Origin of the sequence: Streptomyces yokosukanensis (assembly GCF_001514035.1) — a bacterium.
Taxonomy (GTDB): domain Bacteria; phylum Actinomycetota; class Actinomycetes; order Streptomycetales; family Streptomycetaceae; genus Streptomyces; species Streptomyces yokosukanensis.
Genome location: NZ_KQ948211.1, coordinates 431775 through 489445, shown reverse-complemented (window position 1 = coordinate 489445; position 57671 = coordinate 431775). Strand labels below are relative to the sequence as shown.

Here is a 57671-nt window from a genome sequence, read left to right as displayed (position 1 = left end):
TGGTCATGGCGCCTGGGTGCCACCGGGCGGCCCGGCAACGGCGCGCGGTCGTCGGCCCGGGCCCCGTCAGCGGAGGTCGCAGCATCATGTCCGACCATCTTTCCGGCACCCGCGCCCTGGCCGATCCGGCCATAGACCTGACCGACCTCTATGCCTTTCCCAGCCCCTCCCGGTCGGGTCGGCTCGTCCTCGTCATGAATGTCTTTCCCAATGCGCGGCCGGGAGCCCTGTTCTCCGACGCTGCCGGCTATCGATTCCGCGTCCGGCCGGCATCCGTGCCCATGGGAGATTCCGGCTCACTCCTCGATGTCGGCACCGACGAATTCGCACTTGCCTGCACCTTCTCGATTCCGGTCGGACCGGATGACGACGGGGAGCTGGCGCAGCGGGGAACGTGCGTGCTGCCCGACGGGGAATCGGTTTCGTTGCTGGTGAATGACGAGCGGGGCGGCGAGGGCCATGGCGTGCGATGGTACGCCGGGCTGCGGCTGGATCCCTTCTTCATGGACGTGGCCAAGGAGGTGGAGACGCGGGCGAGGCGGCGGCTCGCCTTCGTACCGAAGGGCACCAATTCCTTGGAGGGCGCCGACGTCCTCACCGTCGTGGCAGAGCTTGACGTCGCCAGGGTGTTCGGAGCGAACTCGGGGAGCGTCTTCGCCGTTGCGGCGGAAACCGTCACGGTCGGACCGTACCCCGTGCGCCTCGAACGCCTCGGCCGCCCCGAGGTCAAGAACATTCTGCTGTCGGACAACGGGGTCGACGCCGCCAATAGGGTCGTTGACCTGCGCGATCTCTACAACGGGGAAGACCCGTTCCGGCTGGGGCCGAGCTACGTGGACGCCTATCGCGCACGCCTCAACGCCAACCTGGTCTTCTTCGACGGCCTCGACGGCAAGGCGGACTGGACGACGCGGCCGGACGGGACGCATCCGCTGACGGAGCTGCTGCTGGCGGACTTCCTGGTCGTGGACGTGGCCAAGCCGTACGCCGAAGACAGCTATTTCGAGATCGAGCGGGCCTTGCTGGAGGGACGGGAGCATGAGACCTGTGGCGGCCGGTCGCTCAACGACGATGTCATCGACACGCTCTACACGCTGATCGTCAACGCGGGCCATGGTCCGCGCGTGAGCGACGGCGTCGACGGGACCGTCCCGGCTTCGCGTGAGTTCCCGTACCTGGCACCGCCCAACCCCGACCCGCCCGAACCGGTTTCCGTCCCGACGGCCGCCGCAAGCTGATGGGCAGTTCCACGGCGGCCACTCATGCCGGTGGGGGGAGAAGGCCCGACCTCGCGGGCGGGCCGCCCACGACAGCCGGCGTCATCGCCATGGGCAACCTCGACGCCCGCATCGAAGGACTGACGTCGCAGGCGACACGCGGGAGGCTCACCGCTGACGGCTGGGGCGAGCTGGTGGAGCTGACCGCCCTGCGCGGGCACGTACTGGGCCGCATCGACCAGGCCGAGCGCGCGGCATCGCTGGCCGAGACGTTCGTCGACCAGGCGCCGCGCGATCCTCGCTCGCTCATGGCGCGCGCCAGGCTGGCGGGCCTCTTCCACCGGTTCGCGGCGGCGCTGGACGATCTGGACGCGGCGGCTGCGCTGGGGCTCGATCGGAGAAGTGTGGACGAGGAGCGGGCAGTCGTCTGCCAGGCGGTCGGGCAGTACGCAGACGCGCTCGCGCTGCATCGGCAGGGGCTGTCGAGGGGGCAGGACTTCAGGACCCTCGGCGCCATGGCCCGCTGTCATGCCGAGAGCGGCGAGGTCGAGGAGGCCGAGTCGTGGTTTCTGGCGGCCAGACGCGCCTACCGCGGGGTCAGCCCCTTTCCACTCGCGGTCCTCGAATTCCAGTGCGGGCAGATGTGGCTGGCCCAGGGCGGACTGGTGAGCGCGCGCGTCTGGCTGGAGTCGGCCGCTCGCCGACTGCCGTCCTATGTGCCGGCCCAGGGTCAGCTCGCTGAGGCCGACGCCGCCGAAGGCAGGACGGCCGTGGCGGCAGAGCGCCTGCGCCGGCTGGCCCTCGTCAGCGACGATCCCGACTACGCGACCCGGCTTGTCCGCCTCCTGGGCAGGTTCGAGACGTCGGCGGAGGCTCGGTTCTGGCGTGCCCGCGCTGCCGCGCGCTACGAGGAGTTGATGGCGCGCCACCCCGAGGCGTACGCCGATCACGCAGCGGAGTTCTGGCTGACCGTCGGCGGCGATCCCCGGCGAGCGCTTCGGCTCGCGCGGTGGAACCTTGCCCTTCGAGCGACCCCGAGCGCCCAGGCGCTCGTCAATCGCGCGATGTGTCGTGTCGGACAGCGTCAACAGTAGCGGTGATTGGTACAAAGTCGCCGATATGCGACCGGAAGGACGTCATGACAGCGACTGAAGCCCCACCGCTGCAGTTGGACGAGATTCAGGGCATCGTGCTGCGCGACCGGCCGTCGCCGTACGTCGGCACCTACATCCTGCTGCGTGTGGACGATGCCGGCGCCGGGCGCGAGTTGATGGGGCGCCTGGCCGAGCTGGTCGACTCCGCCGCCAACTGGTGGCAACCGGAACTGCCCGCGCTCCTCAACGCCGGACTGACGTACCGGGGACTCGAAGCGCTCCAGGTCCCGCCGGCCGCCCTGAACACCTTCCCTGACGAGTTCCGGCAGGGCATGGCGGCGCGCGCCGAGTTCATCGGTGACACCGGCGAGAGTGCGCCCGCGCGTTGGGAGCCGCCCTTCGGCACCGGCCAGGTCCACGTCGTGCTGTCCCTCCTGGCCGCCGACCAGGAATCATTGGCGGTCGTCCTCGAACGTGCCCGCAAGGCCCACGCGCAGCTTTCCGGTCTTCAGGTCGTCCACCGGCAGGACTTCTACCAGCTGTCCACCGGGCGCACCAGCTTCGGCTACAAGGACGGCATCGGCAACCCCACGATCGAAGGCAGCGGCGCCGAGAGTCCGCCCGGTGACGGTTCCGTGCTCAAGGCGGGCGAATTCGTGCTCGGCTATCCCGACGAGACCGGAAACGTGCCGCCGATGCCGCGGCCGGCCGAGCTGGGCCGCAACGGCACCTTCGTGGCCTGGCGGAAGCTGCACACGCGCGTCGCGGCCTTCCGCCGGTATCTCCACGACAACTCCGGCGGCCCGGAGGAAGAGTCGCTGCTCGCCGCCAAGATCGTGGGCCGCTGGCAGAGCGGCGCCCCCTTGATCCTGGCGCCCGAGCACGACGACCCGGCCCTGGGAGCGGACGACCAGCGCAACAACGGCTTCCGCTACGAGTCCGATCCGCGGGGCGCGATCTGCCCCCACGGCGCCCACGCCAGGCGAGCCAACCCGCGCGACTCAGAGATCATCGGCGACATCCGCCTGCACCACATGATTCGACGGGGCACCAACTACGGCCCCCCGCTTGCGGCCGGCACCCTGGACGACGACGGCGCCGACCGTGGCATCGTCTTCGTCTTCATCGGCTCGCACCTCGACCGGCAGTTTGAATTCGTGAAGTCGCAATGGCTGAACGACGGCCATTTCACCGGCCTCGACCAGGAGAAGGACCTGCTCACGGGCGACAACGACGGCACGGGCATCTTCACGATCCCGCAGCACCCCATCCGGCGCCGCCTGCACGGCGTAGAGCGTTTTGTCATCACCCGCGGCGGAGAGTACTTCTTCCTGCCGAGCCTCAGCGCACTGCGCTGGCTGGCGAGCCCTGGCGCCTGAGTGGACGTGCTGCGGCGTTGGCTGCGGCCGGTGCTTCGCGCTCTCGTCCGTCGGCGCCGCCGGTGTTCTCCCGGTCATCTGGGCTGGGCGCTGGTCTGGGTTGGGCAGGCGGTTGTGCCGGTGGCTGTCGGGCGGGCCGGCAGGGGGTTCAGCGGTGTGCAGACGGGTGTGGCGGCTCCGATGAGTTCGACCAGGCCGTTGCCGCCGGTGGGCGGGGCGAGTTTGGACCAGTTGTTGGCCAGCCAGACGTTGCCGGACTGGTCGAGCTGGACGGCGGTGAGGTGCTGGAGGGAGTTGTTGCGGTAGCCGTCGGGCGGTGACAGCAGGGAGCCGGTGGAGGAGCCGGGAGGGCACGCGCTGGTGTTCACGCCGCACAGGACGGAGACGGAGGGGGTGCCGAAGCCGGCGACCCACACGTGGTCGGACCCGTCGACGGCCACGGACCACGGAGCGATGGCCGTGGGCAGTTTGTGTACGCCAGCGACCTTTCCGTCGGGCCCGAGTTCGGTGACCGAGTTGCTGACGAAGTCCGGCACCCACACGTTGTTCTTGGAGTCGACGGCGAGTGCGAGCGGCCAGTCGAGTGAGGCGTCCTTGATGGGGGAGAACGAGGTCGGCTTGAAGTCGGGACCGATGACGGTGACGCTTCCGCCCGCATGGCCCTTGGGCACGCGCGTGTCCAGGAGTTTCGCCCCGTTGAAGCGGGCGTTGGAGACCCAGGCCCGGCCGTAGCCGTCGATCTGGAGGGAGAACGGGTGGTCGAGTCCGCCGCCGGTGATGGTGATCGCCTTGGAAGGGTCGCCGTGGGGGTAGACGATCACGCTTCCCTTGCCGCGGTTGCCTTTCAGGCCGTAGAAGTTGGCGATCCAGATGTTGCCCTTCTGGTCGACCGCGGTGCCCTGGGGGTGGTTCAGGTCACCGTTCTTGAATCCCGTGCTGGGCGACAGCGGCTTCCCGGACGGCGAGTACTTCGCCATGGCGTCCCCGGCGTAGCTGGGCACCCAGACGGAGCCCTGGTGGTCGATGGCGATGCCCCAGGCGCCCGCCTTCATGCCGCCACCGCTGATGGGGCTGTTGAAGACCGGGTTGCCCGCGGGGTCCTGCACGGTGACATAGGGGCTGGGGCTTCGCGTCCCGGGCAGCCAGTTGTCGGTGGCCCAGACGTTGCCCTTGGCGTCGACGGCGATCCGACCGGGGGCGTAGACCTTCGCAGCGGTGTAGTGCAGCGCCAGGACCCAGGCCGCCGGGGCGGCGGTGAGCGCAGGGCTGTAGGTGTGTACCTGTCCGGCCAGGGCGTACAGCTTGCCCGTGGCCAGTTTCGGGTTCATGGCGAGGTTGGCCACCGCTTGGGCCGTGTCCCCCGGTGTGCTGCCGCCCGGCGGCGTGGCCAGCTGCAGCATGTCGTTGCAGTGCCCGGTGTTCGCTCCCGGAGCGCAGAGCGAGATCAGGTTCGCAAGGGTGCCGAGGGTGGCCAGGGTGTCGTTCTTGCTGCCGTTGTCCTGGTCGGTGACGACCTTGCCGGGCTTGCCCGTTGCCGGGTCGGCGAGGTTGTAGGACGTGACTGCGGCGTTCTCCAGGCCGGGGCTCGGCCCGGTGATGCCGTGCTGGTCGGTGAATTGGGCCAAGGCGTAGGCAGCGGCGACGGTGGTGAATTCGTTGACCGTGACCGCGGATTCGGAGCGCTTGGCGACGCCGCCCCCGGGGCCGAAGCCGACGACGGAGCGCAGACGCAGCGAGCTGTCGCCCTTGGGCGCGGCTTCGACGTACAGCACGGAGCCCGTGCGCCGGCCGGGCCGAATCCGGAAGGCTCCGTCGGTGTCTGTCGTGGCGTGCCCCAGAGTCCGGACGCCTTGCCGGTCTCCGGTGAAGAGGGTGACGGTGGCGTGGGACAGCGGCTTTCCCGCGCTGGTGACTGTTCCGTGCAACGGTGCCGGTGTGCCGGGAGGTGTGGCTGCGGGAAGTCCCGTCAGAGCCAGGGCCAGGGTGCCCGATGCCGCAAGGGCGATGCCTGAGCGGTGCCGTGAGAACTCCGTCCTTCCGACGCCGCTTGAGAATCGCCGTGTTGCTCTGCGGAGGCGAACGGTGAGGGGAAGCAAGATCGGGGCCTTTCGTCATGCGGCACGGTGCAGAACCTCCGCCCACGGGCCGGACGTCTGTCGCGCCGACGGGTCCTGCTGAGCGTTCGCGGGGGCGCCGCGCTGTCGACGGCGGGGCGCCCTGTGTGACCGTTACCAGGGCGTCGAGGCGTCGAGGCGTCGAGGCGTCGGGGCGTCGGGGGGTCGACGTGATCCGCCCTATGCGTCGGCGTCGTTCGGGTCACGCAGCGAGAACCAGCCGACCTTGCGGCCGGACAGCCAGATCAGACCCAGGTACAGGTGCGGGCCGACTTGCCGGATCTCATCGCGCACGCCCCCGAACACCAGGGACGTGTTGGAGTAGTCGATGACGATGCACTCCTGGTCGTCCAGGAGGCTCGGGCCGGGAGCGACCATGGCGACGATGGAGAGGATGTCCATCGGTGTGAGCCGGTTGCTGAGGTAGCCGTCCGGGCTGAAGACCTTGCCGCGCCACCCGAACAGATGCACCAGGGTGGCGAGCAGCCACGCCCCTCCAGGCCCGGCATCGGGGAAGATCGCCCGGCCTTCCATCGGGCCTTTGGGGATCTCGCCGGCCGGACTCCTGCGAAAGAGTTCCTCAAGCCGCTGGTCGTCGGTCTTGAGCAGCTCGGACTCTGTAGTCATCACGATCTTCCTCGGCGCCGCACCCCTTGTGGCCGTGGACTGATCTGCAGGCAGCCGGTCCGCCGGGCACACTCGGTGAACGTCTACTCGGAAAGCGCCCCGCGAGGGAACCGGCTCAGGCAGCGGGAAAGGCGCTCTGAACGTTGACGACGACCAGGCCGACCGCATGGTCACCGTTCGGCTGTTGATTCCGCCGCTCCCTCCATCGTGAACCTTTTCGGCGCGGCTCACCACCGCTGGCAGCGGCTGTGATCGAGCGCTGGTCCGGCGTCGGTCGGTTTCGAGTGGCCACGGTCACGCCATGGTGTGCCATCCGGGTTCCAGGCTGTCGAGGAGGGCGTGGAAGGCCTTGTGGGCCCGGTCGAAGTGGCCGTCCACCAGCGGGGTGATCAGCAGACCGAAGGAGGCATCGGTCAGGAGGGTGGCCTGTGTCCGCGCTCGGTCCCGGGTCATGCCGAGGTCACGGAAGACGGAGGTGAGCAGCTCCGTCCATTCGGTGACGATGTCGCGCATGATGGGCCCGTAGCGGTCCGGGTGAAGCACGCCGGCGCCCATGATCTCGAGGTAGAGAGGCAGGGTGGCGCGTACGTCGGGGTCGCTGAATTGTCGCCACACCTCCTCCAGGAAGCGGCGCAGGCCCGCGGGGTCCGTGGGCGGGCCCATGGTCTCCAGCAGGTCGCGGGTGCGCAGGAGGGGGCGGCGCTCGTAGATGTCGAGGGCCTCGGCGACCATGCGTTCCTTGGTGCCGAAGTAGTACAGGAGCATGCGATCGCTGGTGTCCAGGGCCTTGGCCAGAGGGCGCAGGGACAGGTCCGCGAGGCCGTTGCGGGTGACGTACTCGCGAACCCGGTCGAGAAGGTCGCGTCGCTTGGCCGGATCGGGCGGGCGAGGCATGGGGGCTCCTGGATGCGTGAGGGTGAGAACACCCGAATGTCCGTTTGCTGAGATTTTGGGAGCATCTTTACTGTAGCAGTCGCTACGTCTATATTTGGAGTGTAGCGGCTGCTACATGTAAGGGGTCTGGTGCACGCCAGGCACGTTCACCGGCGGACCGTCCGTTCGCCGGCCCGGAAGGGACTGATTCCCATGGCCACTCGCGCCATCGGTTACCCCATCGCCTTTCGCTGTGGCGGGTGGTCCTCTCATGGCGCCGGATCGTGGTTGACCAGACAGTGGGCTCTGTGGTCCCGCATGCTCGCGCCGCTGCGACCGCTGGACGCGCCGCGCTGCCGCGCCACCGCCTGGGACGCCTCCTGGCCCTTGCAGCGGGAAATGACCTCCGTGCGCCGGGCTCGGCGGTTGGTGACCGCGCAGCTGAGCGACTGGGCTGTCGGCTACCTGTCCGACACCGCTGAGCTGCTGGTCAGCGAACTGGTCACCAATGCCCTGCGTCACACGCGCGGCCCGCTCAGGCTCAACCTGCGGTTGAGCCACTCCCGCCTGTTGTGCGAGGTCGAGGACACGGAGTCCGCCTGCCCTGAGCGCATCGTCGTCGACTCGGACGCGGAGGGTGGTCGGGGCATCGAGCTGCTCGACCTGCTCGCGGACGCCTGGGGCAGCATGCGGACGGCCACCGGCAAGACCATGTGGTTCGAGCTGCAAGCCGAGGACCGTCCTCGCGGGACGTCAGGAGGTGAGGACGGAGATTCCGTCTCCGAGTAGCTTCAGCCCGAGGACGAGGAACAGGACCGCCATCACGGCGACATTGTGCTGAGCCGCCCAGTCCTTCCAATTGCCGAGCGTGGTCTTGGCCCGTTCTCCGCCGAGCAGGTAGACGCCCAGTGGGGCCAGAAGGCCGAGGGTGGCGATCACGACGAAGACCACCAGCGAGGCGATCTGCTGCCCGACCGGCAGTCCCGCTGAGCCGATCGCGGCGCCCGCGGCGATGGTCAGCGGTGCGTTCTTGGCGTTGAGCGCGGCCAGGGCCGTTCCGAGTCCGAACACCTTGACCGGCGAGAGGCGGTCTATCGCGCCCATCCATTTCGGCAGTTGAGCCTGCGAGGGATCCCTCGGGCGCCGATGCCACTGCCGGGTGCCGAAGGCGACGAGGAGCACACCCAGAGCGAGCTTGAGAACTCCCACCCAGGTGGCCGGGTGATCGTGGCCGGAGGCGTGTGCGGGGGAGGCGACCGCCAGCATCACTGCCCCCAGCGCCGAGAGCCCCAGTAGCCAGCCGACGGTGAAGAGGACCCCGTTGAGACGTCCCCGAGGCGTGGCGAGGATGAGGATGACGGCGATGATCGGGAGCGGGCTGATCGCGACGCCGGCCGCAAGACCCAGCACATCACCGAGAACTTTGCCCATGATTGCCTCCAGGTGGGGTCAGGGCGGCGATCGCGCGAGCGGGGTCGACGGGTGTGGGTGCGGGTGACCCGGCCGCCTGCACGCGGAGCAGCGGGGGCCGAAGCGACTCCTGGGCGGCGTGGCAGGGGAGGCAGTCGTCCGAGAGGACGACATGGCCTGCTCGGCAGGCCCGACTCCATCTTCCTGCGCCTTCAGGGATCTGTCCTCGGGAGCTTCGCGGGAGCTTTTCGGGTTGAGACGGTCTCGGCCCGGCGGTCGCCTGCGGGCGCGTCACGGACACGGTTCGTAGCCGGATCATCTCGGGGCGGAATCCGAATCAGATCCGGCCGGGCTTCGAGTCCGCCACCGGCTCATCACATCAGCTCCGCCACCGGCTCATCACATCAGCCGTAGCCGGAATGCGAGGCGGCGCGGGCGGAGTCAGGATGGGTGGTGAGGGCCATGGGACCTCGTATCGGGGCATCGGGGCAGCCCTCGAATCGATCCGTGGCAGGAGAACCTGATCATGACTCCGACATCAGACGCGACCCAGCCTGCCCATCCTGAGCACCCGGGCAGGACGGACGGGGTCTCCAACGAGTTCACCGTATTCACCAAGATCAAACCGGGCGAGGCCGATGCGTTGCGTGAGGATCTCGCCGCGCTCGCCGACGCGGCGGACGACGAGAGGGTTCATGCGGCGGTGCGCCAGATCGGCACGCTGCACGACGCGAGGCATGTGATTTTCGACGACGACACCCGGTTCATGTTCGCCAGCGTCTTCGACGGCTCCTGGGACACCTACATCGACGACTTCGCCAAGACGGTGGTCGGGGCCCGCTTCGACAAGGTCTTCTCGCACAGTGAAGGGTTCCCCGGGGTCCGTGATCCAGGGGTGAAGGAGTGGTTCCTCGCCCACCAGGAGCCCGCGGGGGTCTTCGTCAGCGCCTATCCCGATCTGACCGTTCAGCAGATCTTCAAGGACCAGCGTGTGGACAACGCGTTCCAGGAGGTGCTGGACACCCCCGAGTTCCGGGCGGCGCTGGAGAACCCGGCCAACACGGAGTTGGTGGCCACGCCCGCTTTCCAGAAGCTGCTGGAGGTTGCCGCAAGCTAGGCGGCCTGGAACGGCACAACCGCAACTCCCGGCCGACCGACGTCGATTGGACCGCGTCGGCGGGCGCGGGCCGCCCATCCGGGGCTGCCCAGGCTGACACCGATGTGGAGCACGAACCACCATGAGCACAACGGGAAGCGGCAGCGCGGACACCGTACGCGTCGAGATCGACGACATCCAGAGCGGAGCACTGCGCCCACGACCGGTGCCCTATCGGGGGAAGTACATCTTCCTGCGTGTCGACGACCGCCACGCCGGGCGCGCCCTGCTCCGGCGGCTGCTCCCGCTCACCGCGGCTGGTCTGCCCGAGGTGGACCCGAGCCGGGACGCCTGGGTGGCCGTGGCGCTCACCTATCAGGGGCTGGAGGCCCTGGGGGTGCCGCAGGAATCGCTGGACAGCTTCCCGCGGGCGTTCCGCGAGGGCATGGCCGCTCGGGCGCAGCTGATCGGTGACGTCGGCGAGAGCGCGCCGGCCCATTGGGAGGCACCGTTCGGAACGGGGGAGGTCCATATCGCGTTGAGCGCCCTGTCCTCCGACGCGGCGCAGCTGGACCAGGAGCTGGAGCAGGCCCGTGCCGCGTACGAGGACACGCCCGGAGTCCAGGTGGTCTGGCGGCAGGACGTCCACCAGCTCCCGACCGGGCGGACCACCTTCGGCTTCCGCGACGGCATCAGCCATCCGAACATCGAGGGCGTCGGGCTGCCCGGGTCCAACCCGCAGGAACTCCCCATCAAGACAGGCGAGTTCATCCTCGGCTACCCCGACGAGACCGGCAACCTACCGCCTATGCCGAGCCCCGATGTGCTGGGACGCAACGGGACCTACGTGGCCGTCCGCAAGATCCACACCAATGTGGCGGCCTGGCGCCGGTACCTGCGCGCGAACAGCTCCGGCGCCGAGGAAGAGGCACTCCTGGCGGCGAAGATGGTCGGGCGCTGGCCGAGCGGGGCGCCGCTGACGCTGACGCCGGAGCGCGATGATCCGGAGCTGGCCGCCGATCCGCACCGCGTCAACAACTTCCTGTACCGGGAGAACGACGACCGAGGCTTCCGGTGCCCCGCGGGCGCGCACATCCGGCGCACCAACCCCCGCGATTCCACGATCATCGGCGACGCGCGCATGCACCGCCTCATCCGCCGCGGCACCACCTACGGTCCGCCGCTGCCGGAGGGGGCGCTGGAGGACGACGGCGCGGACCGGGGGCTGGTCGGCGTCTTCATCGGAGCCCACCTGGAGCGACAGTTCGAATTCATCAAGGCCGAGTGGGTCAACGACGGAAACTTCATCGGCTACCCCGGCGAAAAGGACCCGGTGGCCGGACACCACGGCGGAACCGGCACCGTCACCATCCCGGAGAAACCGGTTCGGCGCCGTCTGCGGAACCTGCCCAGCTTCGTGGTCACCCGCGGCGGTGAGTACTGCTTTCTGCCAGGACTGCGTGCCCTGCGCTGGCTTGCCGAACTGGAGGACTGAAAGAAATTCCCATTCCTGAAGCAGTTCCGATCCCTTGAGGCCCCACCCGCTCTCCATGGAGAGGCCGAAGCCATGGCAGCACAGTTCGTCCGCTACACACCGGACATCGAGGTCGGCGATCCGCACTTCGACGAGAACCTGCGGACGGTGATCGAGAGGACCGAGAGCTACATCGCCGAGTCGGTCGAGGCCGGCGGCACCGGACGGGCCCTGCGTGACGCCCATGCCAAGGGCTACGGGCTGGTCCGAGGGGAGGTGGAGATCCTGGACGGGATTCCCACCGAGTACGCCCAAGGCATCTACGCCACTCCGGGAACCCACGACGCGCTCATCCGCTTCTCCAACGGCTCGCCCCACGCCGGAGCCGACGCACGACTGGGCGCCGCCACCGGACTGGCGCTGAAGATGTTCGGCATCCCCGGCCCGACCCTGCTGGAAGACGAACCGGACACGGGCACCTTCGACTACGCCAACATCAACGGACCGGTCTTCTTCTGCAACACCGTCGAGCACTACCTGTTCATCCAGGAACTGTTCCTGAACGCGCCCGCCTACTTCTCTCGGGGCCGGCCCGGCGCACATCGCTTCTTCGCCGACTTCGTGACCGGAAAGGGAACCCTGGACCAGGACGACTGGGCATGGGACGAGTTCCTGGCCTTCCTGCGTCTTTCCAAGATCCCCCCGGTCAACGTACTGCTGTCGAGCTACTGGACGATGGGCGCGGTCAGGCACGGGGACCACATCGCCAAGATACGCATCACCCCCGACCCGCACTCCGCCGCCGCGGTGGTCCGGCGCGCCCTCGACCCGACCTCCGCGCCGGAGGTCTTCCGTCCGGCACTGGAGGCCGAGTTGCAGGAGCGGCCCTACGCCTTCGACATCCAGGTCCAGCTCTGCACCGACCTGGAGCGCATGCCGGTGGAGGACACCACCGTGGAGTGGCCCGAGCAGCTCTCGCCGTCCGTCACCGTGGCCAAGCTGCGCCTGCCGCAGCAGGACATCTCCGGCCCGGAGAACCTGGAGAAGATGGACGCGCTGTCCTTCACGCCCTGGCGGGTCACCGCCGAGCACGCGCCCCTCGGCGACATCATGCGGGCCCGCAAGGAGGTCTACCGGCGATCCTCCATCGAGCGGCACAAGCTCAACCAGCAGCCGCGCACCGAACCGCGCAGCGCCGACGAGGTACTTGGCCCGAAGGGCGCGTGAGGCACGCGGGTGAGCGAGGAGGAGAGCGGGGTGCCGGTCGGTCCGCCTCCGCTCGCCGCGCGCGTCGATGGACGCCGAGGTCGCGTGACGGACGAAGGTCCGGGCTTCCCGCCGGAGTTCCTGCCGCGTGCGTTCGACCGCTTCGTCCGTGCCGAGGCCGGCCGCACCAGTGACGGATCGGGCCTGGGACTGGCCTCCATGCATGACGTCACCCTAGGGGCATCTCCGACATGCCGGTCATCGGGGCTGTCGGTACGTTCGTCACAGGTCGGTCGCCCGGCCGACGTCCGTGCGACAGAGAGAAGCGACATGCCCCCGCGTACTTTTGCTGTGGTCGGCACCGGAGTTGGCGCGACCGTCCTCGTGGTCGGCGGCATCACCTACGCCATGGCCGTCGGCTCCGCCCCCGCGTCCCCCTCCGCCCACCAGGCGGTCCGGCCCGTGCAGCGAGCCGCCCCCTCCGCTCCCTCCGCCCCTCCCGCTCCTCCTGCTTCTTCCGCTCCTACCGCTCCTCCCTCGGCTCCCGCGGGCGGCGGGAGCACGGGCGGAGGGAAGGGCGAGGGCCGCGACGGCGGTGGACGCGGCGGCGGTGGGCGCGGCGAGGGCCATGGGGGAGGCGGAAAGATCTACTTCAACGAACGCAGTTACTCCGCCTCCGCCGAGGGCTGCATCTCTGCGACCGGCTCCAGCAGCTTCAGCATCTTCAACGACAGCCGTAGGACCATCGAGGTCTTCCGGGGCTTTTCCTGCGACGACGGCCCTCCGGTCACCACCGTGGGTCCGCACAGCGACACCTTCGGCACGGTGCCCCGTGCCGAACCCGGGGGCGCGTTCGGTGACGAGGGACTCGTGGGCAGCTTCCAGGTGGTCGGCGACCGCGGCGGGTGGTGACGGCGCCGCCCGCCACCAGGACCGCCCCTGTCCTCCCGGTCGGCGTCGGACGCGTACCCGGCCGGATCCGAACAGGCGGCCACCGCGTCTACCCCCGTATGGAACTGCACGCGCCGCCACCTGGGCCCCGGCAGCCCGAAGGGTGCCTCACCGTCGCGATCCGCGTCCCCTTGCGGATCGTCGTCCTGGTGCTGGTCGTGCCGGTACGGATGGCGTGGGACGCGCTCGTCGTCGCCGGAAGGCTGGTGCGGGACGCCGTGCTCAGGCCGTTGGGCCGGGCGCTGCTGTGGACCGGAAAAGCCTTGTTCGTCCGGCCGTTCGCAGGCCTGTGGCGGTATGTCCTGGTCCCCGCCGGCAGGGCGCTGGCCTGGCTCGGCGCCGTCCTCGTCGTCGTACCGGCCGTGTGGTTCCACCGGTACGTGCTCACCCCCGTCGGCCACGGCCTCGCCCGTCTCGCGCGCGGGGTGGGTGACGGGCTCGCCTGGGTGTACGCGCGCGTGCTCCGGCCGATCGGCCACGCAGTCGCCCGGCTGGTGCGGTGTCTGTTCGTCGTCCCCGCACGATGGCTGTACGCGTGGATCCTCGCACCCGTCGGGCGAGCCGTCGCCTGGTGCGCACGAGGGCTGGGCCGGCTGCTGCGGATGATCGCCACCGGCATCGGGCTCGCCCTGTACTGGACCCTCCGCGTCCTCTTCGTCCTGCCCGCGCTCGCGCTGTGGCGCTGGGTCCTCGCGCCCGCCGGCCGGCTCCTCGCGGTCGTGGCGCGCGAGGCGGGGGACGCCCTCGGGCACGCGTGGCGGATCGCCGGACGGATCTCGCGGGCCGTCGGCCGGGTGCTCGGGACCCTCTTCCGGTGGATCTTCGTGGAGCCGGTGCGCCGGGCGTACCGGACCGTCCTCGTCCCGGTCGGCCATGCCGTCCGCGCCGCCGTCCTGAAGCCCGCCGCCGCGGGTGCGCGCGTGGTGGGCCGGGCCGTGCGGGAGGCGCTGACCAGCGCCCGCGAGACGGTACGGCAGACCCGCGCCGACGTCCGGCGGATGCTGTTCGGCGAGCCGAGGCAGCCGGTCGCGGTGGACCGGCGGGAACCTCAGGGGCCCGCGGCACGTACTCTTGGTAGCAGTACGACCGCACTCACGAAGGACTAGGACACTGGGCAAGCGACAGCCCGAAGGCCCGCCGCCCGCACCCGCGGTGCAGCGCATCCGACTGCGCTACACCAAGCGCGGCCGCCTGAGGTTCACCAGCCACCGAGACTTCCAGCGCGCCTTCGAGCGAGCGCTGCGCCGCGCCGAGGTGCCCATGGCGTACTCGGCCGGGTTCACGCCGCACCCGAAGGTGTCGTACGCCAATGCCGCACCCACCGGCACCGGCAGTGAGGCGGAGTATCTGGAGATCGCGCTCACCGCATCGCGCGACCCGGAGAAGCTGCGCGTCCTCCTCGACGAGTCGCTGCCCGCCGGGCTCGACATCGTCGACGCGGTCGAGGCGCGGACCTCGGGCCTCGCCGACCGGCTGACGGCTTCCGTCTGGGAGCTGCGGCTGGACGGCGTCGACCCGGCCGACGCCGAGCGCGCGGCCGAAGCCTTCAAGGGGGCCGAGACCGTCGAGGTCCAGCGCACGACCAAGAACGGCGTTCGCACCTTCGACGCCCGGCCCGCCGTGGTGAGCCTGGAAACGCACGGTTCACCGTCTGATAGGCCGACCGACCAGCCCTGTGCGATACTGCGGCTGGTTGTTCGGCACGTGACGCCTGCCGTACGACCCGACGACGTCCTGTCCGGTCTCCGCGCCGTGGCCGACCTGGCGCCGCCGGTCCCCGCAGCGGTGACCAGGCTGGCGCAGGGGCTGTTCGATGAAGAGACCGGCACGGTGACCGACCCGCTCGCGCCCGACCGCGAGGCAGCCGGGGCCCTGACGCCCACACCGGCCGCCGCCGCGACGGCGCCGACGCCGGAAGGTCCCGCGTAGGGACGGACGTCGTAGCGCCGCCCTTGTACTCGGGAGCCATCTGGGTCGGGCAGCGCACCCACCAGAAGACTTTCGCCAGGCCGTACCGACAAGGCGTACGGAACCGGCGAGACAGGACACAGAGTGCTCCCGTGCGGCGCCCGCGCCCCGGACGGCGGCCATCGCGTACCACGCGGGCCGCGGACGTCAACGGCGGACGGTCTTTTCGGACCGACGCCGGACCAGGCGCGGCGCCCGGGAGCCTGACGGGAGAAACGCCCGCATGCTCGAGCCGACCGAACCCGCTGAGGGTTCCGAACTGAACACGCCCAGCGACACCCTGCCGCCGCGCAGGCGTCGCCGTGCCGCCTCACGCCCGGCGGGCCCGCCCGGCGCGGGCGAGGCCTACGCCGAGGTGACCGTGCCGGCCATACCGGCCGCGGACTCCGACGAGGTCGCAGAGGCCGAAGAGACCGAGGCGGCCGAAGAGACCGCAACGACCGCAGCGACGGTCGAGCCCGACGAGACCGCTCCCGCGAGCCGTCCGCGCCGCCGGGCCACGCGCCGCGCCTCCGCGCCCGCAGGGGCGCCGTCGACCGCCGAGGCCGTCGTACCGGCCGCGTCCGCCGCCGAGAGCGAGCAGCCCGCCGCCGGTGCGGAGGGCGGCGAGGTCGTCGTCGGTGAGGAGGCCGCGCCGCGCCGCGCCCGACGCCGCGCCACACGCAGCGCCTCCGCGCCTGCCGCCGCCGCTTCCGAAGCGACGTCCGCCGCCGTTTCCGGTGCCGATGAGGCACCCGTGGCCCAGGAGGCCGCCGAGACGCCCGCAGCCGTGGAGGAGGCCGCGCCCGCTCGTCCGCGCCGTCGGGCCACGCGCCGCTCGTCCGCGCCCGCCGGGGCGCCCGTCTCCACCGAGGCCGCCGGGACCGCGGCGCCGCAGACCGCCGCGTCCGTCACCGCCGCGTCCGTCACGGCCGCTGCCGACGAGGCCGAGAAGGCCCAGGAACCGGCCGTGGTCGAGACCGAGGAAGCGGCGCCCGCCGCGCGTCCGCGCCGTCGTGCGACCCGGCGCTCGTCCGCGCCGGCCGGTGCGCCGAAGGCCGACGAGTCCGCCGCGCAGGCCCCGGCCGTCGTCGCCGAGGCCCCCGCCGCCGAAGCCGCGGCCGAGGCCGTCGCTCCCGCCGAGGCGAGCGGTGACGCCGAGGAGGCCGCTCCGCGCCGTACCCGCCGTCGCGCGACCCGCCGCACGTCCGCTCCGGCCGGTGGGCCGAAGACCGACGAGTCCGCCGACCTGGCAGCCGGCCCCGAGGCCGAGCAGCCCGAGGAGGCCGCCGTGGCGCACACCCCGGAGGTTCCCGTCACCGAGCCCGCCGACGAGCCGGCCGCCGCCCAGGAGCCGCAGGCCCCCGCCGAGGAGGCCGCCCCGCGCCGCAGCCGGCGCCGGGCCGTGCGTCCCGCCTTCGGGTTCTCCGAGCCCGCACAGCGGCCCGCGCAGCGCAAGCGGACGCAGGACGCCGAGGCGGAGGCCCCCGAGGCCGATGCCGATGCCCCGCGCCGCCCGGCCCGCCCCGCCGTCGCCGTCTTCCAGGCGCCGGTGTTCGCCGAGCCGAAGTTCCAGACCCCGGAGCGCGCCGCCGCCGAGGCCGCCGCGGTGGCCGCCGAGGTGGAGGAGCCCGAGGAGCACGCGGAGGAGCCCGCCGAGGCAGGCCCGCGCCGTCGCCGTCGCCGCCGGGGCGCCCCCGAGGAGACCCGCGCCGTCGAGGCCGCCGCCGAGGACGAGGAGCCGGAGGCCGAGGCCGCCGAGGACGAGGAGGCCGCCGAGCAGGCCGAGGACCTCGCCGAGGGCGAGGAGGCCGAGGAGGCCGAGGGCTTCGAGGAGTCCGGCTCCCGTCGCCGCCGCCGCCGTGGCGGCCGCCGCCGCCGTCGCGGTGACGCCGCGGACGGCGAGGGCGAGGAGGCCGAGGAACTGGCCGCCGAGCAGGCCGCGCAGGACGCCGAGGACACCGCCGAGCAGGAGGAAGAGGACGCCGAGGACGCCCGCGACGAGGCCGGCGGGTCCAGCTCCAGCAGCCGTCGCCGCCGCCGTCGCCGTCGCCGCGCCGGTGACAGCGGCGTGGACGCCGAGCCGTCCGCCGACGACCCGGAGCGCACGGTCGTCAAGGTCCGCGAGCCGCGCAAGCCCAGCGAGCCGTCCGACGAGGTGCAGTCCATCAAGGGCTCGACGCGTCTGGAGGCCAAGAAGCAGCGCCGCCGTGAAGGCCGGGAGCAGGGCCGTCGCCGTGTTCCGATCATCACCGAGGCCGAGTTCCTGGCCCGCCGCGAGGCCGTCGAGCGCGTGATGGTCGTACGCCAGCACGGCGAGCGCACCCAGATCGGCGTGCTCGAGGACGGCGTGCTCGTCGAGCACTACGTCAACAAGGAGCAGGCGACCTCGTACGTCGGCAACGTCTACCTCGGCAAGGTCCAGAACGTGCTGCCGTCGATGGAGGCCGCCTTCATCGACATCGGCAAGGGCCGCAACGCCGTCCTGTACGCCGGTGAGGTCAACTTTGAGGCGCTGGGCATGGCCAACGGGCCGCGCCGCATCGAGTCCGCCCTGAAGTCGGGCCAGTCCGTGCTCGTCCAGGTCACGAAGGACCCGATCGGACACAAGGGCGCCCGTCTGACCAGTCAGGTCTCCCTGCCGGGCCGCTACCTCGTGTACGTCCCCGAGGGCTCGATGACCGGCATCAGCCGCAAGCTGCCCGACACCGAGCGGGCCCGGCTGAAGACCATCCTCAAGAAGATCGTCCCCGAGGACGCGGGCGTCATCGTGCGCACCGCCGCCGAGGGCGCGAGCGAGGAGGAGCTGCGCCGGGACGTCGAGCGGCTGCAGTCGCAGTGGGAGGACATCCAGAAGAAGGCCAAGAACGGCAACGCCCCGACGCTGCTGTACGGCGAGCCGGACATGACCGTCCGGGTCGTGCGCGACATCTTCAACGAGGACTTCTCCAAGGTCATCGTCAGCGGTGACGAGGCCTGGGAGACGGTCCACGGGTATGTCGCCCACGTGGCGCCTGACCTCGCCGGCCGGCTGCAGAAGTGGACCTCCGAGGTCGACGTCTTCGCCACGTACCGGATCGACGAGCAGCTCGCCAAGGCGCTGGACCGCAAGGTCTGGCTGCCCAGCGGTGGTTCGCTGGTGATCGACAAGACCGAGGCGATGATCGTCGTCGACGTCAACACCGGCAAGTTCACCGGCCAGGGCGGCAACCTCGAGGAGACGGTCACCAGGAACAACCTGGAGGCGGCCGAGGAGATCGTGCGCCAGCTGCGGCTGCGCGACCTCGGCGGCATCGTCGTCATCGACTTCATCGACATGGTCCTGGAGTCCAACCGCGATCTGGTGCTGCGCCGCCTGCTGGAGTGCCTGGGCCGCGACCGTACGAAGCACCAGGTGGCCGAGGTGACCTCGCTGGGCCTGGTGCAGATGACCCGTAAGCGGGTCGGCCAGGGCCTGCTGGAGTCCTTCTCCGAGACCTGTGTCCACTGCAACGGCCGCGGTGTCATCGTGCACATGGAGCAGCCGGCGGCGGTCGGCGGCGGTGGCGGCAAGCGCAAGAAGCGCGGCCGGGGCGGTGACGCGCACGAGCACGTGCACGAGACCGCCGCGGTGGCCGTGGAGACGGGTGAGGCGGTCGAGCCCGACGCGGAGACCGCCGCCGAGGTGGCCGCCGAGGTCGCCGAGCCGGTCGCCCTGACGGCGCCTGAATTCGCGCCGGACGAGGAGCTGTACAGCAGCGTCGCCGAGGCGGAGGCGGCGGCCGGCCGCGGCCGTACGCGGCGCCGGGCGAGCCGTCGTGCCTCGGCCCCGGCGGGCGCGCCGAAGGCGGAGAAGGCTCCCAGGGCGGAGCGGACGCCCAGGGGCGAGAAGGCCAGGGCCGCGGCCCCGGCCGTGGCCGAGCGGGCTGCCGAAGAGCCGAAGGAGGAGGCCGTCGCGGCGCCGGTCGTCCCGGCGGCCACCGCCGAGGCGCCGGTCGCCGAGCCGGCCGCCGTCGAGGAGCAGCTGGTCCCGGCCCCGCAGGCCGAGCCCGTCGAGGAGGGCGCGCCCAAGGGCCGTACGCGCCGTCGTGCGACCCGGAAGGTGTCGGCGCCGGCCGGTTCCCCCGCGGGCGCCGAGGCGGCCGTGGTGACGGTGTCCGAGGCCGCGCCCGCGGCCGAGGCGCCGGTGGCCGAGCCCGAGGACGCGGCTCCCGTCGCGGCTCCGGTCGAGGAGACGCCCGCCGAGAGCGCCGCCCCGGCCCGTCCGCGCCGTCGTGCCGTGCGCAAGGTCGGCGCGCCGACCACGTCCGAGGAGGCGGCCGTCATGGTCGTCCCGTCGGCCGCGGCGGAGGAGGCCCCGGTCGTCGCGGAGACGGCCGAGGCGCCGGCCGAGGAGGCCGCTCCGGCCAAGAAGGCGGCTCGCAAGACCGCCAAGAAGGCCACGGCGAAGAAGGCCGTCGCCAAGAAGACGACGGCCAAGAAGACCGTCGCCAAGAAGGCGGCCGCGAAGAAGACGACGGCCAAGAAGGCGGCCAAGACGGCCGCCGCGAAGTCGACGGCGAAGAAGACCGCCACGGTCCCCGCCACCGGCGACGAAGGCTGACGCCCCGGGTGTGCGGCCGGTCCGAAGTGACCGGCCGCACACCCGCGGGGCCCGGTTTGACCCCCTCGGCCCGGCCCCGTAACCTTGACCGTCGGCGTGTCACTGAGCACGCCACATCCCCGTAAACCTTTTCCTCCCGGACGCAAGGCGGGCCGGGAGAGGTTGCCCATGTGTCATGTGGCGGCTGGCCTGCGGGGGTGCCGGTTCTGTAACGAGCGAAAGAGAGATCCGCGTGTACGCCATCGTGCGCAGCGGTGGTCGCCAGCACAAGGTTGCTGTCGGCGACATCGTTGAGGTTGACAAGATTTCCACTGCCCAGGTTGGCGACACGGTCGAGCTCTCGACCCTGCTCGTTGTCGACGGCGACGCTGTGACCAGCGACCCGTGGGTGCTGGCCGGCATCAAGGTCCAGGCCGAGGTCGTGGACCACCACAAGGGCCAGAAGATCGACATTCTGCGCTACAAGAACAAGACCGGCTACCGCCGTCGGCAGGGCCACCGCCAGCAGTACACGGCGATCAAGGTCACGTCGATCCCCGCGGCTGCGAAGTAAGGGACTGAGGAGACATGGCACACAAGAAGGGCGCATCGTCCACCCGGAACGGTCGCGACTCCAATGCCCAGCGGCTCGGCGTGAAGCGCTTCGGCGGTCAGGTCGTGAACGCGGGTGAGATCCTGGTCCGCCAGCGCGGCACCCACTTCCACCCCGGCGCCGGTGTCGGCCGTGGCGGCGACGACACGCTGTTCGCCCTGCAGCCCGGTGCGGTGGAGTTCGGTACCCACCGCGGCCGCAAGGTCGTGAACATCGTTCCGGTCGCCTGAATCGCCTGATTCAGCGCCGAACGCTTTCGCGAGGCGGACCTCACTTCCCGGTCGGGAAGGCGGGTCCGCCTTTCGCGTGTTGACCACTGTGTTGGCACATAGTCATACCCGTACTTTTCTGGAGGCACTGAACCATGACCACCTTCGTGGACCGCGTCGAGCTGCACGTCGCCGCGGGTAACGGAGGTCACGGCTGTGCCTCCGTCCACCGCGAGAAGTTCAAGCCGCTCGGCGGCCCGGACGGCGGCAACGGCGGCCGCGGCGGTGACGTCATCCTCACGGTCGACCAGTCCGTGACGACCCTGCTCGACTACCACCACTCGCCGCACCGCAAGGCCACCAACGGCAAGCCCGGCGAGGGCGGCAACCGGTCGGGGAAGGACGGGCAGGACCTGGTCCTGCCCGTGCCGGACGGGACCGTCGTCCTCGACGGGGCGGGCAACGTCCTCGCCGACCTGGTCGGCCACGGGACGTCGTACATCGCCGCACAGGGCGGCCGCGGCGGCCTCGGGAACGCGGCGCTGGCCTCCGCCCGCCGCAAGGCGCCCGGCTTCGCGCTCCTCGGCGTGCCCGGTGACCTCCAGGACGTCGTCCTGGAGCTGAAGACGGTCGCCGACGTGGCGCTCGTCGGCTACCCGAGCGCCGGCAAGTCCTCGCTGATCTCGGTGCTGAGCGCGGCCAAGCCGAAGATCGCCGACTACCCCTTCACGACCCTCGTGCCGAACCTGGGCGTCGTCACCGCAGGTTCCACGGTGTACACCATCGCCGACGTACCGGGCCTGATCCCGGGCGCGAGCCAGGGCAAGGGCCTCGGCCTCGAGTTCCTGCGGCACGTGGAGCGGTGCAGCGTGCTGGTGCACGTCCTGGACACCGCGACCCTGGAGTCCGAGCGCGACCCGCTCTCCGACCTCGATGTCATCGAGGAGGAGCTGCGCCAGTACGGCGGCCTCGGCAACCGGCCCCGGCTCGTCGTCCTGAACAAGGTCGACGTGCCCGACGGCAAGGACCTCGCCGAGATGGTCCGCCCCGACCTGGAGGCCCGCGGCTACCGCGTCTTCGAGGTGTCGGCGGTCGCCCACATCGGGCTGCGCGAGCTGTCGTTCGCGCTCGCCGAGCTGGTCTCCCAGGCGCGGGCCGCGAAGCCGAAGGAGGAGGCGACCCGGATCGTCATCCGGCCCAAGGCCGTGGACGACGCCGGCTTCACCGTCACCCGCGAGGAGGCCGGCGACGAGCCGCTGTTCCGGGTGCGCGGCGAGAAGCCCGAGCGCTGGGTCCGCCAGACCGACTTCAACAACGACGAGGCCGTGGGCTACCTCGCCGACCGGCTGAACCGCCTCGGTGTGGAGGAGGCGTTGATGAAGGCGGGCGCCCGCACGGGCGACGGCGTCGCCATCGGCCCCGAGGAGAACGCGGTCGTCTTCGACTGGGAGCCGACGGTCATGGCCGGTGCGGAGATGCTCGGCCGCCGTGGCGAGGACCACCGCTTCGACGCCGAGCGGCCCGCGGCGCAGCGCCGCCGGGACAAGCAGGCCGAGCGGGACGAGGCCCTGCGGGAGTACGACGACTTCGACCCGTTCGAGTAGAGCCCAGTACAGCCCCGCCTCACCCCGGTGAGTCGAACCGTGCGGCGCCGCGAGATCTTCGGATCTCTCGGCGCCGTACTCGTGTCTCCTTCCTGAGCCGGCGACTCGAATCCGATCTGTCGTCAGATGTGTTGTGGCGCGAAGGTGTTCCCACGTCGTGACGGATCTCCTGCCGTCTCCCCGTTTGTCATGCTCGCGATTGGTGTCGTTCAGCAGGCGGAGCGTCCCGGCGTGGGAGTTTCCCCATGTCCGAAGAGGCCACCGTGGCAAGGGAGTCAGCGTATGAACGCACCATCGCCCGATCGTCGCCGCTTTCTGACCGCCGGGGCAGCCGTGCTCGGCGCCGCGGCCTCCGCCCAGTTGTGGCTGCCGAGCCCGGCCCGCGCCGCCGCCACCCCGCTCCCGGACGGGGTGTTCGCCCTCGGTGTCGCCTCCGGCGACCCGCTGCCCGACGGCATCGTGCTGTGGACCAGGCTCGCGCCCGATCCGCTGAACGGCGGAGGCATGCCCGAGGAGGTGTTCCCCGTGGAGTGGGAGCTCGCCGAGGACGAGCGGTTCCGCCGTACCGTCCGCCGGGGGACCGCCGAGGCCCGGCCCGAGCTCGGCCACAGCGTCCATGTGGACGTACGCGGGCTGCGCCCGGACCGCCCGTACTGGTACCGCTTCCGGGCCGACGGCCGGCTCTCGCCCACCGGCCGCACCCGCACCGCGCCGCACGCGCACCAGCGGGGCGGTGCGCTGCGCGTCGCCCTCGCCTCCTGCCAGAACTGGCAGCACGGCTACTTCACGCCGTACGCCGACATGCTGGCCCAGGACCCCGACTTCGTGCTCTTCGTCGGTGACTACATCTACGAGTCCGCGCCCTCCGCGACGGCGGTGCGGCGGCACGAGGGCAAGGGCGAGCCGTACACCCTGGAGCAGTACCGCAACCGGTACGCCCAGTACCGCACCGACCCCGACCTCGCCGCGATGCACGCGAACGCCCCCTGGGTGGTCACCTTCGACGACCACGAGGTCGACAACGACTGGGCCGGCGAGGTCCCGCAGGACCCGGACAAGCAGTCGCACGACGCGTTCGTGGCCCGCTTGGCCGCGGCCTTCCAGGCGTACTACGAGCACATGCCGGTGCGCGCGAGCGCCGTCCCCACGGGGCCGCACATCCAGATGTACCGCCGACTGGAGTTCGGCCGGCTGGCGCGGCTGAACGTCCTGGACACCCGGCAGTTCCGCACCGACCAGGCCACCACGCAGGCGGGCGCCGAGTCGCCGTCGATGACGATGCTGGGCGCCGAGCAGAAGCAGTGGCTGCGGGACGGGCTGCGCGACTCGCCGGCCCGCTGGAATCTGATCGCCTCCCAGATCATGATGGCCGAGACCGATCTGCTGCCCGGCGACGGCAAGCTCTGGTACTACGACGCCTGGGACGGCTACCAGGTCGAACGAAACTCCCTGCTGCGGGAGTTCGCGGACGTTCGCAATCCGGTCGTACTCAGCGGAGACCGGCATCTGACGATGGTCAGCGACCTCAAGGAGGACTTCGCCGACCCGGACTCCGACGTCGTCGGCGCCGAGTTCGTCGGTACGTCCGTCTCCAGCAACGGCGATCAGGACGAGGCCGCCTTCCACGCCCAGTGGGACCCGCTGAAGGCGGACAACCCGCACTGGAAGGTGATCGACTGCCACCGCGGCTATCACCTGTTCGACATCCGCCGCGACGGCATCGACGCACAGGTCCGCGTCGTCGACACCGTCGTCGGGCCGCAGGCCACGGCGAGCACGCTGGCGCGGTTGCGGGTGGAGTCCGACGAGCCCGGCGTCCAGGTGGTCTGACGCGGGGGCATCGCGCGGCGAGGCGCCGCTCGGACGGTCCGAGAATCTACTGCGCCTGTTTTGCGCGCCACAAATCGGACTCTTACCCTCGCCGAGACCGAAATGCTGCGGAATCTTGATGTGGAATTCCGGGGCAATGGACCCGTCGGTCGAGCTGTATTACCGGCGGGTCCTGCCGTCCCGGGTGGCTCGGAGACCGCTGCACCGTCCCGCGCGCACCCCGTCACGGACCTGCGCCCATCCCTGTGACGCGGCTGTGGAAGACCCCGTGAGGACCTGTGCAGTTACTCACAGCAAATTCATGAGGGTTCGCGCGGCCCGGGGGCAATCACCAGGTGTGCCAGGTGAATGACAGGTTGCGCTCACATATGCATGGGATGTCGCTCACCTTGCATTGCGCTTACCTAAAGTGGGACCATTTCACGGTTCCCTGTCGCCCCAAGGTAGGTCACCTGTGTCCCAGCGCATAGCCAAGCCCCGTACCACCGCAGTCGTCCTGGCCGGTGGCACCGGTCAGCGGGTGGGTCTGTCGATCCCCAAGCAGCTGCTGAAGATCGCCGGCAAGGCAGTCATCGAGCACACCCTGACCACCTTCGAGAACGCCGAGTCGATCGACGACGTCATCGTGCTGATGGCGCCGGGCTATGTGCCGGACGTCGAGAAGATCGTCGCGAAGGCCGGCTTCACCAAGGTGAAGAAGATCATCGAGGGCGGCGCGACGCGGAACGAGACCACCGAGCGCGCCATCTCCGCGCTGCGCGAGGGCCTGGCCGAGGGCGAGGACCGCAACGTCCTCTTCCACGACGCCGTACGCCCGCTGCTCTCGCAGCGCGTCATCGACGACTGCGTGGCCGCGCTGGGGCGTTACCAGGCCGTCGACGTCGCCATCCCGTCCGCGGACACGATCATCGTGACCCGCACCCACGGCGAGGACGGCGAGTTCATCACCGAGATCCCGGACCGCTCCCGGCTGCGCCGCGGCCAGACCCCGCAGGCCTTCAAGCTGTCCACGATCCGCCGCGCCTACGAGGTCGCCGCCGGCGACCCCAACTTCCAGGCCACGGACGACTGTTCGGTGGTCCTCAAGTACCTGCCGGACGTGCCGATCCACGTCGTCGCGGGTGACGAGTACAACATGAAGGTGACGCAGCCGGTCGACGTCTTCATCGCCGACAAGCTGTTCCAGCTCGCCTCCACCGCCGCGCCCGCGCAGAAGGGCGAGGACGCCTACCGCGAACTCCTCACCGGCAAGACCGTCGTGATCTTCGGCGGTTCCTACGGCATCGGCAAGGACGTCGCCGAACTCGCCGAGTCCTACGGCGCGAACGTCTACGCGCTGGGCCGTTCCACCACCGGCACCCACGTGGAGAACCCGGAGGAGGTCGACGACGCGCTGTCCAAGGCGTACGCGGAGACCGGCCGGATCGACTACGTCGTCAACACCGCCGGTGTGCTGCGCATCGGCAAGCTCGCCGAGACCGACAACGCCACCATCGAGGAGGCGCTGAAGGTCAACTACCTGGCCCCGGTGCAGATCGCCCGATCGAGCTACAAGTACCTGGCCGAGACCCAGGGCCAGCTGCTGCTGTACACCTCCAGCAGCTACACCCGCGGTCGCGCCGAGTACTCCCTGTACTCCTCCACCAAGGCCGCCATGGTGAACCTCACCCAGGCGCTGTCCGACGAGTGGGCCGGCGACGGCATCCGCGTCAACTGCATCAACCCGGAGCGCACCGCCACGCCGATGCGCACCAAGGCCTTCGGCCAGGAGCCCACGGGCTCGCTGCTCTCCTCCGAGGCCGTGGCCCGCACCTCGCTGGACGTGCTGCTCTCGGAGCTGACCGGGCATGTGATCGACGTCCGCCAGCAGGACCCGACGGCCGGTGCGGCAACGGCATCCGGTTTCGAGCAGGCGTTGGCCACGGTTCTGGACCGTCAGGACGGCATGTAATAATTCTTAAATAGCTTTCACGGAATTCAGGCCTCTGCCGTCGCTCATTAACCGGGCGTTAGCAGAGGCCTGAATCCGTACATCCCTCGCGAACCGGCATTTCCCCTCCCAGAGCAGGTTTCTCCGTGATATCCACCGCTATTCGCGTCGCCCGGGTGGGCAGCGCGGCCGAGCTGGCCGCGGCGGCCCTCATGATCCTGGGCTTCCCGGCGCTCATGCTGGCCGCGCTCGTCCCGAGCGTTGCCGCCTTCGCGGCCGCGGCCGCCGTGACGTACCTGGCGGACCACTATCTGCACCGCAAGAGCAGCTACCTGATCAACCGCCTCAGCAAGATCCGGGCGGGTGTGTCCATCCGCTTCCTGATCCGGCAACTGCTGCTGGTCATGCTGCTGGCCCGGCTGTCCCACGCGGACGACCTGATCTTCTACGGTGCGATCGGCTGCTTCATCGCCTTCTACGGCCTCCAGGCCCCGCACGGCGCGCTGGTCACCCTCATCCGCAACCGCCGCCGGATGCCGGTCGCCACCCGCAACATCGACCTCAAGTCGCGCATCCGCATCCCGGACGCCCCGCCGCGCCCGCTGCTGCACCGCAGCACCGAGAAGATGCTTCATCTCGACCTGTTCGCGATGATCGGCATCCTGGTCTCCGCCGAGCTGGACTCCTCGGCCGCCGCCGGCTTCACCGGCATCGGCCTCACCCTCGGCCTCGGCCTGCTGTACGTCCTGGTGCTCGTGCCGTACATCCGCGGCAGGAAGATCCCGCCGAAGGCCGACGTCGTCCTCGCCGCCGTCGACGAGTGGCTGGCCGGCTACAAGCCCGAGACGGTCCTGTACTTCTCCGGTTCCAAGGACTCCGCGTACCAGGTCAACATGTGGCTGGAGACGATGGAGCAGCTGGACACCCGGCCGCTGATCATCCTGCGCGAGCGCGCCATCGTGAACAACCTCGCGCCGACCACGGTCCCCGTCATCTGCGTGCCCGGAGGGGTGCACCTGATGAACCTGGACCTGTCGACCGTCCGGGTGGCCCTGTACGCGGCGAACGTCGGCAAGAACATCCACCTGCTGCGCGTGCCCACCATGAAGCACGTCTTCATCGGCCACGGCGACAGCGACAAGCTCGCCAGCGTCAACCCGTACAGCAAGGTCTACGACGAGGTGTGGACCGCCGGTCGCGCCGGCCGCGACCGCTACGCCATCGCCGACGTCGGCGTCCGAGACGACGACATCGTGGAGGTCGGCCGCCCGCAGCTCGCCCCCATCCGGACCTGGCAGGGCGTGCCCGACGGCGCCCGCGCCGCAGCCGCCGACGGGGGCTGCCCGACGGTGCTGTACGCGCCCACCTGGGAGGGCTGGGACGGCAACCCGGGCAACACCTCGATCGTGCTCGCCGGCGAGAACATCGTGCGGCAGCTGATCACGGCGAACCCGCCGGTCCGCGTCCTGTACAAGCCGCACCCGTTCACCGGCACCGTCAGCAAGGAGGCCGGCGCCGCGCACAGGCGGATCACCGCGCTGGTCGAGCGCGCCGCCGCCGAGCGCGCCGCCGACGCCCGCTTCACCGCCGACGCAGCGGCCATGGCCGGGGCCAAGGCGGAGCTGGCCCGGATCGAGGCCCGCATCGCCGAACTGACCGGCAAGGGCGGCACCAAGGGCGACGAGGCCGAGGCCACCCGCGACGGCGTCGTGGACGTCCACCGGCACGAGGAGGTCGCCCGGCTGCGCGCCGAGTGGAACACCGCGTACTGGCGCGCCTTCCCGTCGTACGAGCACCGCGTCATCACGGGCGCCGAGCCGCGCCTGTACGACTGCTTCAACGTCTCCGACGCGATGGTCTCCGACATCTCCTCCGTGGTCTCCGACTTCATCGCGAGCGGCAAGCCGTACGCGGTCACCGACTCCGGCGAGCTGGGGCACGAGGAGTTCAAGCGGCAGAACACGGCCGTGCGCGCCGCGGTGATCCTGTCCAACGACGCGGCCGAGCTGGGCGGCCTGCTGGACGCCGTGCGCGACCCGTCGGCCGACCCGCTGCTGGACGCCCGCACGGAGCTCAAGCGCTATCTGCTGGGCCCGGACGAGCCGGCGTCGATCGACCAGTTCAACTCCGCGGTGGCCGACCTGGCCCTCAAGGCCGAGGCCCGCAACGTCGGCCAGCAGTCCCGGCTGGCCGCCGCGGGCCTGGACCCCGCCGAGGCCGCCGAGCTGAGCAACGCGGTGCCCGGCCAGCGGACGGCGTCCGCCGGTGAGACGGGCGGAGTCGGCGCGGGCTGATCGGCCGTACGACGCGGGAGGGGCCCGGCCCGGGGAGCGATCCCGGGGGCCGGGCCCCTCTGACGTTCAGGTTTCTTACTGCGTCCTCTTACTCACGGCGGCTGTCGCAGGTAAGCACCTCTTACCGTTCCTGCGTACCGTCCCTGGGAAGAGCGCAACCTGTGCGTGTGATGTGAGCCACTGTGAGTACACGGTAAGGCAACCTAGGTAAACGGTTAACCGTCTAACATTTTGCTATTAGGTGATACGGAGGAAATGTTCCTTTGAACGAGGGGGAAGAGTGACCGTCGCGACGCAGCCTGATGTGAGCGTGATCATCGGGGCGTACGAAGCGATGCCGTACCTGGTCGAGTGCCTGGCGTCCGTCGAGGCCCAGACCATCGACCCGGCACGCCTGGAGGTCATCGCGGTCGACGACGGTTCGACGGACGGCAGCGGGGAGTGCCTGGAGGAGTTCGCGGCTCGGGCTCCGATGGCCGTCACCGTCATCCGCCAGGAGAACTCCGGCGGCCCGAGCGGCCCCCGCAACGTCGGCCTGGGCAAGGCCAAGGGGCGGTACGTCTTCTTCCTCGACGCCGACGACCGGCTCGGCCCCGAGGCCTTGGAGCGCATGGTCGCCATGGGCGACGAGAACGGCACCGACGTGGTGCTCGGCAAGGTCGAGGGCGTCAACCGCGTCGCGCCGAAGTCCATGTGGGGCAAGACGCTCGGCCGTACCGACGTCTTCTCCTCCAACATCAAGTTCACGCTCAGCGCGCAGAAGCTGTTCCGCCGCGCACTGCTGGACGAGCACGGCATGCGGTTCGACGAGTCGCTGTTCACCGGTGAGGACGCCCTGTTCACCATGGAGGCGTATCTGCGCGCGGGCGGCGTCTCCGTCCTCGCCGACTACCCCTGCTACTACCTGGTCGGCCGCGACGACGGCAAGCACGTCACCAAGACCGGCAGCTACACCCTGCGCTTCGACTCCGCGCGGGCCCTGATGAAGCTGATCGCCGACATGGTCCCGGCCGGCCCCAAGCGCGACACCCTCATGGTCCGGCCCTACCTGATCACCCTGCTGCCCCAGTTCGGGCCCAAGTTCCTCACCGACGACGAAGAGGTGCGGCGGCACAAGTTCGAGCTGGCCAAGCCGCTGATGGAGGCGTACTGGACGCCCGGCGTCGCCCGGGGGCTGAAGGTCCACGAGCGGCTGCGGCTGCACCTGGTCGCCATGCAGAGACCCGAACTGCTCCCCGACGTCGTGAAGTTCGTCAAGTCGAAGAAGCAGGCCGCCGCGATCCTGGAGAAGCGCGGCACCCGCGTCTATCTCGTCTACCCGCACTTCCGCTCCAAGGCGGCCGGCGTCCCCGACGACATCTACCGCGCCGAGCCCCGCGAGGCCCGCGTCTTCCACGGCTACCGCGAGGCCGCCGCCAACACCTTCCTGCGCCGGGCGCTGCGCAAGGTGCGGCGCACACTGCGCGCCCGCGGCTTCGGCACGGCCGCCGCCTGACCGTGCGCCCCCTGTGCACACACCGTGAGCGCAGGGCTACCCTGCGCCTGTCCGGAGGCTGGACCGGCGGGCGCGGGGCGATCCCCTTCGCGTAGATTGCCGCACAGGCAGCCGGACCAAGAGGGGAACTGAGGGCAAGGTGGCAAGGGCTAGGCAGGCCGTGGGCGAGGCCCGCAGGATCGTCGTCAAGGTGGGCTCCTCGTCGCTGACCACCGCCGCCGGCGGCCTGGACGCCGACCGCGTGGACGCGCTCGTCGACGTCCTGGCCAAGATCCGGAACCAGGGGGCGGCCCGACGCGCCCCGGTCGAGGGCGCCGGCGGGAGGCGGGCGGGCGCGGAGGAGCGGGAGATCGTCCTGGTGTCCTCCGGTGCCATCGCCGCCGGGCTCGCCCCGCTCGGGCTGCGCCGCCGGCCGAAGGACCTCGCCCGGCAGCAGGCTGCCGCCAGCGTCGGCCAGGGTCTGCTCGTCGCCCGCTACACCGCCTCCTTCGCCCGCTACGGCATCCGCGTCGGCCAAGTCCTGCTCACCTCCGACGACATGAGCCGCCGCGCCCATCACCGCAACGCCTCCCGCACCCTCGACAAGCTCCTCGCGATGGGCGCCTTCCCGATCGTCAACGAGAACGACACGGTCGCCACCGACGAGATCCGTTTCGGCGACAACGACCGGCTCGCCTCCCTCGTCGCCCACCTCGTCCACGCCGACCTGCTCGTCCTCCTCTCCGACATCGACGGTGTCTACGACGGCGACCCCAGCAAGCCCGGGACTTCACGGATAGCGGAAGTGAAGGGCCCTGAGGATCTCGCCGGCGTCGAGATCGGCAGCGCGGGCAAGGCCGGCGTCGGCACCGGCGGGATGGTCACCAAGGTCGAGGCCGCCCGGATCGCGGCCGCCGCCGGCATCCCCGTGGTCCTCACCAGCGCCGTGCACGCGGCGGAGGCGCTCAGCGGCGGCGACACCGGCACCTACTTCCACCCCACCGGCAAACGCTCCGCCGACCGCCTCCTGTGGCTGCAGCACGCCTCCACCCCGCAGGGCGCGCTCACCCTCGACGACGGGGCGGTGGACGCCGTGGTGGAGCGCCGCAAGTCGCTGCTGCCCGCCGGAATCGCCGCCGTGGAGGGCGAGTTCAGCGCCGGCGACCCCGTCGAACTGCGCGACACGGCGGGACGCGCGGTGGCCCGGGGGCTCGTGAGTTTCGACGCCAAGGAGATCCCGCGGCTGATCGGGCGTTCGACCCGCGAGCTGGCCCGCGAGCTGGGCCCGGCGTACGAACGCGAGGTCGTACACAGGGACGACCTGGTGCTCCTGCACCCGTAACACTCGCAAAACCGCTCGTAAAACGGGGCGTAAGGACCGCCCCCGGTGGGGGACGTTGCGTAAAACCACCACGCGGAGCCCGGAGGCCTGCTCAACTTTGTGTCTGGGACATGTTGAAGGAACACGTTCCAGCAAGGGGCCGTACGAGCCAAGCGTGAAGGAGGCCGTGGTGAGACGAGCGCGCCCTGGGGCGACGTCGCGCGGCGCTCTGACGAGCGTCGCGGCCGGGGACGCCTACGAGGAGCCCAAGGACCTGCCCCGGCTGTGGCACGTCACCCTCAGCGTCTCCGGGGCGCCGGTCCCCCTGCCGGAGCTGCGGCGGGCCCTGGAGCAGCTGGCCCACGACCACCCCTTCCTGCGCACCAGCAGATACGCGCCCGACCACGCGGAGATCCGGTACTGGGAAGAGGCACGCGACCTGCACGACGCCGCCGCCGTGGCCCTGCGCCTGTGGGGCGAGCACCGCCAGAGCGCCGGCCTGCCGGCCTGGGAGATCGTCGGCCTGGAGGTCATCGACCGCGAGACCTACCACCACCGCATCGCCGAGGGATACGGGCCGGCACCGGCCACGCCGGTGGGCGTGCATCCCTTCTGAGCGGTCCTCGGGGCGCGTCTCGGGGCTCGTCTCGGGGTTCGGGACGAGCGGTGGGCGCGCGGCACCGCGCACTACCCTTCCTTCATGACCACGCTCTCGCCGTACGACGCAATGTCCCCGGTCACCCAGGCCGCCTACCGGGCCAAGGCCGCCGCCGCCGACCTCGCGCCGCTCCCGCGTGCCGTGAAGGACGACGCGCTGCTCGCCATCGCCGACGCCCTGGAGGTCCGGACCAGCGAGATCGTCGAGGCCAACGCCAAGGACGTCGCCAAGGCGCGCGAGAGTGGCACCAGCGAGTCCGTCGTCGACCGGCTCACCCTCACCCCCGAGCGGGTCCGCGCCATCGCCCGCGACGTCCGCGACGTCGCGAAGCTGCCCGACCCGGTCGGCGAGGTCGTCCGTGGCTCCACCCTGCCCAACGGCATCGACCTGCGCCAGGTCCGCGTCCCGCTCGGTGTCGTCGGCATCATCTACGAGGCCCGCCCGAACGTCACCGTGGACGCCGCCGCCCTCTGCCTGAAGTCCGGCAACGCCGTCCTGCTGCGCGGCTCCGCCTCCGCCTACGAGTCCAACACGGCCCTCGTCCGCGTCGTCCGGGACGCCGTCGGCGGCGCCGGGCTGCCCGCCGACGCCGTCCAGCTGGTGCCCGGCGAGAGCCGCGACTCCGTGCGCGAGCTGATGCGCGCCCGCGGCCTCGTCGACGTCCTCATCCCGCGCGGCGGCGCCTCCCTGATCCAGACGGTCGTGAACGAGTCGACCGTCCCCGTGATCGAGACCGGCACCGGCAACTGCCACGTCTACGTCGACGCGGCGGCCGACATCGACATGGCGATCGACATCCTGATCAACTCCAAGGCCCAGCGGGTCAGCGTCTGCAACGCCGCCGAGACCCTGCTCGTCCACCAGGACATCGCCCCCGAGTTCCTGCCGCGCGCCCTCGACGCCCTCGCCGAGGCCGGCGTCACCGTGCACGCCGACGAACGCGTCATCGCCTACGCCAAGGACTCCAAGGCGACCGTCGTGGAGGCCGTGGCCGAGGACTGGGAGACCGAGTACCTCTCGTACGACATCGCCGCCGCCGTCGTCGACTCCCTCGACAAGGCCGTCGAGCACATCCGGCTGTGGACCTCCGGGCACACCGAGGCGATCGTCACCGGCTCCCAGCAGGCCGCCCGCCGGTTCACCCAACTGGTCGACTCGACCACCGTCGCCGTGAACGCCTCCACCCGGTTCACCGACGGCGGCCAGTTCGGCTTCGGTGCCGAGATCGGCATCTCCACCCAGAAGCTGCACGCCCGCGGCCCGATGGGCCTGCCGGAGCTGACCAGCACGAAGTACATCGTCACCGGCGACGGTCATGTGCGCCCCTGACGTTCACCCGTTCGGCCGTGCGCCCCGACGGGTGGGCGGGCGGCCGGAACGCCGTCTCATCAGTCAGACGAATTTCCATACCGTCTGCCCAAATTGACCCCCCAGGTCTACTCTGGATCCGTGCCGGAGGACGTGGGGGGCACGCCGTTCCCTGACGGCTGGGAGCCCGACGACGACCACGACCACGGGGTGTCGGACGAAGAGTTCGCCTCCGTGGTCTTCGACGAGGCCTTCGTGCAGGCGGCCACGGTCCATGAGCCGACCGCCGTCGAACGCCTCCTGGCCGCGGCACAGGCCAGAGCCGAGGCCTCCGAGGCGGAGGCCCGCCGCGCCCGTGCCCGAGGCGATGCCTACGACGGAAAATACTCCGCCGAGGGAACGGATCTCGGCCAAGATCAGGACGACGACGAGCTGGACGACACCTACGTCCTCCACGAACGCCACGGCCCCTTCGGCCCCTACGGCAGACAGGTCCGCTGGCACCGTCCCGTGGCCTGGCTGCTCGCCGTCGTCATGGGCATCGGCATGGTCGCGCTGGCCTTCGCCGCCGTCTACCGCGGTGGCTCCGCCGGCACCCGCGACAGGGTCCCCTCGCGCCCCTCGACCGGGCTGGAACAGGGCAGCGCCGTCGCGCCCTCCGCCGCCGCCGACTCCGCCCGGCCGGCCGCCTCGGCCATCCCGCGCTCCCCCTGAGCGCCCGCCCCCGCTTTTGGTGAGCACCTGTCAGAAGTTGTCGTGTAGCAGGGCGTTTACCCGAGGCCCCCGAGACCTACTCTGAAGGTATGGGCGGGCCTGGAGACCCACCGGAGGGCACACCCGAGGGCGGCCCCGGCGGTGGAGAGGACGAGTACCGATCCGTCGTGTTCGACGAGTCGTTCGTCCGCGCTGCACGCCTCCAGGAGTACTCCGCCGAGGAGCGGATGGCCGACCACGCGCCCGCCGTACGGCGCCGGCCGCCGCTGCACCGCGGACTCACCCGGCAGGCCCTGATCCTGGTCGTGCTGATCGCCGTCGCCTTCGGCACCGCGATCTACATGGGCGTCCGCCACCCCTACGGCTCCCCGCAGGCCCGGCGCATCGCCGAGCCCCTGCGGACCACGGTGGTCCCGCTCGCCCCGACCAGCAGCGTGCCCGGCGCCGCCGAGGCCGAGAACCTGTACGCACACAGCCCCGCCGCCCAGTACGACGTCGGCGCCGACGGCATACCGCTGCCGGGCGCCCACAGCACCGCCCACTTCTCCGACAGCGAGGTCGTGAACGCGCTCACCACCGCCAAGGACTACATAGTCCGCTCCTCGCTCTACCCCGAGGTGCTCACCGGCGGCCAGGTCAGCCCCGTCCGGTCCCTCGTCGACGGCGACCAGCTCGACCAGTTCGACCAGAGCTTCAACCAGCCGGCGCCCGACGGACGGCACGCCGCCACCGGCTGGGCAGTCCGTTTCGACCCCTCCCGCGTCCGGCTCGCCGACGAGGGCCGGATCCGCGTCCGGGGCGATCTGCAGGCCGTCGAGAGCGACGCGGACGCGCTGGAGGTCATCGCGGACCACATCTTCGTCTACGCCCTGCGGCCCGCCCACGCCGCCGCCGACGCCTCCGCGTCGCTGTTCACGGTCCGCCGCGAGGTGACCTTCCGCCTCACCCACGACGATCTGCGCACCCACCAGATCCAGCTGGTCACGTCCTACGTCCAGGCGGGCCCGCTGGCCTGCGCCGAGGACTCCTCCGCCTACCTCCGCCCCCTGCTGGCCGGAGCGACGGCCCACGCCGGCGGCCCCGCGGCCACCGATCCGTACGCGACGGACAGCCCTACGGCCCTGTGCGGGACGCTGGCCGCCGGGGCCCAGCCGAAGGTGTGACCTACTCGCCGTCCTGAGGCGCGGTGTCCGTCGGGCCCTCCTTCGACGCCGGGGGGCTGCGGAAGCCGTCGAAGCCGCGGCGGACCCGGCCACCCAGGTCGCCCGCGCCGCCCGCGAGGTCGGTGACCAGCTTCATCAGCGGGTCCTTGGAGGACTTCACATCGCTCGCGTAGCTGGCCGCCGACTCGCGGAAGGAGTCGCCGACCGAGGTGTCCTTGTCCGCGTCGCGTCGCGGGTAGTGGCCGTCCATGATCCGCTGGAAGTCCCGGGACTCGGCCCACTTCTTCAGCTCGGCAGCCCGCACGGTGGTGAACGGATGCGAGCGGGGCAGTACGTTCAGGATCTTCAGCACCGAGTCGCGCAGATCGCCGCCGGAGTCGTACTCCTCGGCCTGCTCCAGGAACGCGTCCACGTTCATCTCGTGCAGGTGGTTGCCGCCCGCGATCTTCATCAGGCCCCGCATCGAGGCCTGGACGTCCTGCCCCACCAGCAGCCCCGCCCGGTCCGCGGACAGCTCCGACTTGCGGAACCACTCCCTGAGCGCCGTGACCAGCGCCATGATCGCGAGGTTGCCCAGCGGGATCCACGCCACCCGCAGCGCGAGGGTGGTCAGGAACAGCAGGATCGTGCGGTACACCGAGTGCCCGGACAGCGCGTGCCCCACCTCGTGCCCGACGACCGCCCGCATCTCCTCCTCGTCGAGGAGCTCCACGAGCCCGGTGGTGACGACGATGATCGGCTCGTCCAGACCGATGCACATCGCGTTCGGCTGCGGATCCTGCGTGACGTACATCGGCGGGACCTTCTCCAGGTCCAGGATGTAACAGGCGTCCAGCAGCATGTCGTGCAGGTGCTGGAACTGCCGCTCGGAGACACGCACCGAGTCGGACAGGAACAGCAGTCTCAGGCTCCGCTCGGGCAGCAGCCCGCTCAGCGCCTTGAAGACGGTGTCGAATCCGCTCAGCTTGCGCAGCGCCACCAGGGCCGAGCGGTCGGCCGGATGCTCGTAGGCACGCGAGGAGATTCCCGGGAAGCGCCTGCGCTGCCTGCTCGGCACGCGCTCGTGCCCCGTGTGCTGCTGGCCGTCGTCGGACATGTCTTCCCCCATGTGCGTATGAGTGCCCGCTGTGCCCCCGAGGCGGAGCCCAGCCTAGGCGGAGATACCGTGGACGGGCAGTACACCCGAAGGAGTCCACTCATGGAGCACCACCCCGCAGCCGCCTGGCTGACCGAGGCCGCCTCGAGCGCCGTCCAGCAGCACGGGGCGGGAAATCTGCTCCGCATCATCCTGATCGTGATGATCCTGGGCTGTGTACTGACCGCCTGGTTCCTGCTGCGCGGCTACAAACAGAAGGACGACTGACGGTTCGCGAAAGTTCCGCCGGCCTTCCCCAACGGCGGAGTCGGCGTGATCGCCGCCGAGCCGCCCGCTTACGATGAGCCGACATCTTTATCCCGCCCACACGCGATAGGTCCTGCCGAAGATGAGCCTTCACAGCGTCGCAGCCCCGTTGGTCACCCTCGCCGAAGCCGAGGGCGGCCACCACAACAGCCTCAACCCGGCACTCACCGGCGGCGGCGCCCTCGCCGTCCTGCTGCTCCTGCTGTGGATCACCACCCGCTTCAACCGCGACCGCTGAGCTGGGACCCCGTCCCCGGCCGGACACCACAGGCCGGGCCGGTAGGGTCTGCACGCATGGGAGAGCAGGACATGCCTACCGGTCCGGCGTACGAGAGTGCCGATGACACGGTGATGCACCCGCAGTACCGGCCGGGCCAGGGCCCCGCCCACTCGGGCAAGCGCCGCCTGGGCGTCATGGGCGGAACGTTCGACCCGATCCACCACGGGCACCTCGTGGCGGCCAGCGAGGTCGCCGCGCAGTTCCACCTGGACGAGGTGGTGTTCGTGCCCACCGGCCAGCCGTGGCAGAAGTCCCACCGCAAGGTCTCCCCGGCGGAGGACCGCTATCTGATGACGGTCATCGCGACCGCCGAGAACCCGCAGTTCTCCGTCAGCCGCATCGACATCGACCGCGGCGGCCCCACCTACACCGTGGACACCCTGCGCGATCTGCGTGCCCTCAACCCCGACACCGACCTGTTCTTCATCACCGGCGCCGACGCCCTCGCCCAGCTGTTGACCTGGCGGGACAGCGAGGAACTGTTCTCCCTCGCCCACTTCATCGGCGTCACCCGGCCCGGCCACCATCTGACCGACCCCGGTCTGCCGGAGGGCGGCGTCTCGCTGGTCGAGGTTCCCGCGCTCGCCATCTCCTCCACAGACTGCCGTGCGAGAGTCGCCAAGTCGGACCCCATCTGGTACATGGTGCCGGACGGAGTCGTGCGCTACATCGACAAGCGCGAGCTGTACCGCGGCGAGTGAGCCGAGAGGGGCACCGGTGAACAACCGATACGACACGGGTGACGCCGGCCACGGCGCAGGCCCGTACGAACTCGTCGGCTACGACGAGTACGGCCAGCCCGTGTACCGGCAGGTCCCGGCACAACAGGCGCCGCAGGCCCAGCAGGCCGCCTACGACCCGTACGCCCAGCAGCAGGGCTACGGCTACGACCCTTACGCCACCGGCCAGCAGCCGCCGGTGCCCCCCTACGACTCCGGCCGGGCCTCCGGGTACGACACCTACGGCACCCAGGCCCCGTACGACCCCTACGGCACCGGCACCCACCAGACTCCCGGCCACGACCCCTACGGGCAGGCCGCGACCAGCGGGCAGCAGCCCCGGGTCACCGAGCAGACCGCCTACATCCCGCAGCAGGCCGGCCCGCCGCAGGACCCGCACGCCCCCGCGCCGCACGAGCAGCCGCACGACGAGGACGAACGGGACTACCGCACCGAGCAGTTCGCCTTCGCGGAGGAGCCGGACGGCGACTCCGAGGACGTCATCGACTGGCTGAAGTTCACCGAGAACCGCACCGAGCGCCGCGAGGAGGCCCGCCGCCGCGCCCGCAGCCGGATCGTCGCCCTGCTCGTCGTCCTCGCCCTCGTCGCCGTCGGCGGCGTCGGCTACCTCTGGTACGCGGGAAAGCTGCCCGGTCTGTCCTCCTCGGGCTCCAAGCCCGGCGCGGACACGGCGGCCGGCGCCCAGAAGCGCGACGTGATCGTCGTCCACCTGCACAACACCGCGAAGGGCGGCACCTCCACGGCGCTGCTCGTGGACAACACCACCACCAAGCAGGGCAGCACCGTGCTGCTGCCCAACTCCCTCGACCTCAGCGACGACGACGGCTCCACCACGACACTCGCCAAGTCGGTGGACGACGACGGCAGTTCCGGCACCCGCGACCAGCTCGACACCGTCCTCGGCACCAACATCCAGGGCACCTGGCGCCTGGACACCCCCTATCTGCAGAACCTCGTCGACCTGGTCGGCAACATCGACATCGACACCGACACCGACGTGCCTGACCCGGACGCCAAGAAGAAGGGGGCCGAGCCGCTCGTGCACAAGGGCGGCGACCAGACCCTCAGCGGCAAGATGGCCGTCGCCTACGCCACCTACCGTGCCTCCGGCGAGTCCCAGAACGCCCAGCTCGAGCGGTTCGGCCAGGTCATGCAGGGCGTGCTGCGCAAGCTGTCCTCCGACCCGTCGTCGGCCGTCACCACCGTGCAGACCCTGGCGCAGATCCTGGACCCCCCGCTCACCGACAAGGACCTCGGCACCTTCCTCGCCAAGCTCGCCGAGCTCGCCAAGAGCGGCGCCTACAAGAGCGCCCTGCTGCCCGTGCAGGCCGACGGCACGCTGAGCGCGAAGACCAGCGACAGCGTGGTGAAGGACATCCTCGGCGGCACCGCCAAGAGCCCGGACACCGGCTCCGCGGTCCGGGTCTCCGTGCAGAACGCCACCGGTGTGAAGGACGACACGGAGAAGGCCCGGGTGGCGCTGCTCAACGGTGGCTTCACCTTCCTCGAGGGCGGCAGCGGATCCGGCGGCCAGGCCGCCTCGAAGGTGGTCTACTCGGACGCCTCGCACAAGTCGGACGCCACCGAGGTCGCCAAGACCCTCGGACTGCCCGCCGGCTCCGTGGCGAAGGGCACGGTCTCCTCGGGCGCCGACGTCTCGGTCGTCCTCGGCCAGGACTACCGGCCCAGCAGTTCGTGACCTGACCCCGGGCACCCCGCGTAGCGCCGATATCACGTGGGGTGCGCCGGACGGTCCGTGAGACCCTTGAGGTCAAGTGCCCGCCGACCGAAAGCTTCGTAGTGACCGCCACCGACCGTTCTCTTGACCTCATCAACACTGCCGCCCAGGCGGCGGCCGACAAGCTCGCCCACGACGTCATCGCCTACGACGTGAGCGACGTACTGTCGATCACGGATGCCTTCCTGCTGGCCTCCGCGCCGAACGACCGCCAGGTCAGGGCCATCGTCGACGAGATCGAGGAGCGCCTGCTGAAGGAACTCGGCGCCAAGCCGGTGCGCCGCGAGGGAGACCGCGAGTCCCGCTGGATCCTGCTCGACTACGTCGACATCGTCGTCCACGTCCAGCACAGCGAGGAGCGGGTCTTCTACGCCCTGGAGCGGCTGTGGAAGGACTGCCCCGAGCTTGAGCTGCCCGCCGACGCCAAGGCCACCCGCGGCAAGGCGGCGGAGCACTCCAGGCTGCAGGCCGCCGAGGCCGAGCAGGAGCCGGACGGGGAGTGGTGATGAGCTCCACCGGAGAGGTCAGCGACCGCAAGGACCGCGGTCGCCGCATCATCCTGTGGCGGCACGGCCAGACCGCCTGGAACGTCGAGCGCCGTTTCCAGGGCAGCACGGACGTCGCGCTGACCGAGACCGGCATCGGCCAGGCCCGTCGCGCCGCCCGGCTGCTGGCCTCCCTGAGCCCCGACGCGATCATCTCCTCGGACCTGCAGCGGGCGGCCCACACGGCCGCCGAGCTGGCCGCCCTGACCGGTCTCGACGTCGCCCGCGAGGAGGGCCTGCGCGAGACCTACGCGGGCGTCTGGCAGGGGCTGACGCACGAGGAGATCATCGCCCGCCACGGCGAGGAGTACGCGGCCTGGAAGCGCGGCGAGGCGGTCCGCCGCGGCGGCGGCGAACTGGAGACCGAGGTCGCCGACCGTGCCGCTCCCGTCGTCCTGGGGCACGCCGAGAAGCTGCCCGAGGACGGCACCCTCGTCGTCGTCAGCCACGGCGGCACCATCCGCACCACCATCGGCCGGCTCATCGGCCTGGAGGCCCGGCACTGGGAGAGCCTCGGCGGCCTCTCCAACTGCTGCTGGTCCGTGCTCGGCGAAGGCGCGCGCGGCTGGCGTCTGCTGGAGCACAACGCGGGCACCCTCCCGGAGCCCGTCCTCGGCGACGACGACTGAGCCTCGGCAGGCACCCGGACCCCGGATTTCACTTTCCGGCAGGTCACAGGCTAAAGTTCTTCTTGTTCGCCCCGCAGAGCGGGAAGAACCCGAGGGGCTATAGCTCAGTTGGTAGAGCGCCTGCATGGCATGCAGGAGGTCAGGAGTTCAATTCTCCTTAGCTCCACAGTGATGAAGATCCCGTCCCGTCAGGGGCGGGATCTTCTGCTACTCCCTGGTGGATCACGCCGTCAGGCTTGAGTCGCTCGGGTCCTGCGCTCGTATACCTCCGTGGAGGCGCCCTGGGCGGTGGCTGTGTCCGGACTGGTACTGAGGCGTCGCTGACCGTATTGCTCCGGCCGTGGCAGAATCAAACGGCCGGAAGGGGGCGCGGCCCGACGGGAGGGAGTAGCGATGCCTGCGAGCATCCTTGGGGAGGTCGGCCACCTCCTCGGTGCGGCGTTGATACGGGATACGACAACCCGGCTGAGCTGCCCTTCCTGTGGTTCCGCGCATGTCGCCCAGGTGCTCGGCGACAACGGCGGAATCTCCTACGTGTGCACGGCCTGCGGCCACAGCTGGAGCTGATCGATGGGTGCACACAGGCGAAAGTGCGACTGGTGCGGGAGCGGTACCCCGATCGTCCGCGACATGGAGCCGATCAACCCCGATTACCAGTACTGGTGCGAGGAATGCGCGCGGGCGTTGATCATAAAAGGCGACCCGATCGAGACGTACCGGGAATTGGAGGGCGAGCCGATCTACGGCCGTCTCCTGGAGGAGCACTGCACGCTCAAGCGGTTCTACTCGTTCGTGACGGCTTGACGCACGACGCACCGCCGGCGCGCCACGGCAACGATGTCCGGGGCGGTACGAGGGGCAGGGTGCCGGCTCCCGCGCGGAGCGCCGAGAGCAGCAACTCTCCGGCCCCCTGGTGCGGTTCGGGGGATGACGCGAACATGGCCCCAAAATGGGACATTGGTGGACACGTCGGTGCTAACTCGAAACCGATTTGGCGCTGTGTCCCCAGGCCTGTAATGTTTACGTCGTCGCCAGGGGAACCGGGCGAAACAACAAAACAAGGGGCTATAGCTCAGTTGGTAGAGCGCCTGCATGGCATGCAGGAGGTCAGGAGTTCAATTCTCCTTAGCTCCACAGAAATCGAAGGCGGACCATCCGATGGATGGTCCGCCTTCGGCGTGTTGCGGTGCGTCGTGACCGAGCGAGGAGGGGGCGGGCACCCGCGTCGGGTGACCGCCCCCTCCTCGTGCTCAGCGGCCGAGCGCGCGCCGGCCGCGGCCCTGGGAGACAACCGGCAGATTGCGCGACGGTGCCTGCCCGCGCGTGTCCTCCTCGAGCCGCAGGGCGAGCGCCGGGCAGCGGCGCACCGCGCGCAGCGCCTTCGCCTCCGCGTACCGCGGCACCTGCGCCTGGGCGACGGTCGGGAAACCGTCGGCGCCGAGTTCGAACACCTCGGGAAGGATGTCGGCGCACAGGCCGTGGCCCCGGCACAGCGTCCAGTCGACGTGGATCTTCTGGCGGCTGGCGCCGGTCTCCTCGGGCTCCGCGCCGCCCGGGATGCCCGCAGGGCTCCTGCCTCCCTCGAAGAGCGGCAGAACGCCCTCCACGGGCCGTCCGCAGCCGTTTCCGAGGACATGGGCCGCCAGGTCGTCGGTGAACGCCTTGATGGTCGACTCCAGGAACATCGCCGAGCCGTCCGGATGTGAACACGCCCCACGCCGCTTCACGTTCTTCGCGACCTGCTTGAGCGCCTCCAGGGCGGCCGGACCGCCGCCGTTCAGGATGTCCTCCATGCCGCGCGCGGCGGCGGGCAGTCCGAGGTAGCAGGGGCCGCACTGGCCGGCGCTCTCCTCGGCCAGCCACTGCGCCACCCGCAGCGACTCGCCCAGCGGGCAGGTCTCCTGGCTGATCGGCAGGATCGCGCCCGCGCCCAGCGAACCGCCCACCGCGTCCAGCGAGTTGCGGGAGACGATCGCCTCGTCGACGGTCGCCGCGTCGATCCACTTGCCGTGGTAGCCGCCGGTCAGCACGCCCTGCGGCACCGGCGGGGCGCCCGCCAGCTGCAGCACGTACCGCAGCGGCACGCCCGTGGGGACCTCGAGCACCATCGGGCGGGCGACCGCGCCGGACACGGTCAGCATGACGGTGCCCGGCTCGTCGTACAGGCCGGTGTTGCCGTAGCGCTCGGGGCCGATGCGGGCGGCGATGGCCAGCTGCGCGAACGTCTCCGCGTTCGACAGCAGGGTGGGCGCGCCGCCGACCCCGGTCTGCGAGGCGCTGATCTTGCGGCCGGGCGGGACCGCCGGGCCGCCGTCGATCGAGCGGACCAGCGAGGCGGCCGCGCCTGTGACCATGCGCACAGGGTTGCGCTGCACCCATGCGCGCAGCGCCGATCTGCGGCTGTTGCTCAGACCGCGTTCGGCGAGCGCGGCCTCCATAGAGCGCTGCGTGGACTCGCGCGTGACACCGATCACGAGCGTGCGCGCGCCGAGCGCCTCCGCGCACAGCAACGCGCCGTCCAGGATCAGGTGCGGGGCGCGGTTGATCAGGACCGTGTCCTTGCGGCAGGCCGGTTCGTCCTCGCTGCCGTTGACCACGACGACCGGTCGTACGCCGCGCTTGATCGCCGACTCGGCGACCGAGCGCAGCTTCTTGTGGAAGGGGAAGCCGGCGCCGCCGCGACCCTTGAGGCTGATGCGTTCGGCGAGCTGTGCGAGCTGCTCACCGCCGAGCGGGTCGAGCGGCCCGTGCACCTTCAGGTGCATGGGCAGGTCGAGCCGTTCCACAAGGTCGAAGCCCGACGTGAGTTGCGGAAGGCCGACGACGCGGACTTCGGGGACGTCGGGCAGGGCCTCGTTCACTAAAAGCCTCCGGACGGCGTGTTCCAAGATTCGCCCGAACCCGGTGTGTCGTAGGACGCGCCGGGCAGCGTTTCGGTAGCGGGACCGTTGTTGTAAGCGGAACTGTCGTTGTACGTGTCACTGGCGTTGTACGTGCCGTAGAAGCCGTTTGTCTCACTGTTGTCGTACATGTCACGCCCGCCGTACCCGTCGGCGCCCGTATTGCCATAGACCGGGATGGTGTGTCCGGTGTCCTGGAGCGGGTCGTACGCGGAGGGCGGGGCCTCGCCGACCGGTGGCGGGGACGGGATCGGCCAGTTGCCCGAGGTGCTGGAGGGGCCGTCCACGCGCGGGAAGGTCTCCGTGGCCTGGAGGTCCATCGGCAGGTCCATCCGGGCGGTCTGGCCGGCCGCGTACGGCTGCTGGGCGCGGCCCGGCGTGGAGACGGCGCGGTAGGCGGCCGCGAAGCCCGACGCGGGCTCTGCGGCGGGGGCGGCGGGGGTCTGGTACAGCGGCGCGGACGGGGCCGCCCCGGCCCTGGGCTCACGTCGGACGTCGAAGTCCGCGGGCGCCGACTCGGCCACCCGGGAACGGCTCGCGTCCAGCTCCTCCAGCCCCTGCCGCTCCGAGCTGCCGAACAACACCGCCAGCCGGTCGGCGACCTTGCGCTTGATCGGGCGCGGGGCCGCGCGCAGCGCGAGGGCGCCCATCACGCCCAGCAGGGACAGGCTGTAGAGGATCACGAAGATCGGCTTGGCCGAGCGGCCCGCGTAGAGGCCGTGCACCAGCGCCGCGCACCAGGCCGGGTAGGCCAGCATGTGCATGGCGCGCCAGCGGGCGGCGACGGGGGCCGGGGCGGCGAAATTGCTGCGCAGGGCGCCGGTGATGCCCACGAAGATCATCAACAGGCCCGCCAGCGAGCCCAGTCCGATCAAGCCGCCGATTCCGCTGACACCGAGCGAGAACGGAATGAGTGCGGCGATCAGCTGGGTGTGGCCGAGCGCGATCTTCGTGGTGATGTGCAGCAGCAGAAACGCGATCGAGGCGACCGCGGTGGTCCGGTGCACCGCCTGGCCGACGATCCGCTGCCGTGTGTTCAGGAAGATCCGGTCCTGCGCGAACAGGCCCCAGATCACCGAGCAGCTGAGCGACACCAGGCACAGCACGCCCGCGCCGAAGTTCAGGAAGTCGCGGAACTGGTTGCCTCCGACCAGCACGACCACGGGTATGAGCAACAGGGCGACAGCCGATGCCACACCGTAGGCGGAACGGCCCGGTTTGGGGAGAGAGCTGGTACTACGACGAGGGTTCATGGGGGGCAACTCCGAGCAGTTTCGGGAAAGCGGTCCCGCTGCCGAACTCTAAGTGGCGCCAATACTGATCAGTATGGGGTTTGCGTTATTCCGTTGTTATCAACGGACAATCTGATTGTGGGGTGTCCCTTAGGGCACGGTACGCGAAGAAATTGTTGACCTTGGTTCAGCTCCCCCCTCGGGTTGTGGCATGTCCACAAGGGATACGGAAGCGCGTCGCGGCTTGCTCAAGGTCGACGCCGCTCGCTCAAGGCCGTCGCCGCCCGCTCGGGGCCTGCGGTACCCTAGCGCCATGCGTGCCGTACGCCTTCTGCTTAGCGGGCCGCGCTGATCAGTACCGACCCCGGTCGCACCGCGAGGTCGGCATCGGCGCGGCGTCCCCTCCTGTGTGAGGGGATTTTTCGTTTCTTCGGATGCCGCAGCCGCAGGCAGAGACGATCGATGGAGCTTTGAGGATCATGAGCGAGACGAACCCCGCTGCGGCCGCCGCCACGTCGGCGGAGGCCGCGCCGCACCGCTACACGGCCGTCATGGCGGCCGAGATCGAGGCACGCTGGCAGGACTTCTGGGACGCCGACGGCACCTACGCGGCGCCGAACCCCAAGGGCGACCTGGCGGGCGATGCCGAGCTGGTCGCCAGGCCCAAGAAGTTCATCATGGACATGTTCCCGTACCCCTCGGGTGCGGGCCTGCACGTCGGCCACCCGCTGGGCTACATCGCCACCGACGTCTTCGCCCGGTTCCAGCGCATGACCGGCCACAACGTCCTGCACACCCTGGGCTTCGACGCCTTCGGCCTGCCCGCCGAGCAGTACGCCGTGCAGACCGGCACGCACCCGCGCGTGTCCACCGAGGCCAACATCGAGAACATGAAGGCCCAGCTGCGTCGGCTGGGCCTCGGCCACGACAAGCGCCGGTCCTTCGCCACGATCGACCCGGACTACTACAAGTGGACCCAGTGGATCTTCCTGCAGATCTTCAACTCCTGGTACGACGAGGAGGCGAGGAAGGCCCGCCCGATCTCCGAGCTGGTCGACCGGTTCGAGTCCGGTGAGCGTGCGATTCCGGGCACCACGCGCGCGTGGAGCGAGCTGAGCGCCCGCGAGCGCGCCGACGTCCTGGGCGAGTACCGCCTGGCCTACGCCTCCGACTCGCCGGTCAACTGGTGCCCGGGCCTGGGCACGGTGCTGGCCAACGAGGAGGTCACCGCCGACGGCCGCTCCGAGCGCGGCAACTACCCGGTCTTCAAGGCCAAGCTGCGCCAGTGGAACATGCGCATCACCGCCTACGCGGACCGGCTGCTGGAGGACCTGGAGGAGCTGGACTGGCCCGAGGCCATCAAGCTGCAGCAGCGCAACTGGATCGGCCGCTCCGAGGGCGCCCGTGTCGACTTCCCGATCGACGGCGAGCGCATCACGGTCTTCACCACCCGCCAGGACACCCTGTTCGGCGCCACCTACATGGTGCTGGCGCCCGAGCACCCGCTGGTCGAGAAGTTCACCCCGGCGGTCTGGCCCGAGGGCACGCACGAGGTGTGGACCGGCGGCCACGCCACCCCCGCCGAGGCCGTCGCCGCCTACCGTGCGCAGGCCGCCTCGAAGTCCGACGTCGAGCGCCAGGCCGAGGCCAAGGACAAGACCGGCGTCTTCATCGGCGCCTACGCGACCAACCCGGTCAACGGCGACCGCATCCCCGTCTTCATCGCCGACTACGTCCTGATGGGCTACGGCACGGGCGCGATCATGGCCGTCCCGGCGGGCGACCAGCGCGACTTCGAGTTCGCGCGCGCCTTCGAGCTGCCGATCCACTGCGTCGTCGAGCCGACCGACGGCCGGGGCACCGACACGTCGACGTGGGAGAACGCCTTCGGGTCGTACGAGGCGAAGATCATCAACTCGTCCAACGACGAGATCGGCCTGGACGGCCTGGGCGTCACCGAGGCCAAGGCCCGCATCACCGAGTGGCTGCAGAGCAAGGGCATCGGTGAGGGCACCGTCAACTTCCGCCTGCGCGACTGGCTGTTCAGCCGCCAGCGCTACTGGGGCGAGCCCTTCCCGATCGTCTACGACGAGGACGGCATCGCCCACCCGCTGCCCGAGTCGATGCTGCCGCTGGAGCTGCCCGAGGTCGAGGACTACAGCCCGCGCACCTTCGACCCGGACGACGCGAACACCCAGCCCGAGACCCCGCTGTCGCGCAACGAGGAATGGGTCGACGTCACCCTGGACCTGGGCGACGGGCCGAAGAAGTACCGCCGCGAGACCAACACCATGCCCAACTGGGCGGGTTCCTGCTGGTACGAGTTCCGCTACCTGGACCCGCACAACGACCGGCAGCTGGTCGACCCCGAGATCGAGCAGTACTGGATGGGCCCGCGCGAGGGCCGGCCGCACGGCGGTGTCGACCTGTACGTCGGCGGCGCCGAGCACGCCGTGCTGCACCTGCTGTACGCGCGCTTCTGGTCCAAGGTCCTGTTCGACCTGGGCCACGTCTCCTCCGCGGAGCCGTTCCACAAGCTGTTCAACCAGGGCATGATCCAGGCCTACGTCTACCGCGACAGCCGTGGCATCGCGGTGCCGGCCGCCGAGGTGGAGGAGCGCGACGGCGCGTACTACCACCAGGGCGAGAAGGTCAGCCGCCTGCTGGGCAAGATGGGCAAGTCGCTGAAGAACGCGGTGACCCCGGACGAGATCTGCGCCGAGTACGGCGCCGACACCCTGCGCCTGTACGAGATGGCCATGGGTCCGCTGGACGTCTCCCGGCCGTGGGACACACGCGCGGTGGTCGGTCAGTTCCGGCTGCTGCAGCGGCTGTGGCGCAACATCGTCGACGAGGACACCGGCGAGGTCACCGTCACCGACGCCGAGCCCGACGAGGAGACGCTGCGTGCCCTGCACAAGGCTGTCGACGGTGTCCGCCAGGACCTGGAGGGCCTGCGCTTCAACACCGCCATCGCCAAGGTCACCGAGCTGAACAACCACCTGACCAAGGCCGGTGGCACGGTGCCGCGCGCGATCGCCGAGCCGCTGGTGCTCATGGCGGCCCCGCTGGCCCCGCACGTCGCGGAGGAGCTGTGGCGCAAGCTGGGCCACACCGACTCGGTCGTCCACCAGGACTTCCCGGTCGCCGACCCGCGGTACGTGGTCGACGAGACCGTGACCTGCGTCGTGCAGATCAAGGGCAAGGTCAAGGCCCGCCTGGAGGTGCCGCCGGCCATCTCCGAGGAGGAGCTGGAGAAGGTGGCCCTGTCCGACGAGAAGGTCGTCGCGGCACTGGGCGGCGCGGGCATCCGCAAGGTGATCGTCCGGGCACCGAAGCTGGTGAACATCGTTCCGGCGTAACCGTCAGGTCACCGGCACGGGCGTCTCGGGGTAGTCCCCTACGGGCAGGTTCGGGGTTCTTCTGGAACTCCGGGCCTGCCCGCTGCGTTTACCGTGGAAAGCGCAGCGGCGTGTGCCGCGCCCGCCGGAGGAGGAGCGTCGTGGAAGCCGTGATCGCCGTGTTCGCCCTGCTCTTCCTGCTCTTCATCGGCCTGGGCGCCTACGCCACGGTCAAGGCGGTCGGCGCCGCCAGACGCGGAGTGGACCGGACCATCGAGCAGGCCCGGCGCACGGTCGAGGACCACACGTTGCGCGCCAAGTCCTTCGTCCAGGTCGGCCCGGCCGCCGAGATCGCCCAGCTGCGGCTCGCGCTGCGCACCTCCATGCGCGCGACCCAGGACGCGCTGCGCGCGGGCGCTGCCGAGGACGAGTCGCTGAAGGAGTCCCTCGGCCTCTTCGAGCGGCTCAGCGCGCACGGGCACGAGCTGGACGCGGACCTCCGGCGCCTGGAGTCGGAGCCGGACCGCGCCGAACTGACCGGCCGCCTGGCCCAGCTGCGCAGCCGCACCGAGCGCATCACCGAATCCGCGGACTCGCTGCGCCGGGCCGTCCGCGACCGGGCACGCCGCTTCGTCGACGACGATCTGGGCGTGCTCAGCGACCAGATAGACATCGAGGCCGACGCCTTGCGCCACTGGACCCCGGCCGGGCCCGCGCCGGAGCAGCGGCCCGACGCATCCGCCTCCGCCGCGGCCGACGGCCCGGACGCGGAGCACGCCCGCTCCCGGTGGCCCCGCTCCGCCGAGGAGCAGCCGCCCCAGGCGATCACCCCGCCGTCGCCGCGCATCGCCCATCCCTGGCAGAAGAAGCCCCGGCCCGAGAGCACCACCTGAGCGGGCCGCTCCCGGTCCGAGAGCACAGGGGCCGGGCTGCCGCGCCGGCACCACGGCAGGTAACCTCCAGCTCATGTCCCGCCATGTCGCGATCGTCACCGATTCAACGGCCTACCTGCCGCCACGGATGATGGAGCGGCACGGCATCACAGCGGTGCCCCTGACCGTGGTCCTCGGCGACCAGGCACTCGAAGAGGGCACCGAGATCTCGACCCGGTCACTGGCCCAGGCGCTGCAGAAGCGGCGGCCCGTCACGACCTCGCGGCCGAGCCCCGAGGTGTTCGCGGAGACCTACCGCAGGGTCGCCGAGTCCGGCGCGAGCGGCATCGTATCCCTGCATCTGTCCGCCGAACTGTCCGGCACCTACGACGCGGCGGTCCTCGCGGCGCGCGAGGCGCCGCTGCCGGTACGGGTGGTGGACACCGGGATGGTCGCGATGGCCCTCGGCTTCTGCGCGCTCGCCGCGGCCGAAGCCGCGGAGGCCGGCGGCACGGTGGACGATGCCGTCACGGCCGCCGAGAAGCGGGCCGCGAGCACGTCCGCCTACTTCTACGTCGACACCCTCGACTATCTGCGCCGCGGCGGCCGTATCGGAGCCGCACAGGCCCTGCTCGGTTCCGCACTCGCCGTCAAACCCCTGCTCCAGCTGGACGGTGGCCGTATCGAGCTGCTGGAGAAGGTCCGTACGGCGTCCAAGGCCATCGCGCGTCTGGAGGAGCTGACGGCCGAGCGGGCGGGCAGCGCCCAGGTCGACATCGCCGTCCACCACCTCGCCGCCCCCGAACGTGCCGCCGCGCTCGCCGACCGGCTGCGGGCACGGGTGCCGGGCCTGGCCGACCTCCATGTCAGCGAGGTCGGGGCGGTGATCGGGGCCCACACCGGTCCCGGACTGCTCGGCGCGGTGGTCTCACTGCGCTGATCCCTCACTCGTGCGGGTGGCGAAGTTATCCACAACCGGGCGGTCGTCCCCGGGAATTGACCAAGATCATCGCGAATCGGCGGGATGTCCCATCCTCGTCGCATGGCACTTCGATCACGCTCACGCACAGCCACTCCGACCAGCGGCCCCGGTCGCGGTCCCCTCTCCGACGGGCGCATGCGCCACCGCCGCGGCATCCGGCGTCGCCGTGCCCGCGATCGCCATGTCCGCCCTCGCCCGCCGGCACCGGCCGACGAACTGCGCCGCCGAGCGGAACTCCTCTTCGGTGAGCGAGCCGTGCGATGGCGGGAGCCGGGCAACGGCCCGCCGGACGAGGGGCCCGCGCCTCGCGCGACCGACGCGGCGACGGGGCCGGCCACCGGCACCGCACCGGCACCGGCACTGACGCCCACGCCGAGGGCGGCTGAAGGATCCGAAGCGGCCGAGGTGTCCGAACCAGCCGAAGCGTCCGAACCGGCCGGAGCATCCGAACCGACTGCGCCGGTCGGCCTGTCGGAGCTTCCCGGAGTCGATGCCCCCGGTCGGCGGGAGCGCGTCGGGTCGGCGCTGCGCGAGCGGATGCCGGTGTGGCTGCAGGCTCGTTACGGCGTGGAGCGGCGGGGAGCTGTGGCGCTCGCCGTACTGCTGATGGCCGCCGCCGTGCTGGCCGCACAGCACTTCTGGGCAGGGCGGACCGAGTCCGTGAGCGCCCCTCAAGTGGTGCGCGCGCAGCGGCCCTACGCCAAGAAGGAGGACGGCGCGAAAGCGGGTGCCGGTGCCGGTGCGGTTGCCGCGCCGACGCCGGGCGGGCAGATCGTCGTGGACGTCGGCGGCAAGGTTCGCAAACCGGGCGTCCTGCGGTTGCCGACCGGGTCCCGGGTGGCCGACGCTCTCCGAGCGGCCGGCGGTGTCCGTCCGGGCGTGAGCACCGAGGGGCTCAACCGGGCCCGCTTCCTGGTCGACGGCGAACAGGTCGTCGTCGGGGCGCCCTCCGGAGCGGTGGCGCCACCCGGTCCCGTCGCCGCTCCCGCCGGGTCGGCCTCCGGGGCGGGCTCCGGACCGGTAGGTGCGGGCCCCGCGGCGCCGGTCTCCCTCAACACGGCCACGGCGGACCAGCTCGACACACTGCCCGGAGTCGGCCCGGTGCTCGCCCAGCACATCATCGACTACCGCACCCAGCACGGCGGGTTCCGCTCGGTGGACGAACTGCGCGAGGTCAACGGCATCGGCGACCGCCGCTTCGGCGATCTGCGCAACCGGGTACGGCCATGAGCCACCTGATCGATGGCCGGATGCCGAGGCGAGGAAGAAGCACCGGTGCACTCGCGCGTGCCGGGCGCGGAACCGGCCGGCCGGGAGCGCCGGCGCCGGGCGGCGACGAGGACCGCGACCCCGAGGCGCGCGGGCCCGAGCGGGGTGAGCGCGCGGGCCCCATGGATCTGCGCCTGGTGCCGCCCGCGCTCGCCGCCTGGGCCACGGCGGCCCTGACGCTGGACATACCGGCGGCCTGGTCGGCGGGGATCGCGGTCGTCTGCCTGGTCGGCGGGGTCGTTCTGCTGTCGTCGCGCAGGCCCGGCGGCCGGGAGGGGAGAGCCGGGCGGGTGCTCGGGCCGTTCGCGTGGGCCCGTGCCTCGATCGCCGCCGTGCTGCTCTGTGTCGCCGCGGCGGCCGTGTCGGCCGGACTGCACGGGGCGGACGTACGGCGCGGACCGGTGCCCGAGCTGGCCCGGCGGTACGCGACCGTGACCGCCGAGGTCGAGGTGAGCGGCGATCCCTGGCTGAGCCGGCCACGGGTGCGTGGCGACCACGCGGCGCCGGTGGCGGTACTGGCCAGGGCGGAGGTGCGAGGCCTCGAACAGAGCGACGGGACGAGCGTACGGACGCGGACTCCGGTGCTGCTGGTCGTCGACGGCGACGTTCCGGCACCGGAGGGGAGCGCCGCGCGGAACGACGGTTCCGCGCAAGGGAGTACGGCGGGCGAGGGCGGCGAGGCGCGGGGGAGTGATGCGCGCGGCGCCGGCACGCAGGGGAAGGAGGCGAGGCGTCAGGGGTTCGGGAGGTCGCCGGGGACTGCCGCCCGGGGCGGGCCGCGTGCTCGTGCCGCCTGGCTCGGGTTGTTGCCGTCCACGCGGCTGCGGGTTGGCGGGCGGCTGGCGCCCGCGCTGACGGGCGGGGACCGGACCGCGGCCGTGCTGAGGGTGCGTGGTCGGCCGGGGCCGCGGATCGTGGCGGGGCCCAGTGGGCCGCAACGGCTGGCGGGACGGCTCAGGGCCGGGCTGCGCAAGGCGACCGACGGTCTGCCCGATGACGCGCGGGCGCTGCTTCCCGGGCTGGTGGTCGGGGACACCTCGCGGATCGGCCCCGAGCTGGACGAGGCGTTCAAGGCGACGGACCTGGCGCACACGCTCGCCGTGTCCGGCAGCAACCTCACCGTCCTGCTCGCGCTGCTGATCGGGCCGCCCGGACTTGCCCAGCGGGCCGAGCGCCGTGGTCTGGCCCCGCGCCTGGGGCTGTCGCTGCGGGCGACCGCGCTGCTCGCCGGAGTGCTCACGCTCGGATTCGTGATCGTGTGCCGGCCCGACCCCAGTGTGCTGCGGGCCGCCGTCTGCGGCGCGGTCGCGCTGCTCGCGCTGGCCACCGGGCGCCGCAGGTCCCTGGTCCCGGCACTGGCCGCGGCCGTCCTGCTGCTGGTGCTCTACGACCCGTGGCTGGCGCGTGATTACGGCTTTGCGCTGTCCGTGCTGGCCACCGGCGCACTGCTGGTACTGGCACCGGGCTGGAGCGAGGCGCTGCGGCGGCGCCGGGTGCCGCCGAGGCTCGCGGAGGCGCTGGCGGCGGCCGCCGCGGCACAGGCGGTGTGCGCTCCTGTCACGGCGGTGCTGTCGGCTCGGGTGAGCTTGGTGGCGGTGCCCTGCAACCTGTTGGCCGAGCTGGCGGTGGCGCCCGCCACGGTGCTGGGGTTCGCGGCGCTGGTGACGGCGCCGGTGGCGATGGGCGTGGCCAAGGCGCTGGCCTGGTGCGCGAGTTGGCCGGTGGGCTGGATCGCCGTGGTGGCCCGGACGGGGGCGGCGCTGCCCGGCGCGGGAGTGGACTGGCCGGGAAACTGGGCGGGCGCGCTGGCGCTCGCGGCGGTCACCGTGGTCGTCGTGGCGGCCGGCCGGCGGCTGTCGCGGCACCCGTGGTGGTGCGCACTGCTCGGGGTGCTGCTTGTGCTGCTGGTGGTGCGGCCGGCGCCGCTGACCCGGGTGGTCACGGGCTGGCCGCCGCCCGGCTGGCGGTTCGCGATGTGCGATGTCGGACAGGGCGACGCGACCGTACTGGCGACGGGTGAGGGTGCCGGGGTGGTCGTGGACGCCGGACCCGATCCGGCGCTGGTCGACCACTGCCTGCGGCAGCTGGGCATCACGCGCGTCCCGCTGCTCGTCCTCACCCATTTTCACGCCGACCACGTGGCGGGACTGCCCGGTGTCCTGCGGGGGCGCTCGGTGGCCGCGATCGAGACCACGGGTTTCGAGGAGCCCGCCGACCAGGCCGAGTTCGTCAGAAGGGAGGCGGCGGCACGGCACATTCCCCTCACACGGGCCGTCGCGGGCGAGGAGCGCCGTGCCGGACCGCTCTCCTGGCGGGTCCTGTGGCCTCCGCCGAGCACGCCGTCGCCCTCGGACCCGCGGGTCCCGGCATGGCCGGGCCCGGTGCCGGAGCCGGACGGCCCGAACGACGCGAGCGTCGCGATGCTGGTCCGCTCGGGCGGACTGCGGCTGCTGTTGCTGGGCGATCTCGAACCGCCGGCCCAGCAGGCGCTGGCGCGGTCACCGGCGGCGGCCGAGCTGGCCGGGGTGGACGTACTGAAGGTGGCTCATCACGGCTCGGCCTATCAGGATCCGGAGCTGATGCGGCTCGTGGCACCCCGGGTGGCCCTCATTTCCTGCGGTGCCGACAACCCCTACGGTCACCCGGCACCGGCGACCGTGGCCGCGCTGCGGGCGGGCGGGACGCTGGTGCTGCGCACCGACCGGGACGGAGCGCTCGCGGTCGGCGGGACAGGCGGGGCGGGAGGGGAGCTGCGGGTGGCGAAAGACTGAGGACGCGGTGATCGCTGAGACTGGTTCCATGAACTCGAGCCAGGCCGACGCCTATCTCCACCGGATCGGGGCCGAGCGCCCGCAGCGGCCCACCGGACCGGCGCTGCGCGAGCTGCATCTGCGCCATCTGCGGACCGTCCCCTTCGAGAATCTGTCGATCCACCTCGGCGAGGAGATCGTGCTGGAGGAGGAGCGGCTGCTGGACAAGGTGGTCGGACAGGGGCGTGGCGGCTTCTGCTACGAACTGAACGGCGTGTTCGGCGCGTTGCTCACGGCGCTCGGCTACGAGGTCGAGTTGCTCTCCGGGCGCGTGTACGGCGACGAGGGCCGGCTCGGCATCCCGTACGACCATCTCGCCCTGCGGGTGCGGACGGTGGAGGGTGACGTCTGGCTCGCGGACGTCGGGTTCGGGTCGCACAGCCACTACCCGTTGAGGTACGCGGAACGCGGCGAGCAGGCCGACCCCGGTGGGGTGTTCCGGGTGCTGGACGCCCGACCCGACGCGGCCGGGGTGGGCGGCGGACCGGCCGGGTCCGGGGACCTGGACGTCGTACGGAACGGCGAGCCGCAGTACCGGCTGGAGTCGCGGCCCCGGGTGCTCGGGGACTTCGTGGCCGGGGCCTGGTGGCACAGCACCTCGCCGCTGTCGCACTTCACCCGGTCGCTGGTCTGCTCACGGATCACCGAGGCCGGAGGGAGGATCACGCTCGGCGGGCGGACGGTGACGACGACGGACATCGAAGGGAGCCGTGAGTCGCGGGAGCTGGCGACGGACGAGGAGGTGCTGACGACGTATCAGGAATGGTTCGGGATCGGGCTGGACTGTGTGCCGACCGTGCGAAACCAGAATCCGAACCCCTAATTCGGCTCAGTTCCGGCGCATGTGCTGGATTCCCACGATGTGGGTCCGTGTTGCCTCGAAAGCCGCATCGGTGATCGAATGGGCCTTCGGCAATGAATGATGTCGAGGCGTACAGGGGTGTCGTAGATGTTCGGCCGCTGGCTGGGTAACCGGACGAACCGGGTGCAACGGACGAGTCCCCTGGCGGCGGTTCACACACCACCGGACGCCGGAGTGCTCAGCTGCCGCGTGGTCGATCCGGTCAACGAGCCGGTCGCCGGCGCCGAGTTCGCGGTCAGCGACCCCACGGGCCGCAAGGTCGTGTCGGGGGGTACGGATCCCTACGGGGCGTTCATGACGATGCTGCCGGCGGGGGACTACCGGCTCGCGGTGTCGGCCGACGGCTACGCGCCCTACCGGGCCACCGCGCTGGTGGTCGAGGACTCGCTCTCCTCGCTGGGCGACGTGACGCTCCAGGTCGCCCGTCCGCCGGAGCCGCCGGCGCCCGGCGACTGGGAGATCGAACCCGCCCACTCCTCGATCGCGTTCACCGCGCGGCACATCGGGCTGGCCCGGATCCATGGCAGGTTCGAGACCTTTGCCGGGGCGCTGCGCATCGCCGAGCGGACGGAGCGGTCGGCGATGCACGTGGTGATCGACGCCGCGTCCATCGACACGGGTGTGCGGATGCGGGACGACCATCTGCGGTCGGCGGACTTCCTGGACGTGCGGCGGTTTCCGACGCTGGAGTTCTACAGCGACCGGTTCGTGCACAAGGGCGGCAGCCGCTGGGCCGTCACCGGCGCGCTGTCGCTGCACGGCGTGACCCGCACGGTCACGCTCGACACCGAGTACCTGGGGCTCGGCAACGGCCTGGAGGGCGAGGTGCGGGCGGCCTGCCGGGCCACCACCGAGCTGCACCGGGACGACTTCACCGTCAGCTGGCAGTCCATGCTGGCGCGGGGCATCGCGGTCGTCGGGTCGAGCATCCGGGTCGACCTCGACATGCAGATCGTGCCCAAGGCCGGGCCGGAGGGCTGAGGGGCCGACCCGGGCTCCCGGCTGCTGCCCGGTGCCGGAGAATGGGGCCGTGAGCGATGTGAGACACGTGCTGGTGCTGCCCGACCGGGATGCCGCCGAGGAGGCGGCCGAGGCGCTCGGGCGGCGGTTCGGCCTGGACGAGGAACCCCGGCTCGTCCGCGACGCGCTGGCCGGTGAGGACGACGCCGAGGACGCGCAGTGGCTGGTGGTCCTGCGCGACGAGCACGAGCGGCTGGACCCGGCTGAGCTGGACGAGTTCGCCGGGGAGTGGGACGGCTGGCGCGAGGAGCCGTGACCCCGGGGCGGACTCCGGGGTCGCTCGGGGGCCGTTCGCAGTGCGCGGGCCGACTCGTTGTCAGTGCCGCGTGGGATGCTGTAGGCGATGGCCAGGAAGACTGCGAATGACGACCCTCTCGCCCCGGTGACGCTCGCCGTGGGCCAGGAGGACCTCCTGCTCGACCGTGCCGTGCAGGAGGTGGTGGCCGCCGCCAAGGCCGCCGACGCCGACACGGACGTACGCGACCTCACCCCGGACCAGTTGCAGCCCGGCACGCTCGCCGAGTTGACCAGTCCCTCGCTCTTCGCCGAGCGGAAAGTCGTGGTCGTACGCAATGCCCAGGACCTGTCCGCCGACACGGTCAAGGACGTGAAGGCGTATCTCGGGGCGCCCGCCGAGGAGATCACGCTCGTGCTGCTGCACGCGGGCGGGGCCAAGGGCAAGGGGCTGCTGGACGCCGCGCGCAAGGCGGGAGCGCGGGAGGTGGCCTGCCCGAAGATGACCAAGCCGGCGGACCGGCTGGCTTTTGTGCGGGGCGAGTTCCGCTCGTTCGGGCGGTCGGCGACGCCCGAGGCGTGCCAGGTGCTGTGCGATGCCATCGGCAGCGATCTGCGGGAGCTGGCCTCGGCGGTCTCCCAGCTGGTCGCCGATGTGGAGGGGACGATCGACGAGGCGGTCGTCGGGCGTTACTACACCGGCCGGGCCGAGGCCTCCAGCTTCACGGTCGCCGACCGGGCCGTGGAGGGGCGTACGGCGGAGGCGCTGGAGGCGCTGCGCTGGTCGCTGGCGACCGGTGTGGCGCCGGTGATGATCACCAGTGCGCTGGCGCAGGGGGTGCGGGCGATCGGGAAGCTGTCCTCGGCGCGCGGGGGGCGGCCGGCCGATCTGGCGCGGGAGCTGGGGATGCCACCGTGGAAGATCGATCGGGTGCGGCAGCAGATGCGGGGGTGGACTCCGGACGGGGTGGCGGTGGCGCTCAGGGCTGTCGCCGAGGCCGACGCGGGGGTCAAGGGCGGGGGCGACGATCCTGAGTACGCGTTGGAGAAAGCGGTCGTGGTGATCGCTCGGGCCGCCCGGTCCCGCGGACGCGGGTAGCCAGGTGCGCTGGGGCTCCGCCCCGACCCTCGCCATTGGCTCCGCCCCGGGTCCCGCGGGGAGCTTCGTCCCAGTCCTTGCCGCGGACTCCGCCCCGGGTCGCGGCAGGTGCTTCGTCCCGGGCCTTGCCGTGGACTTCGCCTTGGGACGCGACGGGAGTTTCGCCCCGGTGCTTGCCATGGGCGCAGCCTCGGGTCGCGCGGGGACCTTCGCCCCGGCCTTCGCCATAGGCTCCGCCCCGGCCCTTGCCGGAAGCTCCGCCCTGGCCCTTGCCGGAAGCTCCGCCCTGGCCCTTGCCGGGACCTTCGCCCCGGTCCCGCCGGGAGTTTCACCCCGGCCTCCACCGAGTGCTTCGCCCCGGTCTCGCCGGGAGTTTCACCCCGGCCTCCACCGAGTGCTTCGCCCCGGTCTCGCCGGGAGTTTCACCCCGGCCTCCACCGAGTGCTTCGCCCCGGTCTCGCCGGGAGTTTCACCCCGGCCTCCACCGAGTGCTTCGCCCCGGGGCCCACCAGGACCTTCACCCCAGCCCCCACCAGGCCCTTCGCCCCAGCCCCCACCAGGCGCTTCGCCTCTGGCCCCGCTTGCCCGCCACGCCCGTGGGGCTTCGGGGGGCGACTGGGAAGTGGTTTCCCGGCCTCCGGTATGCCGA

47 protein-coding genes, 2 tRNA genes and 1 pseudogene are annotated in these 57671 nt (G+C 71.2%); 43 read left to right on the top strand and 7 right to left on the bottom strand.

What is annotated here, in order from left to right; genetic code table 11:
- The first annotated feature begins 86 nt into the window (after positions 1 to 86).
- The 3 genes from AQI95_RS17705 to AQI95_RS17695 all read left to right on the top strand — a co-directional run bounded on the left by AQI95_RS17705 (position 87) and on the right by AQI95_RS17695 (position 3690).
- Complete coding sequence (locus AQI95_RS17705; RefSeq protein WP_067123977.1) at positions 87 to 1238, top strand: DUF4331 family protein; 1152 nt, start codon at positions 87 to 89, stop codon at positions 1236 to 1238.
- An 89-nt stretch (positions 1239 to 1327) separates the two neighbouring features.
- The gene (locus tag AQI95_RS17700) at positions 1328 to 2311 is read left to right on the top strand and encodes a tetratricopeptide repeat protein (RefSeq protein WP_067123976.1); all 984 of its coding nucleotides are present in this window, start codon (positions 1328 to 1330) and stop codon (positions 2309 to 2311) included.
- Between the two features lie 44 nt (positions 2312 to 2355).
- Positions 2356 to 3690, top strand: a complete 1335-nt coding sequence (locus tag AQI95_RS17695) for a Dyp-type peroxidase (RefSeq protein WP_067123973.1) — start codon at positions 2356 to 2358, stop codon at positions 3688 to 3690.
- 74 nt (positions 3691 to 3764) lie between these two features.
- Here AQI95_RS17695 and AQI95_RS17690 read toward each other — a convergent pair whose 3' ends face one another.
- From AQI95_RS17690 to AQI95_RS17680, 3 genes are all read right to left on the bottom strand, one after another.
- Positions 3765 to 5615: a hypothetical protein gene (locus AQI95_RS17690; RefSeq protein WP_107121674.1), complete on the bottom strand. Its 1851-nt coding sequence runs from the start codon at positions 5613 to 5615 to the stop codon at positions 3765 to 3767.
- Positions 5616 to 5984: 369 nt separating this feature from the next.
- Complete coding sequence (locus tag AQI95_RS17685; protein WP_067123972.1) at positions 5985 to 6431, bottom strand: hypothetical protein; 447 nt, start codon at positions 6429 to 6431, stop codon at positions 5985 to 5987.
- Between the two features lie 294 nt (positions 6432 to 6725).
- Positions 6726 to 7325 carry a TetR/AcrR family transcriptional regulator gene (locus tag AQI95_RS17680; protein WP_067123970.1) on the bottom strand — a complete coding sequence of 200 codons (600 nt, stop codon included), beginning with the start codon at positions 7323 to 7325 and terminating at the stop codon, positions 6726 to 6728.
- Positions 7326 to 7517: 192 nt separating this feature from the next.
- Between AQI95_RS17680 and AQI95_RS17675 the strand changes: the two genes are divergently transcribed.
- Positions 7518 to 8093, top strand: a complete 576-nt coding sequence (locus AQI95_RS17675; protein WP_362617334.1) for an ATP-binding protein — start codon at positions 7518 to 7520, stop codon at positions 8091 to 8093.
- Here the strand turns inward: AQI95_RS17675 and AQI95_RS17670 are convergent.
- A complete protein-coding gene (locus AQI95_RS17670; protein ID WP_067123968.1) occupies positions 8058 to 8735 on the bottom strand; it encodes a GAP family protein in 678 nt (225 codons plus the stop codon). The two genes, AQI95_RS17675 and AQI95_RS17670, sit on opposite strands and share 36 nt — an antisense overlap.
- A 505-nt stretch (positions 8736 to 9240) precedes the next feature.
- Here AQI95_RS17670 and AQI95_RS17665 point away from each other — a divergent pair.
- From AQI95_RS17665 to AQI95_RS17580, 20 genes and pseudogenes are all read left to right on the top strand, one after another.
- Positions 9241 to 9831, top strand: coding sequence for a hypothetical protein (locus tag AQI95_RS17665; protein WP_244188763.1), 591 nt, complete (start codon positions 9241 to 9243; stop codon positions 9829 to 9831).
- A gap of 121 nt (positions 9832 to 9952) precedes the next feature.
- Positions 9953 to 11305 carry a Dyp-type peroxidase gene (locus AQI95_RS17660; protein ID WP_067123967.1) on the top strand — a complete coding sequence of 451 codons (1353 nt, stop codon included), beginning with the start codon at positions 9953 to 9955 and terminating at the stop codon, positions 11303 to 11305.
- A 72-nt stretch (positions 11306 to 11377) separates the two neighbouring features.
- Positions 11378 to 12511 (top strand): catalase family protein, encoded by a 1134-nt coding sequence (locus tag AQI95_RS17655; RefSeq protein ID WP_067123966.1) that lies wholly within the window; start codon positions 11378 to 11380, stop codon positions 12509 to 12511.
- A 9-nt stretch (positions 12512 to 12520) separates the two neighbouring features.
- Positions 12521 to 12712 (top strand): annotated as a pseudogene (locus AQI95_RS50140) (ATP-binding protein); the annotation flags it as partial.
- A 108-nt stretch (positions 12713 to 12820) separates the two neighbouring features.
- The gene (locus AQI95_RS46515; protein WP_159056535.1) at positions 12821 to 13402 is read left to right on the top strand and encodes a hypothetical protein; all 582 of its coding nucleotides are present in this window, start codon (positions 12821 to 12823) and stop codon (positions 13400 to 13402) included.
- Positions 13403 to 13500: 98 nt separating this feature from the next.
- Positions 13501 to 14547, top strand: coding sequence for a hypothetical protein (locus AQI95_RS17650; protein WP_067123964.1), 1047 nt, complete (start codon positions 13501 to 13503; stop codon positions 14545 to 14547).
- 46 nt (positions 14548 to 14593) lie between these two features.
- Positions 14594 to 15370 (top strand): TIGR03936 family radical SAM-associated protein, encoded by a 777-nt coding sequence (locus AQI95_RS17645; protein WP_067123963.1) that lies wholly within the window; start codon positions 14594 to 14596, stop codon positions 15368 to 15370.
- Positions 15371 to 15632: 262 nt separating this feature from the next.
- Positions 15633 to 19970: an Rne/Rng family ribonuclease gene (locus tag AQI95_RS17640; RefSeq protein ID WP_208614201.1), complete on the top strand. Its 4338-nt coding sequence runs from the start codon at positions 15633 to 15635 to the stop codon at positions 19968 to 19970.
- Between the two features lie 232 nt (positions 19971 to 20202).
- The gene (gene rplU, locus AQI95_RS17635; RefSeq protein WP_067123957.1) at positions 20203 to 20523 is read left to right on the top strand and encodes a 50S ribosomal protein L21; all 321 of its coding nucleotides are present in this window, start codon (positions 20203 to 20205) and stop codon (positions 20521 to 20523) included.
- Positions 20524 to 20537: 14 nt separating this feature from the next.
- On the top strand, positions 20538 to 20792 hold the full coding sequence (gene rpmA / locus AQI95_RS17630; RefSeq protein ID WP_020940020.1) for a 50S ribosomal protein L27: 255 nt from the start codon (positions 20538 to 20540) through the stop codon (positions 20790 to 20792).
- 134 nt (positions 20793 to 20926) lie between these two features.
- On the top strand, positions 20927 to 22375 hold the full coding sequence (gene obgE, locus AQI95_RS17625; protein WP_067123956.1) for a GTPase ObgE: 1449 nt from the start codon (positions 20927 to 20929) through the stop codon (positions 22373 to 22375).
- Positions 22376 to 22657: 282 nt separating this feature from the next.
- Positions 22658 to 24205: an alkaline phosphatase D family protein gene (locus tag AQI95_RS17620; protein ID WP_067123954.1), complete on the top strand. Its 1548-nt coding sequence runs from the start codon at positions 22658 to 22660 to the stop codon at positions 24203 to 24205.
- A 454-nt stretch (positions 24206 to 24659) separates the two neighbouring features.
- Positions 24660 to 26156, top strand: coding sequence for a bifunctional cytidylyltransferase/SDR family oxidoreductase (locus AQI95_RS17615; protein WP_067123953.1), 1497 nt, complete (start codon positions 24660 to 24662; stop codon positions 26154 to 26156).
- A gap of 155 nt (positions 26157 to 26311) precedes the next feature.
- Positions 26312 to 28429, top strand: a complete 2118-nt coding sequence (locus AQI95_RS17610) for a hypothetical protein (protein WP_067123952.1) — start codon at positions 26312 to 26314, stop codon at positions 28427 to 28429.
- A 280-nt stretch (positions 28430 to 28709) separates the two neighbouring features.
- Entirely contained in the window at positions 28710 to 29924 is a 1215-nt protein-coding gene (locus tag AQI95_RS17605) for a glycosyltransferase family 2 protein (RefSeq protein ID WP_208614200.1), read from the top strand.
- A gap of 160 nt (positions 29925 to 30084) precedes the next feature.
- Positions 30085 to 31245, top strand: a complete 1161-nt coding sequence (gene proB, locus AQI95_RS17600; RefSeq protein WP_067123950.1) for a glutamate 5-kinase — start codon at positions 30085 to 30087, stop codon at positions 31243 to 31245.
- 169 nt (positions 31246 to 31414) lie between these two features.
- The gene (locus AQI95_RS17595) at positions 31415 to 31840 is read left to right on the top strand and encodes a hypothetical protein (protein ID WP_067124119.1); all 426 of its coding nucleotides are present in this window, start codon (positions 31415 to 31417) and stop codon (positions 31838 to 31840) included.
- An 84-nt stretch (positions 31841 to 31924) separates the two neighbouring features.
- Positions 31925 to 33211: a glutamate-5-semialdehyde dehydrogenase gene (locus AQI95_RS17590; protein ID WP_067123948.1), complete on the top strand. Its 1287-nt coding sequence runs from the start codon at positions 31925 to 31927 to the stop codon at positions 33209 to 33211.
- Positions 33212 to 33331: 120 nt separating this feature from the next.
- Positions 33332 to 33904, top strand: a complete 573-nt coding sequence (locus tag AQI95_RS17585; protein ID WP_067123942.1) for an SCO2584 family spore wall biosynthesis protein — start codon at positions 33332 to 33334, stop codon at positions 33902 to 33904.
- An 89-nt stretch (positions 33905 to 33993) separates the two neighbouring features.
- Complete coding sequence (locus AQI95_RS17580; protein WP_067123940.1) at positions 33994 to 35067, top strand: SCO2583 family membrane protein; 1074 nt, start codon at positions 33994 to 33996, stop codon at positions 35065 to 35067.
- Position 35068: 1 nt separating this feature from the next.
- Here AQI95_RS17580 and AQI95_RS17575 read toward each other — a convergent pair whose 3' ends face one another.
- Positions 35069 to 36163, bottom strand: a complete 1095-nt coding sequence (locus AQI95_RS17575; protein WP_067123939.1) for a M48 family metallopeptidase — start codon at positions 36161 to 36163, stop codon at positions 35069 to 35071.
- Between the two features lie 102 nt (positions 36164 to 36265).
- Between AQI95_RS17575 and AQI95_RS46505 the strand changes: the two genes are divergently transcribed.
- The 10 genes from AQI95_RS46505 to AQI95_RS17540 all read left to right on the top strand — a co-directional run bounded on the left by AQI95_RS46505 (position 36266) and on the right by AQI95_RS17540 (position 41535).
- Positions 36266 to 36430, top strand: a complete 165-nt coding sequence (locus tag AQI95_RS46505; RefSeq protein WP_107121670.1) for a hypothetical protein — start codon at positions 36266 to 36268, stop codon at positions 36428 to 36430.
- A 121-nt stretch (positions 36431 to 36551) separates the two neighbouring features.
- Positions 36552 to 36707 carry a hypothetical protein gene (locus AQI95_RS47975; protein WP_167361947.1) on the top strand — a complete coding sequence of 52 codons (156 nt, stop codon included), beginning with the start codon at positions 36552 to 36554 and terminating at the stop codon, positions 36705 to 36707.
- Between the two features lie 56 nt (positions 36708 to 36763).
- On the top strand, positions 36764 to 37450 hold the full coding sequence (gene nadD / locus AQI95_RS17570; RefSeq protein WP_425264884.1) for a nicotinate-nucleotide adenylyltransferase: 687 nt from the start codon (positions 36764 to 36766) through the stop codon (positions 37448 to 37450).
- 16 nt (positions 37451 to 37466) lie between these two features.
- Entirely contained in the window at positions 37467 to 39188 is a 1722-nt protein-coding gene (locus AQI95_RS17565) for an LCP family protein (protein ID WP_067123938.1), read from the top strand.
- Positions 39189 to 39289: 101 nt separating this feature from the next.
- The gene (gene rsfS / locus AQI95_RS17560) at positions 39290 to 39733 is read left to right on the top strand and encodes a ribosome silencing factor (protein ID WP_067123937.1); all 444 of its coding nucleotides are present in this window, start codon (positions 39290 to 39292) and stop codon (positions 39731 to 39733) included.
- On the top strand, positions 39733 to 40401 hold the full coding sequence (locus AQI95_RS17555) for a histidine phosphatase family protein (RefSeq protein ID WP_067124115.1): 669 nt from the start codon (positions 39733 to 39735) through the stop codon (positions 40399 to 40401). Before rsfS ends, AQI95_RS17555 begins: the two co-directional genes overlap by 1 nt.
- 93 nt (positions 40402 to 40494) lie before the next feature.
- A tRNA-Ala gene (locus AQI95_RS17550) sits at positions 40495 to 40567 on the top strand.
- A gap of 227 nt (positions 40568 to 40794) precedes the next feature.
- On the top strand, positions 40795 to 40968 hold the full coding sequence (locus AQI95_RS46500) for a hypothetical protein (protein WP_107121669.1): 174 nt from the start codon (positions 40795 to 40797) through the stop codon (positions 40966 to 40968).
- A gap of 3 nt (positions 40969 to 40971) precedes the next feature.
- Complete coding sequence (locus AQI95_RS17545) at positions 40972 to 41205, top strand: hypothetical protein (RefSeq protein WP_006136074.1); 234 nt, start codon at positions 40972 to 40974, stop codon at positions 41203 to 41205.
- Positions 41206 to 41462: 257 nt separating this feature from the next.
- Positions 41463 to 41535 (top strand) — tRNA-Ala (locus AQI95_RS17540).
- A gap of 116 nt (positions 41536 to 41651) precedes the next feature.
- On the opposite strand, the gene AQI95_RS17535 is transcribed toward AQI95_RS17540, so the two are convergent.
- Together AQI95_RS17535 and AQI95_RS17530 are read right to left on the bottom strand one after the other, a co-directional pair.
- A complete protein-coding gene (locus tag AQI95_RS17535) occupies positions 41652 to 43262 on the bottom strand; it encodes an NADH-quinone oxidoreductase subunit NuoF family protein (protein ID WP_067123935.1) in 1611 nt (536 codons plus the stop codon).
- On the bottom strand, positions 43262 to 44554 hold the full coding sequence (locus AQI95_RS17530; protein ID WP_208614198.1) for a cytochrome b/b6 domain-containing protein: 1293 nt from the start codon (positions 44552 to 44554) through the stop codon (positions 43262 to 43264). The genes AQI95_RS17535 and AQI95_RS17530 overlap by 1 nt, the downstream gene beginning before the upstream one ends.
- A gap of 458 nt (positions 44555 to 45012) precedes the next feature.
- Here AQI95_RS17530 and leuS point away from each other — a divergent pair, with 458 nt between their 5' ends.
- The 9 genes from leuS to holA all read left to right on the top strand — a co-directional run bounded on the left by leuS (position 45013) and on the right by holA (position 57022).
- Positions 45013 to 47895 (top strand): leucine--tRNA ligase, encoded by a 2883-nt coding sequence (leuS, locus tag AQI95_RS17525; protein WP_067123933.1) that lies wholly within the window; start codon positions 45013 to 45015, stop codon positions 47893 to 47895.
- A 140-nt stretch (positions 47896 to 48035) separates the two neighbouring features.
- A complete protein-coding gene (locus tag AQI95_RS17520; protein ID WP_067123932.1) occupies positions 48036 to 48767 on the top strand; it encodes a hypothetical protein in 732 nt (243 codons plus the stop codon).
- 73 nt (positions 48768 to 48840) lie between these two features.
- The gene (locus AQI95_RS17515) at positions 48841 to 49686 is read left to right on the top strand and encodes a DegV family protein (protein ID WP_067123931.1); all 846 of its coding nucleotides are present in this window, start codon (positions 48841 to 48843) and stop codon (positions 49684 to 49686) included.
- Positions 49687 to 50133: 447 nt separating this feature from the next.
- On the top strand, positions 50134 to 50958 hold the full coding sequence (locus AQI95_RS17510; protein ID WP_425264883.1) for a ComEA family DNA-binding protein: 825 nt from the start codon (positions 50134 to 50136) through the stop codon (positions 50956 to 50958).
- Positions 50959 to 50978: 20 nt separating this feature from the next.
- The gene (locus AQI95_RS17505) at positions 50979 to 53768 is read left to right on the top strand and encodes a ComEC/Rec2 family competence protein (protein ID WP_107121679.1); all 2790 of its coding nucleotides are present in this window, start codon (positions 50979 to 50981) and stop codon (positions 53766 to 53768) included.
- Positions 53769 to 53796: 28 nt separating this feature from the next.
- Positions 53797 to 54630 carry an arylamine N-acetyltransferase family protein gene (locus tag AQI95_RS17500; RefSeq protein ID WP_067123925.1) on the top strand — a complete coding sequence of 278 codons (834 nt, stop codon included), beginning with the start codon at positions 53797 to 53799 and terminating at the stop codon, positions 54628 to 54630.
- Positions 54631 to 54756: 126 nt separating this feature from the next.
- Positions 54757 to 55650, top strand: a complete 894-nt coding sequence (locus AQI95_RS17495; RefSeq protein WP_079071300.1) for a YceI family protein — start codon at positions 54757 to 54759, stop codon at positions 55648 to 55650.
- A 49-nt stretch (positions 55651 to 55699) separates the two neighbouring features.
- Entirely contained in the window at positions 55700 to 55945 is a 246-nt protein-coding gene (locus tag AQI95_RS17490) for a hypothetical protein (protein WP_067123923.1), read from the top strand.
- 87 nt (positions 55946 to 56032) lie between these two features.
- Positions 56033 to 57022 (top strand): DNA polymerase III subunit delta, encoded by a 990-nt coding sequence (gene holA / locus AQI95_RS17485; RefSeq protein WP_067123921.1) that lies wholly within the window; start codon positions 56033 to 56035, stop codon positions 57020 to 57022.
- The last annotated feature ends 649 nt before the right edge of the window (positions 57023 to 57671 follow it).

What these genes read in the sequence shown, in the direction of transcription:
- AQI95_RS17685 (WP_067123972.1), bottom strand. Translation starts at nt 6,431, where the DNA reads ATGACTACAGAGTCCGAGCTGCTCAAGACCGACGACCAGCGGCTTGAG.
- rpmA (WP_020940020.1), top strand. Translation starts at nt 20,538, where the DNA reads ATGGCACACAAGAAGGGCGCATCGTCCACCCGGAACGGTCGCGACTCC.
- AQI95_RS17555 (WP_067124115.1), top strand. Translation starts at nt 39,733, where the DNA reads ATGAGCTCCACCGGAGAGGTCAGCGACCGCAAGGACCGCGGTCGCCGC.
- nadD (WP_425264884.1), top strand. Translation starts at nt 36,764, where the DNA reads ATGGGAGAGCAGGACATGCCTACCGGTCCGGCGTACGAGAGTGCCGAT.
- AQI95_RS17705 (WP_067123977.1), top strand. Translation starts at nt 87, where the DNA reads ATGTCCGACCATCTTTCCGGCACCCGCGCCCTGGCCGATCCGGCCATA.
- AQI95_RS17530 (WP_208614198.1), bottom strand. Translation starts at nt 44,554, where the DNA reads ATGAACCCTCGTCGTAGTACCAGCTCTCTCCCCAAACCGGGCCGTTCC.
- AQI95_RS17660 (WP_067123967.1), top strand. Translation starts at nt 9,953, where the DNA reads ATGAGCACAACGGGAAGCGGCAGCGCGGACACCGTACGCGTCGAGATC.
- holA (WP_067123921.1), top strand. Translation starts at nt 56,033, where the DNA reads ATGGCCAGGAAGACTGCGAATGACGACCCTCTCGCCCCGGTGACGCTC.
- AQI95_RS17640 (WP_208614201.1), top strand. Translation starts at nt 15,633, where the DNA reads ATGCTCGAGCCGACCGAACCCGCTGAGGGTTCCGAACTGAACACGCCC.
- AQI95_RS17505 (WP_107121679.1), top strand. Translation starts at nt 50,979, where the DNA reads ATGCCGAGGCGAGGAAGAAGCACCGGTGCACTCGCGCGTGCCGGGCGC.
- AQI95_RS17545 (WP_006136074.1), top strand. Translation starts at nt 40,972, where the DNA reads ATGGGTGCACACAGGCGAAAGTGCGACTGGTGCGGGAGCGGTACCCCG.
- AQI95_RS17670 (WP_067123968.1), bottom strand. Translation starts at nt 8,735, where the DNA reads ATGGGCAAAGTTCTCGGTGATGTGCTGGGTCTTGCGGCCGGCGTCGCG.
- AQI95_RS17575 (WP_067123939.1), bottom strand. Translation starts at nt 36,163, where the DNA reads ATGTCCGACGACGGCCAGCAGCACACGGGGCACGAGCGCGTGCCGAGC.
- AQI95_RS17680 (WP_067123970.1), bottom strand. Translation starts at nt 7,325, where the DNA reads ATGCCTCGCCCGCCCGATCCGGCCAAGCGACGCGACCTTCTCGACCGG.
- AQI95_RS46515 (WP_159056535.1), top strand. Translation starts at nt 12,821, where the DNA reads ATGCCCCCGCGTACTTTTGCTGTGGTCGGCACCGGAGTTGGCGCGACC.
- AQI95_RS17655 (WP_067123966.1), top strand. Translation starts at nt 11,378, where the DNA reads ATGGCAGCACAGTTCGTCCGCTACACACCGGACATCGAGGTCGGCGAT.
- AQI95_RS17650 (WP_067123964.1), top strand. Translation starts at nt 13,501, where the DNA reads ATGGAACTGCACGCGCCGCCACCTGGGCCCCGGCAGCCCGAAGGGTGC.
- AQI95_RS17590 (WP_067123948.1), top strand. Translation starts at nt 31,925, where the DNA reads ATGACCACGCTCTCGCCGTACGACGCAATGTCCCCGGTCACCCAGGCC.
- AQI95_RS46505 (WP_107121670.1), top strand. Translation starts at nt 36,266, where the DNA reads ATGGAGCACCACCCCGCAGCCGCCTGGCTGACCGAGGCCGCCTCGAGC.
- AQI95_RS17700 (WP_067123976.1), top strand. Translation starts at nt 1,328, where the DNA reads ATGGGCAACCTCGACGCCCGCATCGAAGGACTGACGTCGCAGGCGACA.
- AQI95_RS17580 (WP_067123940.1), top strand. Translation starts at nt 33,994, where the DNA reads ATGGGCGGGCCTGGAGACCCACCGGAGGGCACACCCGAGGGCGGCCCC.
- AQI95_RS47975 (WP_167361947.1), top strand. Translation starts at nt 36,552, where the DNA reads ATGAGCCTTCACAGCGTCGCAGCCCCGTTGGTCACCCTCGCCGAAGCC.
- leuS (WP_067123933.1), top strand. Translation starts at nt 45,013, where the DNA reads ATGAGCGAGACGAACCCCGCTGCGGCCGCCGCCACGTCGGCGGAGGCC.
- AQI95_RS17495 (WP_079071300.1), top strand. Translation starts at nt 54,757, where the DNA reads ATGTTCGGCCGCTGGCTGGGTAACCGGACGAACCGGGTGCAACGGACG.
- AQI95_RS17695 (WP_067123973.1), top strand. Translation starts at nt 2,356, where the DNA reads ATGACAGCGACTGAAGCCCCACCGCTGCAGTTGGACGAGATTCAGGGC.
- AQI95_RS46500 (WP_107121669.1), top strand. Translation starts at nt 40,795, where the DNA reads ATGCCTGCGAGCATCCTTGGGGAGGTCGGCCACCTCCTCGGTGCGGCG.
- AQI95_RS17515 (WP_067123931.1), top strand. Translation starts at nt 48,841, where the DNA reads ATGTCCCGCCATGTCGCGATCGTCACCGATTCAACGGCCTACCTGCCG.
- AQI95_RS17675 (WP_362617334.1), top strand. Translation starts at nt 7,518, where the DNA reads ATGGCCACTCGCGCCATCGGTTACCCCATCGCCTTTCGCTGTGGCGGG.
- AQI95_RS17665 (WP_244188763.1), top strand. Translation starts at nt 9,241, where the DNA reads ATGACTCCGACATCAGACGCGACCCAGCCTGCCCATCCTGAGCACCCG.
- AQI95_RS17620 (WP_067123954.1), top strand. Translation starts at nt 22,658, where the DNA reads ATGAACGCACCATCGCCCGATCGTCGCCGCTTTCTGACCGCCGGGGCA.
- AQI95_RS17500 (WP_067123925.1), top strand. Translation starts at nt 53,797, where the DNA reads ATGAACTCGAGCCAGGCCGACGCCTATCTCCACCGGATCGGGGCCGAG.
- obgE (WP_067123956.1), top strand. Translation starts at nt 20,927, where the DNA reads ATGACCACCTTCGTGGACCGCGTCGAGCTGCACGTCGCCGCGGGTAAC.